Origin of the sequence: Pseudoalteromonas sp. 10-33 (genome assembly GCF_001469195.1) — a bacterium.
Classification (GTDB): Bacteria; Pseudomonadota; Gammaproteobacteria; order Enterobacterales; family Alteromonadaceae; genus Pseudoalteromonas.
This window is the reverse complement of the sequence record NZ_LOFI01000025.1, coordinates 1-57,671: the sequence shown is the minus strand read 5'-3', so window position 1 is coordinate 57,671 and position 57,671 is coordinate 1. Positions and strand designations below refer to the sequence as shown.

The 57,671-nt window shown below is 39.8% G+C and carries 58 protein-coding genes and 1 tRNA gene (1 of these 59 running past the window's edge); 23 read left to right on the top strand and 36 right to left on the bottom strand.

What is annotated here, in order from left to right; genetic code table 11:
• From ATS76_RS14240 to lipA, 12 genes are all read left to right on the top strand, one after another.
• Nucleotides 1-222, top strand: the 3' end of a protein-coding gene (locus ATS76_RS14240) for an LPS-assembly lipoprotein LptE (RefSeq protein WP_058403380.1). 270 nt of this gene lie to the left of the window's left edge; 222 of the gene's 492 nt are visible here — the last part of the coding sequence; its start codon lies beyond the left edge, outside the window; the stop codon is at nucleotides 220-222.
• Nucleotides 222-1,259 (top strand): DNA polymerase III subunit delta, encoded by a 1,038-nt coding sequence (gene holA / locus ATS76_RS14235; protein WP_058552637.1) that lies wholly within the window; start codon nucleotides 222-224, stop codon nucleotides 1,257-1,259. The genes ATS76_RS14240 and holA overlap by 1 nt, the downstream gene beginning before the upstream one ends.
• A gap of 24 nt (nucleotides 1,260-1,283) precedes the next feature.
• Nucleotides 1,284-1,919 carry a nicotinate-nucleotide adenylyltransferase gene (nadD, locus tag ATS76_RS14230; protein ID WP_058552636.1) on the top strand — a complete coding sequence of 212 codons (636 nt, stop codon included), beginning with the start codon at nucleotides 1,284-1,286 and terminating at the stop codon, nucleotides 1,917-1,919.
• 54 nt (nucleotides 1,920-1,973) lie between these two features.
• Nucleotides 1,974-2,291, top strand: a complete 318-nt coding sequence (gene rsfS / locus ATS76_RS14225) for a ribosome silencing factor (RefSeq protein WP_006793397.1) — start codon at nucleotides 1,974-1,976, stop codon at nucleotides 2,289-2,291.
• Nucleotides 2,292-2,328: 37 nt separating this feature from the next.
• A complete protein-coding gene (rlmH, locus tag ATS76_RS14220) occupies nucleotides 2,329-2,799 on the top strand; it encodes a 23S rRNA (pseudouridine(1915)-N(3))-methyltransferase RlmH (RefSeq protein ID WP_002958522.1) in 471 nt (156 codons plus the stop codon).
• 8 nt (nucleotides 2,800-2,807) lie between these two features.
• Entirely contained in the window at nucleotides 2,808-4,688 is a 1,881-nt protein-coding gene (mrdA, locus tag ATS76_RS14215; protein WP_058552635.1) for a penicillin-binding protein 2, read from the top strand.
• Nucleotides 4,685-5,791: a rod shape-determining protein RodA gene (gene rodA, locus ATS76_RS14210; RefSeq protein WP_058552634.1), complete on the top strand. Its 1,107-nt coding sequence runs from the start codon at nucleotides 4,685-4,687 to the stop codon at nucleotides 5,789-5,791. Before mrdA ends, rodA begins: the two co-directional genes overlap by 4 nt.
• On the top strand, nucleotides 5,791-6,555 hold the full coding sequence (locus ATS76_RS14205) for a septal ring lytic transglycosylase RlpA family protein (RefSeq protein WP_058552633.1): 765 nt from the start codon (nucleotides 5,791-5,793) through the stop codon (nucleotides 6,553-6,555). The genes rodA and ATS76_RS14205 overlap by 1 nt, the downstream gene beginning before the upstream one ends.
• A gap of 100 nt (nucleotides 6,556-6,655) precedes the next feature.
• On the top strand, nucleotides 6,656-7,816 hold the full coding sequence (locus ATS76_RS14200) for a serine hydrolase (RefSeq protein ID WP_058403557.1): 1,161 nt from the start codon (nucleotides 6,656-6,658) through the stop codon (nucleotides 7,814-7,816).
• Nucleotides 7,817-7,994: 178 nt separating this feature from the next.
• A complete protein-coding gene (gene ybeD, locus ATS76_RS14195) occupies nucleotides 7,995-8,273 on the top strand; it encodes a DUF493 family protein YbeD (protein ID WP_006793392.1) in 279 nt (92 codons plus the stop codon).
• 19 nt (nucleotides 8,274-8,292) lie between these two features.
• Nucleotides 8,293-8,946 (top strand): lipoyl(octanoyl) transferase LipB, encoded by a 654-nt coding sequence (gene lipB / locus ATS76_RS14190; RefSeq protein ID WP_058403387.1) that lies wholly within the window; start codon nucleotides 8,293-8,295, stop codon nucleotides 8,944-8,946.
• On the top strand, nucleotides 8,943-9,908 hold the full coding sequence (gene lipA / locus ATS76_RS14185; RefSeq protein WP_004585911.1) for a lipoyl synthase: 966 nt from the start codon (nucleotides 8,943-8,945) through the stop codon (nucleotides 9,906-9,908). Before lipB ends, lipA begins: the two co-directional genes overlap by 4 nt.
• 85 nt (nucleotides 9,909-9,993) lie before the next feature.
• Here lipA and ATS76_RS14180 read toward each other — a convergent pair whose 3' ends face one another.
• Nucleotides 9,994-11,271 (bottom strand): VCBS domain-containing protein, encoded by a 1,278-nt coding sequence (locus ATS76_RS14180; RefSeq protein ID WP_058552632.1) that lies wholly within the window; start codon nucleotides 11,269-11,271, stop codon nucleotides 9,994-9,996.
• 218 nt (nucleotides 11,272-11,489) lie between these two features.
• On the opposite strand from ATS76_RS14180, the gene ATS76_RS14175 reads away from it, so the two are divergent.
• Complete coding sequence (locus tag ATS76_RS14175; RefSeq protein WP_058552631.1) at nucleotides 11,490-11,732, top strand: RNA recognition motif domain-containing protein; 243 nt, start codon at nucleotides 11,490-11,492, stop codon at nucleotides 11,730-11,732.
• 162 nt (nucleotides 11,733-11,894) lie between these two features.
• On the opposite strand, the gene ATS76_RS14170 is transcribed toward ATS76_RS14175, so the two are convergent.
• From ATS76_RS14170 to ATS76_RS14090, 17 genes are all read right to left on the bottom strand, one after another.
• The gene (locus ATS76_RS14170; protein WP_058552630.1) at nucleotides 11,895-12,110 is read right to left on the bottom strand and encodes a TIGR02450 family Trp-rich protein; all 216 of its coding nucleotides are present in this window, start codon (nucleotides 12,108-12,110) and stop codon (nucleotides 11,895-11,897) included.
• Nucleotides 12,111-12,301: 191 nt separating this feature from the next.
• Complete coding sequence (locus ATS76_RS14165; protein ID WP_058403391.1) at nucleotides 12,302-12,634, bottom strand: Na+/H+ antiporter subunit G; 333 nt, start codon at nucleotides 12,632-12,634, stop codon at nucleotides 12,302-12,304.
• Between the two features lie 9 nt (nucleotides 12,635-12,643).
• Complete coding sequence (locus tag ATS76_RS14160; protein ID WP_006793386.1) at nucleotides 12,644-12,913, bottom strand: K+/H+ antiporter subunit F; 270 nt, start codon at nucleotides 12,911-12,913, stop codon at nucleotides 12,644-12,646.
• Nucleotides 12,907-13,443, bottom strand: coding sequence for a Na+/H+ antiporter subunit E (locus ATS76_RS14155; RefSeq protein WP_058403392.1), 537 nt, complete (start codon nucleotides 13,441-13,443; stop codon nucleotides 12,907-12,909). Before ATS76_RS14155 ends, ATS76_RS14160 begins: the two co-directional genes overlap by 7 nt.
• Nucleotides 13,443-14,960 (bottom strand): monovalent cation/H+ antiporter subunit D, encoded by a 1,518-nt coding sequence (locus tag ATS76_RS14150; RefSeq protein ID WP_058552629.1) that lies wholly within the window; start codon nucleotides 14,958-14,960, stop codon nucleotides 13,443-13,445. Before ATS76_RS14150 ends, ATS76_RS14155 begins: the two co-directional genes overlap by 1 nt.
• Nucleotides 14,957-15,310 carry a Na+/H+ antiporter subunit C gene (locus ATS76_RS14145; RefSeq protein ID WP_058403394.1) on the bottom strand — a complete coding sequence of 118 codons (354 nt, stop codon included), beginning with the start codon at nucleotides 15,308-15,310 and terminating at the stop codon, nucleotides 14,957-14,959. The genes ATS76_RS14150 and ATS76_RS14145 overlap by 4 nt, the downstream gene beginning before the upstream one ends.
• Nucleotides 15,310-18,102 (bottom strand): monovalent cation/H+ antiporter subunit A, encoded by a 2,793-nt coding sequence (locus tag ATS76_RS14140; RefSeq protein WP_058552628.1) that lies wholly within the window; start codon nucleotides 18,100-18,102, stop codon nucleotides 15,310-15,312. The genes ATS76_RS14145 and ATS76_RS14140 overlap by 1 nt, the downstream gene beginning before the upstream one ends.
• Before the next feature lie 200 nt (nucleotides 18,103-18,302).
• Entirely contained in the window at nucleotides 18,303-19,412 is a 1,110-nt protein-coding gene (locus ATS76_RS14135) for a hypothetical protein (RefSeq protein WP_058552627.1), read from the bottom strand.
• Nucleotide 19,413: 1 nt separating this feature from the next.
• Nucleotides 19,414-20,292: a lipoprotein NlpI gene (gene nlpI / locus ATS76_RS14130; RefSeq protein WP_058552626.1), complete on the bottom strand. Its 879-nt coding sequence runs from the start codon at nucleotides 20,290-20,292 to the stop codon at nucleotides 19,414-19,416.
• Between the two features lie 209 nt (nucleotides 20,293-20,501).
• Nucleotides 20,502-22,628, bottom strand: coding sequence for a polyribonucleotide nucleotidyltransferase (gene pnp, locus ATS76_RS14125; RefSeq protein WP_058552625.1), 2,127 nt, complete (start codon nucleotides 22,626-22,628; stop codon nucleotides 20,502-20,504).
• Nucleotides 22,629-23,143: 515 nt separating this feature from the next.
• On the bottom strand, nucleotides 23,144-23,413 hold the full coding sequence (gene rpsO / locus ATS76_RS14120) for a 30S ribosomal protein S15 (RefSeq protein WP_004585888.1): 270 nt from the start codon (nucleotides 23,411-23,413) through the stop codon (nucleotides 23,144-23,146).
• Between the two features lie 109 nt (nucleotides 23,414-23,522).
• Entirely contained in the window at nucleotides 23,523-24,467 is a 945-nt protein-coding gene (truB, locus tag ATS76_RS14115; RefSeq protein WP_058552624.1) for a tRNA pseudouridine(55) synthase TruB, read from the bottom strand.
• A 14-nt stretch (nucleotides 24,468-24,481) separates the two neighbouring features.
• Nucleotides 24,482-24,922, bottom strand: coding sequence for a 30S ribosome-binding factor RbfA (gene rbfA, locus ATS76_RS14110; RefSeq protein ID WP_058403399.1), 441 nt, complete (start codon nucleotides 24,920-24,922; stop codon nucleotides 24,482-24,484).
• A gap of 109 nt (nucleotides 24,923-25,031) precedes the next feature.
• Nucleotides 25,032-27,689, bottom strand: a complete 2,658-nt coding sequence (gene infB, locus ATS76_RS14105) for a translation initiation factor IF-2 (protein WP_058403400.1) — start codon at nucleotides 27,687-27,689, stop codon at nucleotides 25,032-25,034.
• A gap of 25 nt (nucleotides 27,690-27,714) precedes the next feature.
• Nucleotides 27,715-29,214 carry a transcription termination factor NusA gene (gene nusA, locus ATS76_RS14100; RefSeq protein WP_008128091.1) on the bottom strand — a complete coding sequence of 500 codons (1,500 nt, stop codon included), beginning with the start codon at nucleotides 29,212-29,214 and terminating at the stop codon, nucleotides 27,715-27,717.
• Between the two features lie 39 nt (nucleotides 29,215-29,253).
• The gene (gene rimP / locus ATS76_RS14095) at nucleotides 29,254-29,709 is read right to left on the bottom strand and encodes a ribosome maturation factor RimP (RefSeq protein ID WP_006793371.1); all 456 of its coding nucleotides are present in this window, start codon (nucleotides 29,707-29,709) and stop codon (nucleotides 29,254-29,256) included.
• 282 nt (nucleotides 29,710-29,991) lie between these two features.
• Nucleotides 29,992-30,068: transfer RNA gene (locus tag ATS76_RS14090), tRNA-Met, on the bottom strand.
• Nucleotides 30,069-30,570: 502 nt separating this feature from the next.
• Here ATS76_RS14090 and ATS76_RS14085 point away from each other — a divergent pair.
• The gene (locus ATS76_RS14085) at nucleotides 30,571-30,921 is read left to right on the top strand and encodes a globin (protein WP_235590938.1); all 351 of its coding nucleotides are present in this window, start codon (nucleotides 30,571-30,573) and stop codon (nucleotides 30,919-30,921) included.
• Between the two features lie 524 nt (nucleotides 30,922-31,445).
• On the top strand, nucleotides 31,446-33,002 hold the full coding sequence (locus tag ATS76_RS14080; protein ID WP_058552622.1) for a cryptochrome/photolyase family protein: 1,557 nt from the start codon (nucleotides 31,446-31,448) through the stop codon (nucleotides 33,000-33,002).
• A 78-nt stretch (nucleotides 33,003-33,080) separates the two neighbouring features.
• On the opposite strand, the gene ATS76_RS14075 is transcribed toward ATS76_RS14080, so the two are convergent.
• Both ATS76_RS14075 and ATS76_RS14070 read right to left on the bottom strand, forming a co-directional pair.
• Nucleotides 33,081-33,527, bottom strand: coding sequence for an Hsp20 family protein (locus ATS76_RS14075; protein ID WP_058552780.1), 447 nt, complete (start codon nucleotides 33,525-33,527; stop codon nucleotides 33,081-33,083).
• Between the two features lie 318 nt (nucleotides 33,528-33,845).
• Nucleotides 33,846-34,373, bottom strand: coding sequence for a redoxin domain-containing protein (locus ATS76_RS14070; RefSeq protein ID WP_058552621.1), 528 nt, complete (start codon nucleotides 34,371-34,373; stop codon nucleotides 33,846-33,848).
• Nucleotides 34,374-34,679: 306 nt separating this feature from the next.
• Between ATS76_RS14070 and ATS76_RS14065 the strand changes: the two genes are divergently transcribed.
• The 3 genes from ATS76_RS14065 to ATS76_RS14055 all read left to right on the top strand — a co-directional run bounded on the left by ATS76_RS14065 (nucleotide 34,680) and on the right by ATS76_RS14055 (nucleotide 37,527).
• On the top strand, nucleotides 34,680-35,174 hold the full coding sequence (locus ATS76_RS14065; RefSeq protein ID WP_058552620.1) for a TlpA family protein disulfide reductase: 495 nt from the start codon (nucleotides 34,680-34,682) through the stop codon (nucleotides 35,172-35,174).
• A 127-nt stretch (nucleotides 35,175-35,301) separates the two neighbouring features.
• Nucleotides 35,302-35,565: a GrxA family glutaredoxin gene (locus ATS76_RS14060; protein ID WP_058552619.1), complete on the top strand. Its 264-nt coding sequence runs from the start codon at nucleotides 35,302-35,304 to the stop codon at nucleotides 35,563-35,565.
• A 159-nt stretch (nucleotides 35,566-35,724) separates the two neighbouring features.
• A complete protein-coding gene (locus ATS76_RS14055) occupies nucleotides 35,725-37,527 on the top strand; it encodes a DEAD/DEAH box helicase (protein ID WP_058552618.1) in 1,803 nt (600 codons plus the stop codon).
• Nucleotides 37,528-37,892: 365 nt separating this feature from the next.
• On the opposite strand, the gene ATS76_RS19205 is transcribed toward ATS76_RS14055, so the two are convergent.
• The 9 genes from ATS76_RS19205 to prmB all read right to left on the bottom strand — a co-directional run bounded on the left by ATS76_RS19205 (nucleotide 37,893) and on the right by prmB (nucleotide 46,016).
• Complete coding sequence (locus tag ATS76_RS19205) at nucleotides 37,893-38,726, bottom strand: hypothetical protein (RefSeq protein ID WP_152995653.1); 834 nt, start codon at nucleotides 38,724-38,726, stop codon at nucleotides 37,893-37,895.
• Nucleotides 38,727-38,865: 139 nt separating this feature from the next.
• A complete protein-coding gene (locus ATS76_RS14045) occupies nucleotides 38,866-40,422 on the bottom strand; it encodes an AbgT family transporter (protein WP_058403407.1) in 1,557 nt (518 codons plus the stop codon).
• A 145-nt stretch (nucleotides 40,423-40,567) separates the two neighbouring features.
• Complete coding sequence (locus tag ATS76_RS14040; RefSeq protein ID WP_006793362.1) at nucleotides 40,568-40,843, bottom strand: YfcL family protein; 276 nt, start codon at nucleotides 40,841-40,843, stop codon at nucleotides 40,568-40,570.
• A complete protein-coding gene (locus ATS76_RS14035; RefSeq protein ID WP_058552617.1) occupies nucleotides 40,840-42,003 on the bottom strand; it encodes an ATP-NAD kinase family protein in 1,164 nt (387 codons plus the stop codon). The genes ATS76_RS14040 and ATS76_RS14035 overlap by 4 nt, the downstream gene beginning before the upstream one ends.
• Entirely contained in the window at nucleotides 41,993-42,547 is a 555-nt protein-coding gene (locus ATS76_RS14030; RefSeq protein ID WP_058403409.1) for an elongation factor P hydroxylase, read from the bottom strand. Before ATS76_RS14030 ends, ATS76_RS14035 begins: the two co-directional genes overlap by 11 nt.
• A 101-nt stretch (nucleotides 42,548-42,648) precedes the next feature.
• Nucleotides 42,649-43,302, bottom strand: coding sequence for a glutathione S-transferase family protein (locus ATS76_RS14025; RefSeq protein WP_058552616.1), 654 nt, complete (start codon nucleotides 43,300-43,302; stop codon nucleotides 42,649-42,651).
• A gap of 67 nt (nucleotides 43,303-43,369) precedes the next feature.
• Entirely contained in the window at nucleotides 43,370-43,762 is a 393-nt protein-coding gene (locus ATS76_RS14020; protein WP_058552615.1) for a DUF4112 domain-containing protein, read from the bottom strand.
• 119 nt (nucleotides 43,763-43,881) lie between these two features.
• Complete coding sequence (aroC, locus tag ATS76_RS14015; RefSeq protein ID WP_058403412.1) at nucleotides 43,882-44,979, bottom strand: chorismate synthase; 1,098 nt, start codon at nucleotides 44,977-44,979, stop codon at nucleotides 43,882-43,884.
• Nucleotides 44,980-45,080: 101 nt separating this feature from the next.
• A complete protein-coding gene (gene prmB / locus ATS76_RS14010) occupies nucleotides 45,081-46,016 on the bottom strand; it encodes a 50S ribosomal protein L3 N(5)-glutamine methyltransferase (RefSeq protein ID WP_058403413.1) in 936 nt (311 codons plus the stop codon).
• Nucleotides 46,017-46,168: 152 nt separating this feature from the next.
• On the opposite strand from prmB, the gene smrB reads away from it, so the two are divergent.
• On the top strand, nucleotides 46,169-46,726 hold the full coding sequence (gene smrB, locus ATS76_RS14005) for an endonuclease SmrB (protein WP_058403414.1): 558 nt from the start codon (nucleotides 46,169-46,171) through the stop codon (nucleotides 46,724-46,726).
• 27 nt (nucleotides 46,727-46,753) lie between these two features.
• Nucleotides 46,754-47,683, top strand: coding sequence for an AEC family transporter (locus ATS76_RS14000; RefSeq protein WP_058552614.1), 930 nt, complete (start codon nucleotides 46,754-46,756; stop codon nucleotides 47,681-47,683).
• A gap of 1 nt (nucleotide 47,684) precedes the next feature.
• Here the strand turns inward: ATS76_RS14000 and ATS76_RS13995 are convergent, their stop codons facing one another.
• The 3 genes from ATS76_RS13995 to sixA are packed head-to-tail and all read right to left on the bottom strand — an operon-like array spanning nucleotide 47,685 to nucleotide 49,267.
• Nucleotides 47,685-48,422 (bottom strand): SDR family oxidoreductase, encoded by a 738-nt coding sequence (locus tag ATS76_RS13995; RefSeq protein ID WP_058552613.1) that lies wholly within the window; start codon nucleotides 48,420-48,422, stop codon nucleotides 47,685-47,687.
• Between the two features lie 6 nt (nucleotides 48,423-48,428).
• Complete coding sequence (locus ATS76_RS13990; protein ID WP_058552612.1) at nucleotides 48,429-48,782, bottom strand: RidA family protein; 354 nt, start codon at nucleotides 48,780-48,782, stop codon at nucleotides 48,429-48,431.
• 14 nt (nucleotides 48,783-48,796) lie between these two features.
• The gene (sixA, locus tag ATS76_RS13985; RefSeq protein ID WP_058403418.1) at nucleotides 48,797-49,267 is read right to left on the bottom strand and encodes a phosphohistidine phosphatase SixA; all 471 of its coding nucleotides are present in this window, start codon (nucleotides 49,265-49,267) and stop codon (nucleotides 48,797-48,799) included.
• A 191-nt stretch (nucleotides 49,268-49,458) separates the two neighbouring features.
• On the opposite strand from sixA, the gene ATS76_RS13980 reads away from it, so the two are divergent.
• Together ATS76_RS13980 and ATS76_RS13975 are read left to right on the top strand one after the other, a co-directional pair.
• A complete protein-coding gene (locus ATS76_RS13980; protein WP_058552611.1) occupies nucleotides 49,459-52,182 on the top strand; it encodes an insulinase family protein in 2,724 nt (907 codons plus the stop codon).
• 53 nt (nucleotides 52,183-52,235) lie between these two features.
• On the top strand, nucleotides 52,236-54,494 hold the full coding sequence (locus ATS76_RS13975) for a putative bifunctional diguanylate cyclase/phosphodiesterase (RefSeq protein WP_058552610.1): 2,259 nt from the start codon (nucleotides 52,236-52,238) through the stop codon (nucleotides 54,492-54,494).
• On the opposite strand, the gene ATS76_RS19440 is transcribed toward ATS76_RS13975, so the two are convergent.
• Together ATS76_RS19440 and efpL are read right to left on the bottom strand one after the other, a co-directional pair.
• Entirely contained in the window at nucleotides 54,491-54,685 is a 195-nt protein-coding gene (locus ATS76_RS19440) for a hypothetical protein (RefSeq protein WP_152995652.1), read from the bottom strand. The genes ATS76_RS13975 and ATS76_RS19440 overlap by 4 nt on opposite strands.
• Before the next feature lie 363 nt (nucleotides 54,686-55,048).
• A complete protein-coding gene (gene efpL / locus ATS76_RS13965; RefSeq protein ID WP_058403422.1) occupies nucleotides 55,049-55,621 on the bottom strand; it encodes an elongation factor P-like protein EfpL in 573 nt (190 codons plus the stop codon).
• A 192-nt stretch (nucleotides 55,622-55,813) separates the two neighbouring features.
• Between efpL and ATS76_RS13960 the strand changes: the two genes are divergently transcribed.
• Nucleotides 55,814-56,209, top strand: coding sequence for an MmcQ/YjbR family DNA-binding protein (locus ATS76_RS13960; protein ID WP_058552608.1), 396 nt, complete (start codon nucleotides 55,814-55,816; stop codon nucleotides 56,207-56,209).
• Nucleotides 56,210-56,296: 87 nt separating this feature from the next.
• Here the strand turns inward: ATS76_RS13960 and ATS76_RS13955 are convergent, their stop codons facing one another.
• A complete protein-coding gene (locus tag ATS76_RS13955; protein ID WP_152995651.1) occupies nucleotides 56,297-57,223 on the bottom strand; it encodes an IS3 family transposase in 927 nt (308 codons plus the stop codon).
• The gene (locus tag ATS76_RS13950) at nucleotides 57,133-57,633 is read right to left on the bottom strand and encodes a transposase (protein WP_058552002.1); all 501 of its coding nucleotides are present in this window, start codon (nucleotides 57,631-57,633) and stop codon (nucleotides 57,133-57,135) included. The genes ATS76_RS13955 and ATS76_RS13950 overlap by 91 nt, the downstream gene beginning before the upstream one ends.
• Nucleotides 57,634-57,671 lie beyond the last annotated feature (38 nt).

The window sequence follows — 57,671 nt, the reverse complement described above, 5'->3', positions numbered from 1 at the left end:
TTTAAAAATGGTCAGGTTGCTGAATACGAACTTGCCTATGGCGTATCGTATGTTCTGAAACATCCCAATAAAGATGCAATAGAAAAGCGCTTTGAACTATACCGAAATTATCAAGACGACCCCGATAACGCCCTTGCAAAAGCAAAAGAGCTTGAGCTACTAATTAACGAAATTCGTAAGCAAGCAAGTCGCCGCATTGTTAGAGAGCTGTCGCAACTGTAATGCGCTGTTACGCTAATCAATTACCCAACGAATTAAAAAAAGGCTTAAAACCTTTTTACTTAGTGTTTGGCGAAGAACCTTTTCAAGAAGCGCAATGCGTACAACAAATACGCGATGCCGCCAAAGAACAAGGCTTTGATGAAGTTATTAAATTTACTTTAATGCAAGGGTTTGATTGGCAAGAAATAATCGCGCAATATCAAAGTATGTCCTTATTTAGCGCCCGCACTATTGTTGAGTTTGATCTAAACCAGCAAAAGCCCGGAGTCATTGGTAGTAATACCTTTAAGCGTGTAGTTGAGCTTGTTAACCCAGACACGATACTAATTATTAAAGGTGCTAAAGCCAGCCAAGAAGTACAACGTGGGGCATGGTTTAAAGCGCTCGACAAACAAGGGGTATTTGTACCTTGTTACCCTCTTACAGGCTCGCATGTGAAACGATGGCTTGATGAGCAATGCCAGCGCTTGGCTCTTAACATGCAAAACGATGCCAAATTAAGCCTTATCAATGCAACAGAAGGTAATTTATTAGCGTGTTTTCAGGAACTCGAAAAGCTTTCTTTACTCCACGGCAATGCACTTATTACCCAGCAATTGGTTATGCAAGGGCTATTAAATCAAGCCAAATTTGATATTTTTGATTTAAGCGATGCTTTATTAAATGGTCACGCTAAACAAGCGATTAAAGTGTTAAACAAATTAGCCCGTGATAACACCGAAGTAGTGAGTATATTGTGGGCAATTACAAAAGAACTCAACACCTTGATGAATGTGCAACTAGGATTGTTAAATGGTGAGCCAATCGCCAACTTATTTAAACAAAATGCCATTTGGAAAAATCAACAAGGGCCTGTACAAAGTGCTGTTAATCGCCTAAATATTGCAGTGCTTGAGCAAATAAACAGTGACATTGCTTTATTCGATGCAAGTTACAAGCAAGGCAATTTAATAGCTCCCTATCAAGCACTTGCACATATTTGTATTAAGTTTTGTCAACCGCTCGAAATTCCTATGCCGTGTCACAGCCTTAATTAGTTGCTTAACCTGTTGGACAATAAAATGATTGCTATTTTTGGTGGCACCTTCGACCCCGTTCATCTAGGCCATATTAATATGGCACAGCAATGTGTAAGCGCATTTAATTTAAGCACTTTGTATTTTATGCCTTGCGCGCTACCAGCTCATAAAGCGGCACCCGGTATAAGCACAGAGCATCGTGTTAATATGCTCAATGCAGCTATTAAATCGTTCCCTCATTTTGCTCTCGATTTAAGAGAGCTCAATCGTAAGGGGCCGTCGTATTCATTACTTAGCCTGCAAGAGCTTCGAAGTGAACACCCTAATGAGCCTATCTTATTTTTAATCGGTATGGATTCATTTAATACACTTGATAAATGGTTTGAATGGGAAGCAATTACTGAGCTTTGCCATATTGTGGTGTATCAACGACCATTACAACAGTGCCATGTTACCGGCAAACTCAAAGCATACATGCAACAGGCTCTAGTAGAAGACCCCGCTCTTCTTACAGAGCATTCTAGCGGCAAACTTTATTTTTTACCCGGTAAAATGCTTGATGCGGCCTCTAGCACTATTCGTGATGACCTTAAAAAAAGTAACAAAAAGAATGAACTATTGCCCGATGCAGTGAGTCATTACATACAAATGCATCAGCTTTATCAAATTGATGCTTAAAAATGCCTAGCGTGTTAAAATATGCGCCATTAAATTTTAAATTGAGACAAAACCTTGGATTCAAAACAACTACTCGCCTTTGCAATGGATAAAATTGACGATATGAAAGCGCGTGACATCGTTGACATAGACGTAACTGATAAATCAGACATTACCGATTACATGGTAATTTGTACTGGCACGTCTAAGCGCCACGTTCAATCAATCGCCGACCACTTAGCAAAAGAAGCACGTCATGCAGATTCAGAGCCGCTAGGCTATGAAGGCGAAAATGACGGCGAATGGGCACTGGTTGATTTAGGTGATGTGGTTGTACACGTGATGCAAACTGAAGCACGTAGCTATTACGATCTAGAAAAACTGTGGGGCTAACCACCCACTTGTTAAAAGCAACGCTTGGAAGTTATTCGTGAAAATACAAATGATTGCTGTTGGTACAAAAATGCCAGCGTGGGTAGAAACGGGATTTGCTGAATACCAGCGCCGTTTTCCCAAGGATATGGCTTTAGAGCTGATTGAAATACCCGCTGGTAAACGTGGCAAAAATGCCGATATAAAGCGTATTTTACATATTGAAGGCGAAAAAACATTAGCCGCTATTCCTAAAGGCAATCGTATTGTTACGCTAGAAGTCACTGGCAAAGCGCTAGATACTCACCAACTTGCTAAAAACATGGAAAAATGGCAACTCGATGGCCGCGATGTAAGTTTACTTATTGGCGGCCCTGAAGGACTTGCTCCAGAATGCATTGCTGCATCGGAGCAAAAGTGGTCGTTATCGAACCTAACACTACCACACCCTTTGGTGCGAATTATTGTTGCAGAAAGCCTATATAGGGGCTGGAGCTTAAATAACAATCATCCTTATCATCGCGAGTAACGCTTGCCATGTTAAAAAAAAGACCCACTATTCGTGACCACTCTGCTGAAGCTAATTTATTTGCGCGGAGAGCGTTTGTGGGTTTTGTTTTTGTACTGGGGCTAGTGGCTGTTTTAATTACTAACCTTTACAATATTCAAGTAAAAGACCACCAAGATTACCAAACCCGCTCTAACGACAACCGAATTAAAGTTATTCCTATTGCACCTAATCGCGGCTTAATTTACGACCGAAACGGTGTACTGCTTGCCGAAAATAAACCCGTTTACAATCTTGAGGTCATCCCCGAAGACGTTGATAACCTCGAAGAATCGCTTGAACAAGTAAGCCAACTAATCGCTATTACAGAGCAAGAAAAACAAGACTTTTTAAAAGATATAAAAAACACGCGCCGTTTTAAATCACAAGTACTTAAAGCGCGCCTTGATGAAGCCGACGTTGCTACATTTTCGGTAAACCAACATAAATTCCCCGGTTTTAGTATAGAGGCCCGTTTAGCCCGTTATTACCCTTACGGCGACACACTAACTCATGCACTAGGCTATGTGGCAAAGCTAAACCGAAAAGAGCTAAACAAACTCGAACAAGAACAGCAAGCCACTAACTATCGTGCAACCCACGATATTGGCAAACTTGGTATTGAAAAATACTACGAGCAACTCTTGCATGGCCAAGTTGGTTCGCAACGTGTAGAGGTAAATAACCGAGGTCGTGTTATTCGCACACTGAGCATGCTCCCCCCACAGCCAGGCAGTGATTTAGTGTTAACGCTCGATATTGGCCTTCAACAAATAGCCCAACATGCACTTAAAGATATGCGCGGTGCGGTTGTCGTAATGGACGCAAAAGATGGCGGCATACTTGCGCTATACTCAAACCCAAGCTACGACCCAAATTTGTTTGTACACGGTATTAGTAGTAAAAATTATAAAGCACTTCTTAACCCAGATCGCCCACTAATTAATAGAGCCACCCAAGGCCGATATGCTCCAGCGTCTACCATTAAACCACATATGGCTATTTTAGCACTTGAAGAAAACATGGTAACGGAAGGGACGACTATGTGGGACCCCGGTTTTTTCCAAATTCAAAACGTAGAGCATAAATGGCGTGACTGGAAGCGCTGGGGGCACGGCCATGTAGATGTATACAAAGCCATTGAAGAGTCATGCGATACATACTTTTACGATACTGCATACCGATTAGGCATTACAAAAATAAGTAATTTTATGGCGCGTTTTGGCTTTGGTGATCTATCGGGTATAGATATACACGAAGAAACCACCGCCATATTGCCTTCAAAAGAATGGAAAGAAAATAGATTTAAAGAGTCATGGTGGCGCGGTGACACAATTTCTGTAGGCATTGGCCAAGGTTATTGGACCGCAACACCCATTCAAATTGCTAACGCAACCAACATACTCGTTAACAAAGGGATTAATCACCCTCCCCACTTAGCGCAAGTGGCTAAAAAAGAGGACGATGTAACCCAAATAAATAATGAAGAAAAACCGCCCGTTGTGTTAAACAACCCAGACAATTGGCGTATAGCCATTGATGCTATGCATAATACCGTAACCAAGGTAACAGGCACCGCTCATAAAGCATTTAAAGGTGTAAATTACGATCCAGCAGGCAAAACTGGCACAGCACAAGTTGTGAGCATTGCACAGGGTGAAAAGTACGATGCAGAATCACTAAAAGAACGACAACGCGATAATGCCATTTATGTTGGGTTTGCCCCTTACAATAACCCTCAAATAGTTGTGTCTATTGTTGTTGAAAATAATGGTGGTGGCAGTACGGTTGGCGCTCCTATTGCCAGGCAGTTAATGGATTATTACTTTGCTGCTAACCCTGTTGAACTGGCAAGGAATAACACCCTATGACCGCCCTGCATGATAAGCGCTCTATTTGGATGCGCATGCATTTAGACTTGCCTTTACTTATTGCTATTTTACTCATGATGGCTGGAAGCATAACGGTTGTGTACAGCGCAAGCGGCCAAGAATCAGCCATGATGATAAGGCACATGACGCGGATGGGTGTGGCCATCATTGCCATGATAGTACTTGCACAAATCCCCCCTGCTACACTTAAAAGGCTCACTATACCTATGTACTGCGCTGGATTATTAATGCTGGTTGGTGTGTTGTTATTTGGTGTGAGTTCTAAAGGCGCGCAACGTTGGCTTGATTTAGGTATAACTCGTTTTCAACCCTCTGAATTAATGAAGCTAGCAGTACCGATGATGGTAGCATGGTATATTGGTCGCAAACATTTACCACCTCGACCACTACACTTAATTTTCGGCTTTGCGATAGTAATGCTGCCTACATTATTAATTAAAGAGCAACCAGACTTAGGTACATCAATACTAATTGCAAGCTCTGGCATATTTGTACTTTTTTTATCTGGGTTGAGCTGGCGACTAATTAGCTTTTTAAGCGCGGCGGTTGCCTTAGCAGCTTGGCCATTTTGGCAATACGGTATGCATGCTTATCAACGCCAACGCGTACTGACATTTTTAGATCCTGAGAGCGATCCACTTGGCTCGGGTTATCATATTATTCAGTCGAAAATAGCCATTGGTTCTGGTGGCGTTGAAGGTAAAGGCTGGTTGCAAGGTACACAGTCACAACTTGAGTTTTTACCAGAGCGGCATACCGATTTTATTTTTTCGGTATTGAGTGAGGAGTTTGGCTTATTTGGTGTTTGCATTTTACTTAGCTTGTACTTGTTTATTATTGGCCGCAGCTTGTATATTGCAGTAAATGCACAAGACGCGTTTGGAAAGCTGTTAGCAGGCGCACTAACCTTAACTTTTTTTGTTTATATATTTGTAAACATTGGCATGGTATCGGGGCTACTACCTGTTGTAGGCGTGCCATTGCCTCTGATAAGTTATGGTGGCACATCAATGATTACGCTAATGGCTGGCTTTGGTATTATTATGTCGATAGCAACAGATAAAAGGATGCTTTTAAAATAATGCAACGTTACGCTCAAACTCTCATAACCATCTTACTCGCTATTACTGTCAGTGCCTGTAGCAGTGGTTCGAGTGGGCGTTACCACATGCGTCATGATTCAGCCCCACTGCGTACGCCAACTGCGCTTGAAATGCAAGACGCCATAGTTACCGAGGTGCAAAAAAGTGCCAGTGCTTCTCGCCCCTACGAGGTACTCGGTAAACGTTACACCCCTATGCTTGACGAAACAGGTTATAAAGAAGAAGGCATTGCATCGTGGTATGGCCGAAAATTTCACGGCTACCACACTTCAAATGGTGAAATATACGATATGTTTGCCATGACCGCAGCGCATAAAACATTACCTTTGCCTAGTTTTGTTCGTGTTACAAACACGCAAAATGGTAAGTCAGTCATTGTACGCGTAAACGACCGTGGGCCTTTTCACGATGACAGAATTATTGACCTTTCCTATGCAGCCGCATACAAGCTTGGCTATTACAAACATGGTACAGCAAAGGTTAAGCTTGAAGCGATTACGCTTTCTAGCTCTGCAGCTAATAAAACGTATATTCAAGTGGCTGCTGGCAGCACATTGGCAAATATTGAAGCCCTTGCACAGCGTTTACGCCAACAATACAAATTACCGACAAATATTGTTAAAAAAGACACTATTTATAGACTGCATTTAGGGCCAATAAAAAACGCACAGCATGCAGAAAAAGTATTAAAAAAATTAAAACAAAATCAATTTCAAAACGCGTTCTTGCTTTACACTCAGTAAGACAAGTACCCAAACTAGCCCAACGACGCTCGCATCTCACGGGTGTTTGGGTATAGAATGGCATAACGCGAATTTTTAACTTTAACCATTAATGAGTATGATGAAATCAATTAAACATAAAATCCTCAAAGGTGTATGTGGCTTAGTTTGTTCAGCCGCCGTATTTTCAGCCAGCGCCCAAATCATTCCGGCACCACCTCAAGTTAATGCAAAGGGTTATTTTTTAGTCGACTTTACAACTGGTAAGGTTATTGCTGAGGGCGAAGCCGATACTAAACTCGCACCAGCAAGCTTAACTAAAATGATGACCAGTTATGTAATTGGTACAGAAATTAAAGTAGGTAACATAGCCCCTACCGACATGGTTACAATTAGCGAAAAAGCATGGGCAAAAAACTTCCCAGAATCTTCAAAAATGTTTATTGAAGTGGGTAAACAAATTAGTGTAGATGAGTTGAATCATGGCATTATCATTCAATCAGGGAACGACGCCTGTGTTGCTATGTCGGAGCACATAGCAGGCAGTGAAAGTGCTTTTGCCGACTTAATGAATGCACATGCCGCTAAATTAGGTATGAGTAATAGCCACTTTATTAACAGCCACGGGTTAGATACAGACGAGCACTACACAACACCTCGTGATATGGCCACATTAAGCGCAGCACTTATCAGAGATGTACCTGAAGAATATGCTATCTACAAAGAAAAGTCATACACCTACAACGGCATTAAACAATATAACCGTAACTCGTTATTATGGGATGAAAGCCTAGACGTTGATGGCATAAAAACAGGCCATACTTCTGAAGCTGGTTACAGCCTTGTTACCTCAGCCACTAAAAATGGTATGCGCTTAATTGCTGTTGTTATGGGTACATCAAGCGAGCGTGCACGAAAAGTAGAAAGTAAAAAGCTACTCAACTACGGCTTTCGCTTTTTTGAGACAATTACACCTTATAAAGCGGGCGACAGCTTTGCAGAACAACGCATTTGGATGGGTAACAAAGAAAATGTATCGTTAGGTATTTTAGAAGATACACCTATTACTATTCCACGCGGTCAGCATAAAAACCTAAAGGCTAACTTTGAATTAGACAATACACTTGAAGCCCCACTAGCCAAAGGCACTAAAGTAGGCACCTTGTTCTTGCAACTAGAGGGTGAAGACATTGCACAATACCCACTAGTAACACTTGAAGAAGTGGAAGAAGGCAGCTTCTTTAGCAAAATCTACGACTATTTACGCTTACAAATAATGTAAACGTAAATATAAACCCACAGTTGTTGGGTTGTTAAAAAAGCGCCTCTGTTATGAGGCGTTTTTTTTTGCTTGAAAAATGCTAGAATGCGCCCCATATATGCAACACTGCTAAACGCCTATCTGTATTAAGCTTCGAGCTTTACATAGAGTTCACACTTTTGTATGAGGAGTCACTATCGTGGTTCAACCAGTTAAAAATACTAAATTTGATGAGTACCTAGAGTACCCTTGCCCATTTACATTTAAAATTATGGGTTTAGCCAATGTTAATTTAACAGATCAAATATTAGCAAAATTACAACCTATTGCTCCGGGTGATTACGCACCAAAAGTCAAACCAAGCAGTAAAGGTAATTATGAGTCTGTAACGCTAGTAGCTACTGTTACAAGCGGTAAGCACATTGAAGAAATTTACAACGTGATCAGCAATATCGATGACGTACGTCACATGCTTTAAGCCATAATTGAGATTTGTTGTGAACGAAAACACCTTGATCGTACGCCAACTAGGTCGTCAGCGTTACATGCCAATTTGGCAAAAAATGCAAGACTTTACCGACACCCGAGATGACAGCACTCCAGATGAAATTTGGCTTGTAGAGCACGAAAGTGTATTTACTCAAGGCCAAGCAGGAAAAGACGAGCATTTACTCGCCCCAGGCGACATTGAAGTGATTAAAGTTGATCGCGGCGGCCAGGTAACTTATCACGGCCCTGGCCAACAAATGATGTATGTATTATTTAATTTGCGCCGCTTAAAAATTGGTGTGCGAGAGCTTGTAACCTGGCTCGAAGAGTGCATTATTGAGTCGCTTGCTGAATACGATATAAAAGCATACGCTAAAGCCGACGCACCGGGTGTTTACGTTAACGACAGCAAAATTGCATCATTAGGTTTAAGAGTTCGCCGCGGCTGCTCGTTTCATGGTTTAGCATTAAATGTTAACATGGATCTAAGCCCGTTTTTACGCATAAACCCGTGTGGTTATGCCGGCATGAATATGGTGCAAACGAAAGAATTGAATGGCCCTCAAAACCTACAAAGCGCAGGTGAAGGCCTAGTAAAACACATGATAAAAAAGCTTAATGCAGCACAGGTTAAGCATACTGAAGGGTTTGAAAACGAATGAATAAACCAGTCAAAATGGAACCAGGTGTAAAACTACGCGACGCAGAAAAAATGGCGTTGATCCCCGTTAAAGTTTTACCAACAGAAAAAACCGAAATGTTGCGCAAGCCAGAGTGGCTTAAAATTCGCTTACCTAAATCAACTGAGCGTATCGATGGTATTAAACAAGCAATGCGTAAGCATGGCTTACATTCAGTATGTGAAGAGGCCTCGTGCCCTAACCTATCTGAGTGTTTTAACCACGGTACAGCAACCTTTATGATTTTAGGTGCTATTTGTACGCGTCGTTGCCCATTTTGTGATGTTGCCCATGGTCGCCCATTAAAACCTGATGCAGCAGAGCCAGAAAAGCTTGCACTAACAATTAAAGACATGAAGCTAAGCTACGTCGTAATTACCTCGGTTGACCGTGATGATTTACGTGATGGCGGCGCACAGCACTTTGCCGATTGTATTCGCGAAATTCGTAAACACAATCCAACGATCACCATCGAGATTTTAGTACCCGATTTCCGTGGTCGTATGGACCGTGCGCTTGAAATTTTAATTGAAACGCCACCTGATGTGTTTAACCACAACTTAGAAACAGCGCCACGCCTATACAAACTTGCGCGCCCAGGTGCCGATTACAAATGGTCTTTAGAATTACTTCGTCGCTTTAAAGAAGCACACCCAGAAGTAAAAACTAAGTCAGGCTTAATGGTTGGTTTAGGTGAAGAGATTAGCGAAATAGAAGAAGTACTGCGTGACCTGCGTGCGCATAACGTAGATATGCTTACTGTTGGCCAATACTTACAGCCATCTAAGCATCACTTACCAGTTAAACGTTACGTGCCACCAGCAGAGTTTGACGCATTAAAAGAGTACGCTGATGAAATTGGCTTTACTCATGCAGCCTCTGGCCCGTTTGTGCGCTCAAGCTATCACGCTGACCAACAAGCCGCTGGTAAAGAAGTAAAATAATTACTTTTTATAACGCATTAAAAAAGCCCTTAACAAATTAATTGGTAAGGGCTTTTTTGTGAGTGTTCTAAATCCATTCATTCGGCTACTTTGTCAAAACGCCTTTTTTAATCACAAAATCAGCAAATCGTACCTGCTCTTCCTCGGCGCGAAGGCTGTCGGTCTCTACTATTGAGCGATAAATCCCCCATTTAGGGCGAGCAAAGTCATCACCGCTAAAACCACGCCACATATCTATGTTTTGCTCGCTTATATTAAATAGCTCTTCGTTGTCACTTAAGCGGGTGAGGGTCATTTCAAACTTACCTTCTTCGCTAAAGGTCGCTTGAACAAATACCGCTACCCATTCATCAGTAATAAGTGACCAATCGGTTTCTATGAGGTTTTTATCAAGCCCAGTGCTGTTACCATTTTCATCAAAGCCTGCGCTATAGCGCACCTGTAGTTGATTACCGGTACTGTTTTTTTGCGCCCCAGAGAGCGTAATAATAGGCTGGTCGTCGTTGCCATTGGTGTTGTCGTTACTCTCGTTCCGAGCTTTTATTTGAAAAAAATGACTAAATTTGCTCGTTAATTCAAGCTCACTACTTACTTTAAACTTCCAACTGTATTGTACTGTTTCATTTTCAAAAGCAAGGGTTGCCGCGGGTGACTTATCGTAAGCTTTTATTTCGTTGCGCTGCCTATCAGTCAACCCTTTATCTCTATCTTGGTCTTCATCGCGATGCGCTAAAAAAACAAAGTGATTACCAATTATTGAGTCAGTATCTTCAATTATATGGGTAATACCTTCATGGTTACCAGTGTACATATCTGGCGACTCTATAGCCCCTTCGCTAAAAACAGTTTCTATTAGTGCATATGCGCTCAGCCCTGAATTAACACCGTCAGCATTAAGTATTGTTTCATCGGTTACTAAAAAATCATCAGCCGAGGCAACACCTACGATAGTGACAGTTATAGTTGCTTCAGTCCCATCGGCTGAACTGACTGCTATTTCGTCAAGTAGGATTTCATTTTCATCTAAAGAATTAATATTTGCATGGTTTGTATTTAAGGTATAAAACCAACTACCGTCACTTGTAAGGCTAAATGTACCATAACTCGTTTGAGTATCACTTTGAGCATTAAATACAGCTTCACTGGCTTGAGCATCAGATATAGAAAGCTCGCCAGTTACCGTACTATCACGGTCACTGTTAATACTGACTGAAGTTTCACCGCCTATTACAGCCGGGGTTTGGGCTGTCAAGGCAATACTTACTGGTTCGCCTTGTGAGCCCGAACTACCACAAGCGGCCAATCCGCAACATAAAAAACATACAATAACTATTTTTAAAATACCTAAGCGATACATTGGCATAATACCCCACACACAAAACATTGGTCATCTATAAATTTAAAACATAACTTACCAATTTTAAATTTAAATAACCATTTATTTATTACCAATTAACGCTATTGTTCTTAATGTTAAATTAAGTAGCTTAAATTAAGGAGTGTATGGCTGAGTAAAAATATAATTAGGTTAAAGCCAAATTACTTGAGATAATCAAGCTGAACCCATTATTTAGGTTAAATATGAAATTATTAGTTCGTAATTTGTCTCGCACAACATCAGAGCAAGACCTTCGTACGTTGTTTACAGCTCACGGTAAAGTGACAACTTGTAACTTGGTACTTGATAAAGAAACTGGCCAATCTAAAGGATTTGCCTTTTTAGAAATGCCAAACGACATTGAAAGTAAAAGCGCGATTAAAGTACTTAATCAATCAACCGTTGATAAAAGTAAGATTCGCGTAAAATACGCAGATGAAAAATAGCCGCTTGCTATGCACTTTTAAAACCAGCTAAATGCTGGTTTTTTCAATTATTAGTATTGCTGTATTTTCAGCTCAAAATCGTACCTAAGTTTGCTACTTTTAGACTACAACAAGTGAACGTTTATACCCCAACCTACTATTTTATATTAGGTTTGTTAAAAGCTACTTCCAACCTTGACGCCATTTTTCAATGTTTTTAAGGTCTCGCCAGCTAATAGGATATTGATTTTTAGAAAACACCGACTCAGTAATACAGGCTATTACATTAGCATCTTCATCGTACTCTACTTCTACAATTACAAAATGCTTTTCTTTATTAATGGCAGGTGTTGCAGTCCATTTGCTATTAAGTAATTTTTTTGGATTGAGGTTATTCATAAAATTTAAAGCTTATTATTAATTTATAGAGCCTAATACGAACAAATATGCATCTAAGCTCAATTAAAAACTCCTCATAAAAGCGTTAACTGGTTTGCCATTGGCAAAAACCGAATAAATTTCTTTATTCGGTTTAATATCTATAACGCTTTGCTTCAACGTAAACTTAATAGTTTACTAATCAATAAAGCTTAATCATCCTCAATATTGTCCAGGCCTTTGGTGCCCTCTTTTGGTTTGAGTTTATGATGAATAGCCGACTTAATTAACATATAGCCACTAATTGGGGCCGTTATTAATAGAAATATAGTGATCAGTATTTCTTTAACACTTAAACCCGTTTTAGAGTTTGCAAAATACACCATAGCGGCAATTAACATACTTGCCATACCCAACGTTGTTGCTTTAGTTGGGCCATGTAAACGCATAAAAAAGTCTGGCAGTTTTAATAAGCCTAACGAACCAATTAAAATAAACGTGCCACCAAATAACAATAAAATTGATACAACCCATTCGCTAATCATTTTGCCACCTTATTCGATTATATCGCCACGTAGTAAATACTTACATACAGCTACTGTGCTTACAAAACCCAGCATAGCTATTAATAATGCGGCCTCAAAGTACAACCCTGTTCCCATGCTTATACTGTATAAAACAATGAGTGCAATAACATTTATGTACATAGTATCAAGCGCCAATACTCTATCGGGGATTGATGGGCCAATAATTAAACGCCATAAATTAAGCAGTAAAGAAAGTCCTATCATTGCGAAAACAATAAGTAATACAGTATCTAACATTGAAATATCTCCTTTAGTGGAGCTTCGTAGCGTTTTTTAATATGCTTGATAAGCTCAGCCTCGTCGTCAAGGTCAAGTACATGTATGAGCAAATAACGCTGCGTCATTTCCTCTCCCTCAGCTAACGACTCAGGAATAGGATACACCTCAGCACTTACAGTACCGGGAGTTAACGACACACTGCTTGCTAAAATTGTAATCGGCATATCGTGAGTTAAGTCTAATGGGACTTTAATAAATGCTGGGCGTAGCTTTTTGGAAGGCCCAACAATTAATAACGCAACCTGTAAGTTAGCAACAATAATATCGTAAAGTACAATTACAAATTGTTTTAGAGCTAGCCCTGGCTTTAAAATTAGCGGCTGAGGATCTCTAAATGAAAAGCTTAAAATAGGAATAAAAATAGCAAAAAATGTTGCCAGTACAATATGGCCAACCGACACACTATTGTTAAGCAACAACCATACTATAAACAAAAATAAACTACGAAATGGCGTTGGTAACCACCGAAAACGGGCTTGTAGTCTCATTACATGCCTCCTTTAAGTACAGCATTTATACCGCCGCTAATATCATGTAACTGCGTAGCAGCACCTACCATGTACTCGCTAATCGGCCCACCGAAAATAACTAACAGCGGCGAACAAGCAAGTAAACCTATTATTACTGTCACTTGTAATGGGTTTGCATCAGCGCAGTCTGCGCTTTCGCTGCGTTTATCCTTTCTTTCCCAAAACAAACTTGTACCCGCTCGAGAAAGTGCCACTAAAAGCGCAAAGCTTGTCACTAAATACACAGGCCAAAATACTAAGGCTTGCTCACTATTTAACGTCGATTTTAGTATCCATATTTTACCAACAAAGCCCGATAGTGGCGGCATACCTACCACTGTTAAGGCTGCTATAACAAAGCATGCCCCAAGTAAAAGCGGTTGTTTAACTGCGCGCCCACCAACAAGCCTATCAGCAACTTTACCGCGTTGCTTAGCAATTAAGTCAGCTAGTAAAAATAACGCAGCACTCACTAATGTTGAATGCACTAAGTAATACAACAATGCAGCCGTTGCATTTACATTTTGTAAAGCTACTAGCGCAACTAAAGTACCTACCGACACTAAGACTAAATTAGCGGTTAACTTACGCAAATCTTGCGCAGCGATAGCGCCCATGGCGCCAACCACAATCGTTGCAATCGCTAATCCCCAAAGCCAAGGTTGTACCATGTGCTCAAGTGCACCCGCCTGTTCACCAAATATAACGGTGTAAACACGCAGCATGGCATAAACACCCACCTTAGTCATAATAGCAAATAAGGCTGCAACAACAGGTTTTGCGCTAGCATACGTATTTGGAAGCCATAAATGTAGCGGCAACAATGCGCCTTTTAAAGCAAATACAATAAGTAGTAATAAACCGCCGGCTTTAGCAATAAATACATCATCGCCATTAAGTTGTGATACCTTTTGCGCCATATCAGCAATATTCAATGTACCTAATACGCCATATAAAATACCTAAACCGATTAAAAATACACTCGAGCCCACTAAGTTTAGAATTACATATTGTAGTGCTGCACGTGTGTTTTGTTTGTCGCCACCGTGCATAAGTAATGCATACGATGCAATCAGTAAAACTTCAAAAAACACAAACAGGTTAAATAAATCACCGGTTAAAAAAGCGCCATTAACACCCAGCACTAAAAAATGAACCAGTGGGTGATAAAAGCTCCCTTTTTCATCATCGCCTGCACTGCCAAATAAAATGGCTCCAAGTCCTAAAAACGAGGTTAGCGCTACTAGTAACGTTGATAAATTATCGGCCACAAGTACTATCCCGTAGGGGGCTGACCAATCACCGATGGCATAAACACTAATGCCTGTGTTGTAAATATGTATTAATAAAAACACACTAACAGCAAATGTAATAAGCGCCATGGTATTTGATGCGTATCGACGAATTTGTACACTTTTACCGCAAGGTGGGAGTAACAAAATGACAGCAGCAAGCATAGGCAGTAAAATAGGTAACGAAGCTAAATGTTGGATCATTTTTGCTCCTTACTTGCTGCAGCTGATTTAACGGGGCTTCCATCAACGTGGTCGCTTCCTAAATCAGCACGTCCACGAATAGCCAAAATAACCACAAATGCTGTCATTGCAAAACCAATTACAATTGCGGTTAAAACCAAGGCTTGAGGAAGTGGATCGGCGTAATCTGCACCGGTACCAAGCACAACGGCTTTGTTTATAGTTAAACGCCCTGATGAAAATAAAAATAAGTTTACTGCATATGAAATCATGGTAAGACCCAGTACAACAGGAAACGTACGTGCTCTTAACAGTAAAAATATACCGCAGCTAACTAATACACCAACGCACGATGCGTATAATAGCTCCATTAAATATTCACCTCTTTTTTAGGGGCATCGGAAGTCATATTACCCAAACTAGCTAAAATCATTAATGTTGCACCTACAACTGTGAGGTACACGCCAAGGTCAAACACAATTGCACTAGCAAGTTCTGTTTTACCTACAAATGGAATATCAAAGTAATCGAACCACGTGGTTAAAAATGGTCTACCAAAAAACCAACTACCCACACCGGTAAACATTGCTATACCTATACCCGAGGCGATAATTTTACGATAGTTGATATCAAAGCGCTCGGTGATCCAATTAGAGCCATGCGCCATGTACTGTAAAATAAAGGCTATTGACGTAACTAAACCAGCAATAAAGCCACCGCCGGGTAAGTTATGACCACGCAAGAATATATATGCTGATACTAACAATGCCAGCGGTAATAAACTTTGTGAAATACTTGCAAGTAAAATTGGGTATCGTTCACGCGCCCAAGGACGCCCTTCACTGTCGCTAGCCGGCATAAATAGCGGAATACGCGATAACACTTTAAATATACCTAGTGCAGCAATGCCCAGTACCGTTATTTCGCCTAGGGTGTCAAACCCTCTAAAGTCGACCAGTATAACGTTAACTACATTTGTGCCACCGCCACCCGTTTTAGCATTAGCGACAAAGTAATCAGAAATAGAATTTAATGGGCGCGTTAGTATTGCATAACAAATACTTGCAACTACGACACCAATAGTAGAAGCAATCCCTAAGTCGCGTAGCACTCGCAACGAGCTCGACTCTTTAGGCGTATGCTGCGGTAAAAAGAACAGCGCAAGCATTAGCAATATAATGGTGGCAACTTCAACTGTTAGCTGAGTTAACGCTAAATCTGGCGCAGAAAAACGAGTGAATAAGACCGACACCATTAAACCAACAATAGAAAGCATTAACAGTGCGACCATTCTTGATCTGTGCCAAATAACGGTGGCTATTGCCCCAATTATTAATAAACCAGCACCAATCGCATTATGTACATCAACAGGTGTGCGCGGCATACTGCCGGCTAATTGTTGCATTTCAAATAATGGCCAACCTGCACAAAGTAATACAACGCCCAGCATAATAACTAAGTAGCGCTGTAAAGAACCGTTTTCAGTACTGTTAATTTTACTTTGACACCATGCAACGACACTCAGCACGGCACGCTCAAAGGTTTTTTTAGCATTCAGTGTGGGTAATGACGCCTGAAATTGAAATAAATATTTGCGATTTACGTAAATGAACAAACCACCGGCAACAGCCATTGCACTCATCAGTAACGGCAAATTAAAACCATGCCAAATTGTTAATTTATACTCTGGCATCGCCTCCCCTAATACTGCTAATGAGGCTGCAGATAAAATACTATCAACAGTAAAGCTTGGGAAAATACCCACCAAAATACACAGTACAACCAGTATTTCTATTGGCACTCGCATATAGCGTGGAGGTTCATGCGGTGTTCGCGGTAAGTCTATTGGGTCACCGTTAAAAAATACATCGTGAATAAAGCGGGCTGAATAGGCAACTGCAAATGCACCAGCCACCGTCGCAAGCACCGGTATTAACCATGACATAGAGCCAAGTACTTGCTGATGGAGTGTTTCGGCAAAAAACATTTCTTTAGATAAGAAACCATTGAGCAGAGGCACGCCCGCCATAGCTGCAGCAGCAACCATAGCAAGGGTTGCAGTATAAGGCATAAACCGCCACATACCATTGAGTTTACGCATATCACGCGTACCAGTTTCATGGTCAATAATACCGGTTGCCATAAATAGCGAGGCTTTAAATGTCGCATGGTTAATTATATGAAATATGGCGGCCACCGTTGCAAGCTCGGTATCAAGGCCAAGTAATAGCGTGATCAAACCTAAGTGGCTAATTGTCGAATATGCAAGTAACCCCTTTAAATCGTGCTTAAATAACGCAATGTAAGCACCAAACAACAGTGTAGCTAAACCCGTTAAACCAACTAATAAAAACCACATCTCGGTCCCAGCTAAAGCTGGATAGAAACGCGCAAGTAAAAAGATTCCTGCTTTAACCATTGTTGCTGAGTGTAAATAAGCGCTAACAGGCGTAGGCGCAGCCATGGCATGGGGTAACCAAAAGTGAAACGGAAACTGAGCCGACTTAGTAAATGCACCCAGCAATACTAAAACAAGTGCTAATTCGTATAAATCATGGGATTGTATAATAGCTTTACTCGCTAAAATAACATCTAAGTCGTAACTGCCAACAATGTCCCCTAACAACATTAACCCGCCAAGTAGTGCTAAACCGCCTGCACCCGTTACAGCTAGGGCCATTCGCGCGCCCTTACGCGCTTCAGATTTATGCCACCAATAGCTTATCAATAAAAAAGAACTGATACTGGTCAATTCCCAAAATAACCATAGTTGTATAACGTTATTAGACATAACAATACCTAGCATTGCCGTCATAAATAACATTAAGTAGCTATAAAGCTTAGCCATTGAGTCATTAGCGCTGAGGTAATAACGTGTATATACAATAACAAGCAAACCAATGCCTAGTATCATAAACATAAACAAGAGGCTTAAACCGTCTATACGAAGCGATAAATCAAGCCCAATAGATGGGATCCACGCTAATGAATAGCGAATAGTTTCACCAGAGAGAACCGCAGGCGCGTGGTATAAAGTAATAGCCAAAGCGGTTAACGGTGCAAGCACAGTAATAAATGTACTTTGATTGCGAGAAAGTTTGCCTGTGAATGCAGAAATAACACTGCCAATCAAGGATAACAAGGGTATCCAGAGCAAAGTCATAATGTAGGGCCTTTTATAATCATAAGTTTATCAGGGCGCCACTTTTATACATTAAGTGATGCTTTTACTGCCTGTTTTTAAACGACATTAATGGTATTAGTTATACTCAATAACACATATTTTGTCTATAAAAAGCGAAGCATGTTGAGTTAATTTAAAGAAGGAAAATAGGGACTTAAAAACCTATGGTTATAAACATATTAACGCTTAATTTTATCTATATGTGCCAACCAAAGGGCCCTGTATTGATCAGAAAGCGTGATCTGCTGATATTCTAGAATTGACCAGTCTTTACTTGGTTTGTAGGCTACACCCCCAATCTGGCAGCTTTTACTTTTATGCCAACCATTTGGTGATTTTTCACCTTTTTGTGCAATATACAAGTTAGGAGCAACTAAACCTCTCCTTTTACACAACCAAGCTTGCTTAGACTTGGGTAAAATATATTCATCTTCAAAGCCATTAAAGTGCATTAGCTCGTGCAAAAAAATACCATAATTAGCGCCTGAATTTAATTGCATAACACCACGGCTAACATTAGCACTTCCATATCTGGACATCATCACAACAAAATCAAATTTTCTTAAAAGCTGTTGATTTATTAACGCTGATTGCCAATCACAATTAGCCGCTTTACTCATGCTATTGCTGCATTTTAAAGCACCTGCCACATATACTGGTTTACTAAAACAAAAAGCGCCCTGTCTTGGCTCAGGTTTTTTATTATAGGTTTTTATTAATGCCGACAACTTATAAAGTCCACTTCGATGATCGCTCATCGTTAAAACATTAAACTGGCATTTTTTATTTGCCAAAATATTAGAGTCTAACGATAAAAACTCCAATGAATGTAAAAATGGCTTAGGGATCTGTGTGTGAATAACACCATGGTGTAAATTAAAATGATTTAATACAAAACCAGGCTTAAGGTATCCTAACGCGTTTAATATATTAAGATCGCCCCATTGCTCAGTAGCGAGTAGTTGCTGCGATAAGTTAGCAATCTGAGCATTACTTATATTGGGTAAACTTGCCCGCCAAAATAATTTAGCAGCTTTGATCTGTTTTACCTTGAGCAGATGTAAAGAATACTCGTATTGCGCAGTAGGAATTTGATGCCTAGCAAGTAGGCCAAGGATGTTTTTAGGCAGCTTATTTATACGTGCTAAAAAGTAGTGTGGAAATTGCCAATATAATTGTAGCGGATTGGCCTTGGCATTTAATACCTGCCAAAAACCAATACCGCCATAACTGTTACTCGAGCCTGCTATTGATAAGCTAAAAAGTAACGCGATTGTTGCTCTTAACACACTAACTTGCGTCTGCTTCCATTAACAGCTCAAGTTCTAAACGTGCATATTTGTATTCTATGAACTCATGAACGTTGGTAGACAGTGCCAATCTAAAATAATCCGCAGCAACATAGGTATCACCTGCAGCTTGATGTAGCTTAGCTAAGTAAAAATAAGCTTCGCACAAACGTTGTGCATATTCTTGCTCTGACTTAACGCCATCGCTAACGCCAGATAAAAATGCATGCTCATTCATATCACCTGCAAAAAGTGAAATTAGCTGATAAGCCCATTGTGAGTCATCAAGCGCTTTAGAATTGGTTTTTAGTTCGGCGAGCGCTGAGTCTTTATCTAATTTAGCTTGTGCTAAATAAACCCACAACACGCGGTAAGGATCATTGGGAGAACGCGCTAAAAATTGGCTAAAATCGGTCTTTGCAATACTAGGCCTATCGCCATAGTACAATGCAATGCCCCGGTTTAAATAAGCATACTCATGTTCTTCATCCAGCTCTAAAGCAGAATCAAAAAGCTCATACGCTTTTTCGTATTGCTGCATTAATGTATGTTGAATACCTAAAAAATTATAAACTTCGGCTAAGTCTGGCTTAAGCTTTACAGCACGGTTGAAGTCAATACGCGACAATGTCGTCATACCTAAGCTGTCAAACAGTACTCCCCGATCATAATATAATTTAGCTTGTTGCTCGGGTGTTAAATCAGCTCTGTTGAGTAACTCAGAATAACGCGCTATGGCTATTTCACTGCGAAAGTCAGACGCTAATGGTGCTGTAAAAGGCACATTGACCACTGGTGTTGGTTCTGATTGAGTTGTTGTTTGGCAAGCGCTTAAAGACAAAATAGCAAAAGACGCCAAAGCAATGTGTTTGAATATCATTAAAATCCTTAATACCAAGGTTGGTAGCTCTAAGACTGACGACGACCAATTTGGTTCATAATCACATATACACTGTATATCATCGTAAGTAATCGAACCTCCTTGAATAATCTTTGTTTAAATTCAAGTTCCTCATTAAAGCATAAAAAAAGGGGCTAAACAGCCCCCTTTTATATTATCCAGTAAATATCTGGATTAAGCATTAGCAATTACGCGTCAGTTGGCGCATCAGCTGCTGGTGCAGCAGATTCCATTGCTTCTTTAATACTTAGACGTACACGGCCTTGGCGATCTACTTCTAGTACTTTGACTTTAACTTCTTGACCTTCGCTAAGGTGGTCAGCAACGTTATTAACGCGCTCAGTACTAATTTGAGAAATATGTACTAAACCATCTTTACCAGGAAGAATGTTTACGAACGCACCAAAATCTACGATTCGTACAACTTTACCTTCGTAAATAGTACCTACTTCAAGTTCAGCTGTTAGTTGCTCGATACGGCTGATTGCATTTGCAGCACTTTCACCGTCAGTAGCGGCAATTTTAATTGTACCGTCGTCACCAATCTCAATCGTTGTACCTGTTTCTTCAGTAAGTTGACGAATAGTAGCGCCACCTTTACCGATAACTTCAGCGATTTTCTTCTGTGGAATTTTCATTGTGTAAATGCGTGGAGCAAACATTGAAAGCTCTTCAGAAGGAGCAGAAATAGCTTCGTCCATAACTTCTAAGATGTGTAAACGTGCTGCTTTTGCTTGTTTAAGCGCAATTTGCATGATTTCTTGCGTGATACCTTCAATTTTAATATCCATTTGAAGTGCAGTAATACCTGCAGCAGTACCCGCTACTTTAAAGTCCATGTCACCTAAGTGATCTTCATCACCTAAGATGTCAGAAAGAACAACGAATTTCTCGTCTTCTTTTACTAGACCCATCGCAATACCTGCAACAGATGCTTTAATTGGCACACCTGCGTTCATAAGTGCCAGTGAAGTACCACATACAGACGCCATTGAAGATGAACCGTTTGATTCAGTGATTTCAGATACTACACGGATTGAGTAAGGGAAATCTGTTAGCGTAGGCATAACTGCTGCAATACCACGCTTAGCTAGGTTACCGTGGCCGATTTCACGACGCTTAGGAGAACCTACAAAACCTGTTTCACCTACACAGAATGGAGGGAAGTTATAGTTAAGCATAAAGTGGTTTTTGTGTGTGCCAGTTAAGTCATCGATTAACTGTGAATCACGCTCTGTACCAAGCGTAGCCGTAACTAATGCTTGAGTTTCACCACGTGTAAAGATAGCAGAACCGTGAGTACGCGGTAATACGCCAGTCATTACGTCTAGTGCGCGGATCATATCTGGTTCACGACCATCGATACGCTTTTCGCCTGCAGCGATACGGCCACGAACAATTTTCTTCTCAAGTGAACCGAATACCTTACCCACTTCTTGCTTATCAAGCGTTTCGCCTTCAGCAAGCTCGCTTGATAGTGCTTCGATAACTGCATCTTTAGCTACGCCAAGTGCTTCTTTACGCGCTACTTTATCAGTGATACGGTAAGCTTCGCCTACTTTATCAGCAGCAAGTTCAGCTACTTTCTCTTCAAGAGATACGTTTTTCTCAGGTGCAGTCCAATCCCAAGTAGGCTTGCCTGCTTCTGCTTTAAATTCGTTAATAGCGTTGATGATAGCTTGAGATTGCTCATGGCCATATACAACAGCGCCTAGCATTACGTCTTCTGCAAGAACGTCTGCTTCAGATTCAACCATAAGTACCGCGTTATCTGTACCCGCTACTACTAAATCTAGTTGGCTTTCTTCAAGTTCTTTTAACGTTGGGTTAAGAACATATTCGCCACCAATGTAACCAACACGCGCAGCACCAATTGGACCGCTGAACGGGATGCCAGAAATAGCAAGCGCCGCAGATGTACCAATCATTGCAACCATATCAGGTTGGATCTCAGGGTTAACAGACACAACAGTTGCAATAACTTGTACTTCGTTAACGAAACCATTTGGGAAAAGTGGACGAATTGGACGGTCAATAAGACGTGCTATTAGTGTTTCACCGTCGTTTGGACGACCTTCACGCTTAAGGAAACCACCTGGGATACGACCTGCAGCGTACATACGCTCTTGGTAGTTTACTGTTAGTGGGAAAAAGTCTTGGCCAGGTTGTGCTTCACGCTTACCAACAACAGTTACTAAAACTGACGTGTCGCCAATGCTTGCTAAAACTGCACCATCTGCTTGACGCGCAATTGCGCCTGTTTCTAGAGTTACAGTGTGTTGACCTAGTTGAAATTCTTTTATAATTGCTTGCACTTAAAATATCCTTTAAATCTAAATAAGTGTTCCATCAAAGTACCAATTACAGTACATAATTGTATTCAGTTGGAAATCAATTAAGTACTACAATTGGCAATGATGTTATTAACTGTAGATAAACCTTTTTATCTACGCGCATAGTATATACCAAAGCCACGTAAAAATGCGAGTCTAGCAAACAGTTTATAGTATGTATGTTTATCATCTAAATGGGTTGAATTAACGAGAAAAACTGCGCACAGCTTTATAGAAGACTTTTATACTAATCCGCTTAATAAAGTGATCTATTTTAAGAGTGGAAAAACGTGTAAATAACTAAGCAAAAAAATTGCTATTAAGTTGTTCTCAAAATAAATTTTTAACGCGAATAGTGACACGTTTAGCCCCGCAACATGGTTAAGTATTATTACGGATTGGTGTAAATATTATGGCCAGTTACTAGTCGATGTTATTTGCTAAATTTCAGGCACAAAAAAAGGAGCTATAAAGCTCCTTTTCTCGTAATCAAGTTCTTAGCGACGTAGGCCAAGCTCTTGGATTAACGCAGTATAACGCGAGATATCTTTACCTTTAAGGTAATCAAGCAATTTACGGCGAGTGCTTACTTTACGAAGCAGACCACGACGTGAGTGGAAGTCATGCTTGTGATCAGCAAAGTGACCTTGAAGCTTGTTGATATCAAAAGTAAGTAATGCTACTTGTACTTCAGGTGAACCAGTGTCGCCTTCAGCACGTGCGAATTTAGCAATGATATCGATTTTTTCTTGATTGCTTAGTGACATAATAACTCCAAAAATTAAATTTAAAAGGTGTCTTAGCCGATCACTAATTCAGCCAAAACGATTAAGCGGGCGTATTCTAACAAGTATAAGAATAACTACAAGTTAAACTTTACTCTGCCTGCTGATTAGATAGACCGCGCTTTGATTTTAAATGCCCGTCAGGATTTTTCTCACCAGTGCCTATAAACACGCCATCTGCCAAGACTTTTATTGCACCGTCTGGTAATTCTTTACCTAGCACCACAGCTTGACCATGGCTAAATGCAATGCCCTGCTCTTCACTTATCTCTACAACAGGTAAATCAACTAATGCTGTATCCATAGGTAGAAGCAGTTCATCAAGGTAGCTTGATGGCAAAATTTCTTCGTCTTTAGCTTTAGCTAATAACGACTCTAGTTGCTCGAGCGATACCATTTTATCTGCAGGATAATGCCCAACAGCTGAACGGTGAAGCATAATTACATGAGCACCACAGCCTAAATTTTCACCTAAGTCATCAACAATAGTACGAATGTAAGTCCCTTTAGATACATGGGCCGTCATTTGTACTTCATTATTTGCTTCATCAAACTCATCAAGCGTTAAACTAAACACATTTATTTTTCTGCACTTTCTTGGAACTTCAATACCTTCGCGGGCATATTTATACAAAGGTTTTCCTTCGTATTTAAGTGCAGAATACATTGATGGATACTGATCAGATTCACCTAAAAACGCTGCAATTTCTTTTTTCAGCTGTTCTATAGTTACATTTACATCTCGTGTCTGAACTATTTCACCATCAGAGTCTGATGTTGTTGTTCTTTCACCTAATTTAGCGCGCACAACATAAGTTTTGTCGGTATCAAGTAAAAACTGGGTAAACTTAGTTGCCTCACCAAAACAAATTGGCAGCATACCAGTCGCTAGCGGATCAAGCGCGCCTGTATGCCCCGCTTTTTGAGCAAAATATATACCTTTTGCCTGTTGTAATGCTTTATTTGACGAAATGCCTTGCGGTTTGTTTAACAACAAAATCCCATCTATTGCACGGCCTTTACTGCGTCTTGCCATCGCTACATGCCTTCTTAACTGTCTTTATCGCCTGCTTGCTCGATATTGTCATCGTTATTTTGCGCTTCATCAACGCTGTCTTCATTGACATGTTTTGCGTTATCTTCTCTGATGATTGTGTCCACTAAGTTAGAGATACGCATCCCTTCCATTAATGAATTATCAACCACAAACTTTAGCTCTGGCATAATACGAGCACGAATACGCTTACCTAGTAACGAGCGAATATAACCTGTTGCTTCGTTAAGAACTTTTGCGCTTTGCTTAGCTGCATCTTCATCTTTTGTATTGAACACCGTGATGAAAATTTTTGCATAAGATAAATCGCGCGATACTTCTACCGCAGACACTGTCACCATGCCTAAGCGCGGATCTTTAATTTCGCGTTGTAAAATCACAGCAATTTCCTTTTGGATTTGCTGGCCAACACGATCAGTGCGAGAAAACTCTCTCATGAAATTTGTCCTAAAAATGTAACTTATTGAAATTTAATAATAAGCTAATTAAGTTATAGATACACAAATGGGGGCTAAGCCCCCATTTATTAGTTTAGTGAGCTAACAATTATAAAGTACGTTGTACTTCAACTGTTTCAAATACTTCGATTTGGTCACCAACACGTACGTCATTGTAGTTCTTAACACCGATACCACATTCCATACCATTACGCACTTCTTGAACATCGTCTTTAAAGCGACGAAGTGATTCAAGTTCACCTTCGTATATAACCACGTTATCACGTAGTACACGAATAGGCGCGCTGCGCTTAATAATACCTTCCGTCACCATACAACCGGCAATAGCGCCAATTTTTGGTGATTTGAATACGTCACGAACCTGAGCAAGACCGATAATTTCTTGCTTAAATTCTGGTGCAAGCATACCTGACATCGCTTGCTTAACTTCTTCAATTAAGGCGTAAATAACGCTGTAGTAGCGTAAATCTAAGTTTTCAGAGTCAATCACTTTACGTGCAGATGCATCAGCACGTACGTTGAAACCTACAACAATTGCGTTAGAAGCTGCAGCAAGCGTTGCGTCTGTCTCTGTAATTCCACCAACGCCAGAACCCACTATCTTCACTTTTACTTCGTCAGTAGAAAGCTTAGTTAGTGAATCAGAAATTGCTTCGATAGAGCCTTGTACGTCCGCTTTAAGTACCACGTTAACTTCTGAAACGTCACCTTCTGCCATGTTAGTAAACATGTTTTCAAGTTTCGCTTTTTGCTGACGTGCTAGTTTAACATCACGGAACTTACCTTGACGATATAATGCAACTTCACGCGCTTTACGCTCATCTTTAACTACCGTTGCTTCATCACCCGCTGCCGGAATACCAGACAGACCTAAAATCTCTACTGGTATAGATGGACCTGCAGACTTGATGTCTTTACCGTTCTCATCGCGCATTGCACGAACACGGCCATACTCAAGACCACACAATACAATGTCACCTTGGTTTAGCGTACCTGACTGAACAAGAATAGACGCTACTGGACCACGGCCTTTATCAAGACGCGATTCAATTACAACACCTGCAGCCATACCTTGGCTTGGTGCAGTAAGTTCTAATAGCTCAGATTGCATAAGTACAGCTTCAAGTAGTTCATCAATACCTAAGCCAGTTTTAGCTGAGATATGAACGTACTGCGTGTCGCCGCCCCATTCTTCTGGGATAACGTCTAGCTGTGCTAACTCGTTTTTAACGCGATCTGGATCTGCGCCTTCTTTATCCATTTTGTTAACAGCAATGATTAAAGGAACACCCGCTGCACGAGCATGCTGTACCGCTTCTTTAGTTTGTGGCATTACACCATCATCAGCTGCAACAACTAAGATTACAATATCAGTCGCTTTAGCACCACGAGCACGCATTGATGTAAACGCGGCGTGACCCGGAGTATCTAAGAATGTGATCATGTTGCCGTTAGTTTCAACGTGGTATGCACCAATGTGCTGCGTAATACCACCGGCTTCGCCTGAAGCAACTTTAGCTGAACGAATGTAATCAAGCGTCGATGTTTTACCATGGTCAACGTGACCCATAACAGTAACTACTGGCGCACGCGGCTCAGACTTGCCATCTTCGTGGCGGTCATTTAGTACTGTTTGCTCTAATTCGTTTTCTTTAACAATGATAACTTTATGGCCCATTTCTTCTGCTACTAGTTGTGCAGTTTCTTGGTCAATAACTTGGTTAATCGTAACCATGTCACCCATTTTCATCATTGTTTTTACAACTTCAGCGCCTTTAACAGCCATGCGAGATGCAAGCTCAGCAACTGTAATTGTTTCGCTAATACGCACTTCATTTTTAACATCAGCCGTTGGTTTTTGGAAACCATGCTGTAATGAAGCAGGTGCTTTTAGCTTACCTTTTTTACCTTTAGACGCTGCAAACTTATCTTTTGCTGGCGCTTTTTTCTTTTTCTTCGCACGGCGTGAGCCTTGCTCTTCGCGAGCATCAGCTACATCTTCTGCTTCACGTGCGTAAGTTGAAGTCGTAAGGTGGTGATCTGCTGTTTCTTCACGCTTCTTACGCTCTTCTTCTTCTTTCTTCCAACGAGCTGAATTTTCTTCAGCTAGTTTTCTTGCTTCTTCTGCCTGACGTTTCGCTTCTTCTTCAGCTTTCTTCAATGCGGCCTCTTCTGCTTCTTTTTGCAGACGCTCAGCTTCGATGCGATCTTTCTCAGACTTAGCACTTTGCTCTGGGGTCATCTGCTTTTGTTTCGCTTTACGCTCAGCATCAGCTTTACGTTTAGCTTCTTCTTTGGCTTTACGATCAGCGTCTTCTTTCGCTTTACGTTCTGCCTCTTGTTTTGCCTTTAACTCAGCGGCTGCTTGTTCAGCTTTTTGCTGCTCTTCAAGACGCGCTTTTTCTTCAGCGGCTAAGCGTTGCTGCTCTTGCTCTTGTTCCATTGCGCTTTTCTTCACGTAGGTACGTGTTTTGCGAACTTCAACTTGAACCGCTTTCGCTTTACCTGTAGAGCCAGTCACATTTAGTGTGCTTTTGCTCTTACGTTGTAAAGTCATGCGTGCAGGGCCTTCAGAGCCCGTGCCACCATGTGACTTACTTAAATGATCAAGTAACGTTGCTTTTTCTGCTTCAGTTACATTATCAGTTGCCTGCTTAGTGATACCCGCTTGCGAAAATTGCTGTAGCAATTTATCAACAGTTGTACCTATATCGCCGGCTAGTTTTTCAACATTTACTTCTGCCATAGTGTGTAATACCTCCGTTAATAAATTACTCGTCTGCAAACCAACAAATGTTTCGTGCAGCCATTATAAGCTCACCTGCTTGTTCAGATGAAAGCTCTGTGATATCAACTAATTCGTCAATACCTTGCTCTGCCAAGTCTTCAAGTGTTACAACACCTTTGCTTGCCATTACAAATGCTAGGTGACGCTCTAACCCTTCAAGCGCAAGTAAGTCTTCAGCTGGCTCTGCGCCCTCTAAGCTTTCTTCTGTTTTAAGCGCTTTCGTTGTTAATGCATCTTTAGCACGTGAACGTAAAACGTCCACAGTCTCTTCGTCAAGACCGTCGATTTCTAAAAACTCAGAAGCTGGCACATAGGCAACTTCTTCAAGCGTTGAGAAACCTTCGTTGATAAGTAGTGTTGCAAACTCATCATCGATATCTAAATTTTCAGTGAATAAGTTAAGTAACTTATCTGATTCTGCTTCATTTTTAGTACGCATTTCGTCAACTGTCATTACGTTTAGTTCCCAACCAGTTAACTGGCTTGCTAAACGAACGTTTTGACCATTACGTCCAATGGCTTGTGCTAGGTTATCGGCTTCAACTGCGATATCCATTGAGTGAGTGTCTTCATCTACTACTATTGAAGCAACTTCAGCCGGCGACATTGCATTAATAACAAATTGAGCTGGGTTGTCATCGTAAAGTACAATATCAACACGCTCACCACCAAGCTCAGACGAAACAGCCTGAACACGGGCACCACGCATACCTACACATGCGCCAATTGGATCAATACGCTTGTCATTAGATTTAACCGCGATTTTAGCGCGTGAACCAGGATCACGCGCAGCAGCGCGAAGCTCGATCATTTCTTCGCCAATTTCTGGCACCTCAATGCGGAATAACTCCATCAGCATTTCAGGTTTAGAACGCGTTACAAATAATTGTGCGCCGCGAGCTTCTGGCTTAACTTCATATAAAAGACCACGAATACGGTCGCCTGGGCGGAAGTTTTCGCGTGGTAACATATCGTCACGGTAAATAACGGCTTCTGCGTTGTTGCCTAAGTCAAGTACGATTGAATCACGCGTTGCTTTTTTAACAACACCTGTTACTAACTCACCAACTTGGTCTTTATATGCGTCAACCACTAAAGCACGCTCAGCTTCACGTACTTTTTGTACGATTACTTGTTTAGCCATTTGTGTTGTGATGCGGTCAAATTTGATTGAATCAATTTGCTCTTCAACAAAATCACCAAGCTGTAAATCAGGCTCTTCAACCTGCGCAGCTTCCAAAGTTATTTCGCTGTACGGGTTTTCTAATGACCCATCTTCTAAAACTTCAGCAATCTGCCAGCGGCGGAACGTGTCGTAATCACCTGTTTTACGGTCAATTGATACACGTACTTCAATTTCACCATCGTGTTTTTTCTTTGTCGCCGTCGCTAGTGCGAACTCTAATGCTTCAAAAATCTTTTCTTTTGGAACCGCTTTCTCATTGGAAACGGCTTCAGCAACCAATAATATCTCTTTTGCCATGGGTAATGCCTCGCTTGCCCTATTCCTTCGCACTCGAATTTAAAACTTTGCGATTAAATTCGCACGTTCTATATTACTAAGCATGATCAAATGCTCTACACCATCACTTGATAGTGTGATCATATCGCTGCTAACTGCTATTAAGTCGCCTTTAAAATTTCGACGACCGTCTTGTGGAAGCTTAGTACGCACGCGTACTTCCTCTCCTTGCGCCTGCTCGTAGTGATCTTGTTTGAATAATGGACGATCAACACCAGGAGACGACACTTCCAAATCATATTCATTTGTAATTGGGTCTTCGACATCTAATATCGCACTAATTTGGCGACTAGCGTCCGCACAGTTATCAACTGAGATCCCATCCTCATGAGCAATATATACTCTTAAGGTAGAATGGCGACCCGCTTGTACAAATTCAAGACCATGTAACTCAAAGCCTAACATTTCTACCGCAGGCGTTAACATGGTTACTAAATCTTGCTCAAGTTTTGTCACGAAAATCCTCCATACAAACAAAAAAAGGGCTTATAGCCCTAAAATACTGAGTTTAAATTTTAATTTAATGACAACCGCCATAAATTAAGAAAGGTGCAGATACAACAACGCCCCGAACCAAGCGGGGCGTCACACCAATAAAGCATAAAACTGTGTGGCCTAGGGCCGAGCTTGGTTGCGAGTCAGTAAATGACCAAATTAAACTGCATTAGCTTAAACGCAAAACGCGCATTACGTAGAATGCGCGATATAAAATAATAAGTTTACACTTATTAGTAGAATTGGTTGCGGGAGCCGGATTTGAACCGACGACCTTCGGGTTATGAGCCCGACGAGCTACCAGGCTGCTCCATCCCGCGCCAATAGATATCAAACCTTGATTTAATATCGCTGTTAGTTGTTTTAAAACAGACTAAACAATGGCCGCTATTATAGGGATGTTGGGGATGATTAGCAACCATAATAACGAATAACTTTTTAAATATTGTGCCCAAAGACGCTAAACAAAATACTCATTATACCTATTAGAGGTATAGAGCTACTCTCGTTGATGTATGACTTACAGTTTAAACAGAGCAAATACAGTAAAAACGAATCGATAACGACTCTCATTTTTATTTTTAAATGTATAAAACTCAAAAAGTTATTACATAATTAATACTTTTTCATCAAAAAAACGTGTGATTTTTGTTACGCAACCTATAATAATAAAAAAGAATTATAAAAATAAGTTTTCCTTTCTGTGAGGCTATGATGAATTCACATAAATCCGTTTTGTTAAAAAGTCTTGGTATCATAAAACCAAACTTTCACGCATTTACTGCGCGATTCCACAAAAAGCTCGAGCAATCTAATGTATCAATGAAGATACCGAGCGCTGAGCAATTTAACGAAAAAAGTTACATTTTATATTGTACCTTAGAGCGCATAATCAAAAATATAGATAACCCATCATCTGTTGCGCCATTTTTGAGTCATCATTTACAGTATTTAAAAAAATTGAATATACAGCAAAATGATATAAAGCCCCTTACAGATATTTTTTATATAACTTTAGTAGAGCACTTGGGTCGACTATTTAATGAAGATACCCATTTAGCATGGCGTAATGTTCTTACCTATTTTGAACGCTTTACGAATGACACACTCTTTAATGTCTCTAATGTGGTTTGCTTAAACGAACTTATGCAACAAAAGCGAAGTAATAATTAAAGTAGTTTTAGGGTCTGTTAACCTTTTAAGGATAAATTTGCAGCAGTCTGTTTGGTATTCAGAAAAGGCAGAGCTTATGCAGTGCAGTTATTCTCCATAAATTGGCGATAACGAAGCATTAATGCTAAACAGGCGCTGCCCAAGGGGTTCTTCCTAAGGACTATTCACGCTTTGTTGCCTGCATGGACGCAAGTAGGGGCGTGAGCAGGACACGGAAGCTTTGATCGGCTTTGACTTATACTTACATGAATGAAGGCCAGTAGAATAATGCATGGGTAGTTATCGATCCCACTAGGTTACAAATATCGCGCCGCAATTAAACAGCCCCTAGTTTGAACAAATTTCAATCCGAAAAGATCAACCTTCCCTAATTAAACCCTCTAAAATTGATTTATATTATTAAATGAGTGCTTTGTGCACTCATTTAATAATATAAATAGAGCGTACATTGTAAATTAAGTTGTTAAAAAACAGCGATCGGTTAGGCAAATACCTACGTATTAATTTTCATTTTTGGCTTTATTATGTCGGCTTATAAAACGCTAAGACTCATTTTAGGCGACCAACTCAACCCTTCTCACTCTTGGTTTAAAAATAAAGACGATGACGTCGTTTACCTTATTGCAGAATTAAAACAAGAAACCGACTACGTTAAACACCACATACAAAAGCTGTGTGCTTTTTTTAATGCAATGGAAAACTTTGCAACTGCGTTGAAATCAGCAGGTTTTAATGTCTTACACTTAACACTTGACGACACACATCAGGATGAAAACCTACCCGCACTGCTGAATCGTATTGCAAAAGAATATGACTGCACTTCTATAGAATACTTATACCCGGACGAATTTAGGTTAAAAAAACAATTGGCTGATTTTGAAAAATCAAACGCAATAAATGTGTCAGCATATGACTCTGAACATTTTTTACTGCCTTTTGGCGATATTAAAGATCGATTCAAAAAAGATAAGCACGTTACTATGGAGCACTTTTACCGTGCAATGCGTAAGCAATATGATCTGTTGATGGAAGGCGATAAACCAGCTGGCGGTAAATGGAACTACGACAGCAATAATCGCAATAAATTTTCTAAACAAGACTTAAAATCTATTCCAGAGCCTAAATTATTTAAAAATGATGTAAGTCACATCATTACTCGTTTAAAAAAGCATGATGTAGCTCATTTCGGTGAAATAAATGCAGAGAAACTTGAGTGGTCAACTTCACGTAAGCAAGCCAAAGAATCTCTCGAATATTTTTGTAAGTATTTACTTGTTAATTTTGGTAAATTTCAGGATGCAATGACGGACCAAAGTGAAGACAATACCAGCCTTTACCATAGCAGGCTTTCTTTTGCGTTAAATACTAAACTTCTGCATCCTTTGTATGTTATCGAACGTGTAATAGCCGAATACAAAGAACGACCCGACGAAATATCTCTTTCACAAGTTGAAGGATTCACCAGGCAAATACTCGGTTGGCGAGAATATGTTCGTGCTGTTTATTGGGTTAATATGCCCGACTACGCGACTAAAAACCAACTAAAAGCCAGTAATAAGCTACCTAAATATTTTTGGGATGGTGATACAAAAATGAATTGCTTGAGCCACTCGTTAAAGCAGAGCTTAGATACTGCCTATGCTCATCATATTCAGCGCTTAATGATTATTGGTAACTTTTGTTTACTTAGCGGGATAAACCCTGATGATGTTGATAACTGGTACTTAGGTGTTTATATAGATGCCATTGAGTGGGTTGAAATGCCTAATACTCGTGGAATGAGCCAATTCGCAGACGATGGAATCATTGCTACAAAGCCATATGCTGCAAGTGGTAATTACGTCAATAAAATGAGTGACTACTGTAAAAACTGTCAGTACGACGTGAAACAAAAAGTGGGAAATAAAGCGTGTCCGCTTAACAGTCTATATTGGAATTTTATGCAAACACACCGCGAAAAGTTAGAGAAAAACCCGCGAATAGGTATGGTTTATAGAAATTGGGATAAGCAAGACGATGAACTACGCAAAGAGACGCTAAATCAGGCTAAACACTATATAAATAGTATTGAGTCTCTGTAATACAAAAAGCCGCCTCAAATGAGGCGGCAAAATAATCAGGGGAAATAATCAGGGGAAATAATGTTGTTAATAACGAGGTTAGCTGTCTTCTAGTAGTCGACCTTGGCCAATCTCAATTTTACGCGGCTTTAAAGCTTCTGGAATCTCGCGCTTTAGCTCTATTGTTAGCAAGCCGTTAGCTAGGTCTGCACCTAATACCTTTACATGATCTCCTAGCTGGAACTTTCGCTCGAAATTGCGTTCTGCAATTCCTTGATGAATGAACTTACGTTCTTTATTTTCATCTTTATTAGCTTTTATACCCGCTACTTTTAATGTGTTATTTTCTGACTCAATGCTTAGCTCGTTGTCGCTAAATCCGGCAACAGCCATTGTAATTTGGTATCTGTCTTTATCGAGTGCTTCAATGTTGTAGGGTGGAAAGCTTGGCTGTTTGTCTGTATTCGCCGCCGCATCCATTAAAGACGCTAAATGATCAAAGCCGATGAATGAACGATAAAGTGGTGATAAGTCTACTGTACGCATAATAATATCCTCATATTTAAGCGATATTTTGTTTGCACTTTTCATTTGAACAAGTGCTAACAAATATAAATTAATAATATAAATTTCAATTGTTTAAGTTTAAAATAGGACCCATCAGGCGTCCTACTAATCTATATATGGACGGTAAAAATCTTTTCAAGTAAATAAATTAAAATATTTCAAAAAAGAATCCTCACTTTACGAGTTAGCTTAAGCTAGTAGTCTATTTTGAAGCATCAAATCCATAAATATCATGAGTTTTATCCCTCCAAAATAATTACCCTACATTGATGATTAGCAATTAGTACACAGCTCGATTTAATGCGTTAACGTGCCACGAATTGGATAGTTATTTTCACGAATAAATTTAATGCCTGATAATAAATCATTTAAATCGGGACGTGAAAAAGGTGCATTCGATTTATCAACTATTTGAATTTGTTTTTGCTCGTTAATAACAAAAATTGCAGGTTCAGCAAATGGGTGGTCGGTTTCTTTATCACTGCGTGGTTCACTAATGTATAAACCTAAATCCGTCATTTGCGATAAGGATAAGCCACTATAAAGAGGAAAGTTAACCTGTAAATCATTCATATGCTCCGTTAATTGTGCATGGCTGTCGCCACTAACGGCTGCAATCTCTACCCCTGCATCTTCAAATTTATCTTTCATTTTAGCAAGTGCATTAAGTTGTTTAGTACAGAGTGGGCAGTGCTTTCCGCGATAAATTACTATCATTTTCCAGGGTAAATCTGTCTTTCTAGCCGATACGTCAGCATGGTTGTTTTCACTATCTTTAACGTTAAGTGAAGGCATTTTCATTGCTGGTTGTAAATAATCGCTCATGATCTAGGTCTCCTTTGCCAGTTAAAAAACATATTCTATATCTGCATCTCAAATATAGAACTTAGGGTTAAATTTATAAATTCAACTATTAAAATGTAACCAGAGAGTCGTTACCGTTTTCTTCTGAAGCTTTTTACTAGAAGCATATTTTGTGTATAAGAGTAAATTTAAAATAGGTGCTTTATTGGCGTGTGGGCGTGTTGGCGTGATAAGTAAGCAAAAGCTAACTTCCCTCCCAAATAACAGAGGTTGTTTCGCGTTTATGTTAGGGTTAGCTTTAAATTATAAATAGGTCAGACAGAATCAATGGCACTAGTACGAAGCACATTAATAAATTTAAGTTTGGCAATCCTTGTGTTTTACCTAGCAAGTGCCTACCAAACGCGTAATTTACTTAAAACAGAGCACACTCCTGCCCCTTACTTTAACTTGCCTGTTTTAAATGACAAAAAAGAGAGATTTAGCATTGCAGAGCTTAAGGGAAATACAACTATTGTGTATTTTTTTGCTCCTTGGTGCTCGGTATGTCGTTATAGCATGCCCAACTTACAAAGCACGTTAATAGACTCAGACATTAATGTAATTGGTATTGCCCTTGATTATAAAAATGAGCAGCAGGTTATTCAATTTATAGATGACCTAAACCTCAATATCCCAATACTTCTGGGTAATCAATACACCCAATCAAATTATAAAGTAAGCGCTTTTCCAACTTATTACGTAATAAATGCAAATTTACAGATAACGGCACACGCAATGGGCTACTCAACCCAATTAGGAATAGCAGCAAGAACGTGGTGAATTAAGCCGTTCATGACTCGCTCAGCTTAATGTCGATTGTAATAATAGAATGGCACAATCACTTTTTTGCGCTTTATTATATTTTTTAATCATTTAAACTTAAGTCAATCAAATAAAGGAGAGCACCATGCTTACAGTAATTTTTGGCCGTGAAGGCTGCCCATTTTGTGTTCGTGCCAAAGATGTTGCAGAGCAACTTACTAACGAGCGCGATGATTTTAAATATCGTTACATCGACATTATAAAAGAAGGTATAAGCAAAGCAGATTTAGAAAAGTCAGCCGGTAAACCTTGCCCTACTGTTCCACAAATTTTTGTTGATCAAAACCACATAGGTGGTTTTACCGAATTTGAAGCTTACGCAAAAGAAAATCTAGGCTTGTATAAGTAATCTTGTATCAAATTTGTTAACCAGTTTAATAATCCAATTATTCGACTGGTTAAATTTCAACCAACATCAAGCACATACAAATTAGTTTCAATTTATACAAGCATTTGCCTCGCTAATCCTATATAATGCGCGCCTCTTTAAATTCGTTGAGGCGTATTAATGTCAGAACCAGTCACGTTTGAATCTCTAAATCTTTCTCCTGCAATTTTGAAGGCAGTTGAAGAGTTGGGTTACAAGACACCATCTGAAATCCAAGCTCAATGTATACCGTTATTGCTAGAAAGAAAGGACGTACTGGGACTAGCACAAACGGGTACAGGTAAAACCGCAGCATTTGCACTGCCGTTACTAAACAATATTGACCCGTCTGTGAAACAGCCACAGATCCTTGTACTCACACCTACACGTGAGCTTGCGATCCAAGTTGCTGAGGCATTTGAACAATATGCAAAAGGTACTCGTGGTGTTGAAGTATTAGCACTATACGGTGGCCAAAGTTACAGCATTCAATTAAGCGCACTTCGTCGTGGCGCTCAAATCATTGTTGCTACACCGGGTCGACTAATCGATCACATAAACCGTGGCACTATCAAGTTTGACGCTCTTCAGGCACTTGTGCTTGATGAAGCCGATGAAATGTTACGTATGGGCTTTATCGATGATGTAGAAAGCATCATGGAAAAAACACCGCGCGAAAAGCAAACATGTCTTTTCTCTGCGACTATGCCTAAGCAAATTCAAAACATCAGCAGCAAGTATATGAATAACCCTGAACAGGTTCATATCTCTGCGCGTAACTCTACAGTATCATCTGTTGAGCAAGTGTTTTGGAATGCAAGCGTACATAAAAACAAAGCGATTGTTCGCTTTTTAGAAGCTGAACAATATGAAGGTGCTATTGTTTTCGTTCGTACACGTAACGACACAGTTCAACTTGCTGAGTTATTAGAGCGCGAAGGTTTCTCTGCTGCTCCACTTAACGGTGACATGAACCAGCAAGCACGTGAACGCACGGTTGATCGCTTAAAAAGTGGTATGCTAAATGTTGTTATTGCAACAGATGTAGCAGCACGTGGTCTTGATGTTGACCGTTTAAGCTTAGTTATCAACTACGATATTCCACAAGATTCTGAAGCCTACGTTCACCGTATTGGCCGTACAGGTCGTGCTGGTCGTACTGGTAAAGCAATTTTATTTGTTAAGCATAACGAACGTTACTTACTTAAAAATATCATTCGTCATACTAAGTCTGAAATTGCACAAGTTGAATTACCTACAGCTAAAATTGTTGAAGAAAAACGTATCGCTGCGTTACAAGCAAAATTAAGTATTGCGCTTGAAAACAAAGACATTACGTTCTTTAACGACGTTGCTACTAACATGGCTGAAAAACTTGACCTTCCTCTTGAAAGCTTAGCGGGTGCTTTACTGTGTTTAGCGCAGCAACAGTCGCCAATCAAAGTTGAAGAAGTTAAAATTCAACCACGTGAGCGTAACGAACGCAGCCCACGTAATGACCGTGGTGATCGCGGACGTCGTAACGAACGTGGTGGTGAACGCGCTGAGCGTAAACCTCGCGAGCGTAACAGCCGTGATGCAGGCCCTATGGATACTTACCGTATCGAAGTGGGGCGTGAGCATGGTGTTCAGGTTAAGAACATCGTTGGCGCAATCGCTAATGAAGCTGATATATCAAGCAAGTTTATTGGTGATATTCGTCTTCACGATCAGCATAGTACGGTTCAATTACCGCAAAACATGCCTAAAGATGTACTAGATCATTTCCAAAAAGTGTTTATTTGTAAACGTCCAATGGGCTTAACAATTACCACTGATCAAGGTCCATCTGAGCCACGTGGCGAACGCCCATCTGGTGATAGAAAACGTAACGATGGCCCACGCGGTGATAAGCGTAGCGGACCTCGTAAAGAACGTCGCCCAGTTAGCTTTACCGCTAAGTAAGCAACAGTTCTTTAGTAAAAAAACCTTGGTATGAAAGTGCCAAGGTTTTTTTGTGTCTGAAATTTGAAGATAATAGGTTCAAGGTGAAAGGTTTGAGCAGCTAGGCGTTAAATTTTTAACTACATATAAAACTTAAGGAATTAATTGTAAAATATAATTTAATCTTTATTAAGAATAACTCTTTAAAAAGAAATCAAATTTTATTTATTTGTAATTAGTTTCTATCTGGGCTGACTTCTCAATACTTCTGTTATAAAGCACTCATGTCGAAAGTCGTCAGCGGTATATTCCTCTGCCTTAACATTAGAAATTGAACTATATTTTATCCATAAATTTAAAATATCGACCAAGGCACTTTGTCTTTTTTAAGAGAAATAAAAGCTATTTTTAGACTTTCCATCGTCAAGAAAGCTAGTTTGTAATGCGTAAATATCTATAATTAATTTAATGATTAAAGTAATAGGCTCTTTTTGAATTGAAAAGTGGCGAATGCCTATAACGTGACAAACTTTTAAAAGAGTCGCGTCCATAATCCCTAAAAGATATACTATTTTTAAGGTATATATATTTATAGAATTCTCTTGTTCTATTTTTTGCTCTTCTGTAAAGTCTGGAAACAATAAGTTTATAAACTTCAGCTTATTTCTTTTAGTGTTTGCTACTTTCCCGAATTCAAATACTTTAGCCTCGAATAGTTTCATAAATTCGTATATATATTCTGTTTTCTCAATATCTATCTCGAAATATGGATCTTCTTTTTTTGTTGGTTTTGGATAAAAGCGTGTAAAAATTAATGTAGCATCTTCAGGTCGAATGCATTTAAAGTTACCGTTAAATATAACTGCAGAGAATTTTTCTTTAAATAGAGTTAACTCTTTATGATAAAGATCTATTTTATGCTCAAATTCTTGCCTTTTTATTGTTCTTTCCTGGTAATTCAAATTAGATTGAAACTGTAATGCACGAAAGTTAGCGGTTGCTAAAGTAGCAAGAGGTAATGCTGAACCTAAAATCCATAAGGGAACATTCATATACTCTAAGAAAACAGATAAGGTTTTCTTATTCGGCCATTCAACTGATAGACCATCGTTTATGAAAATAAAACTCATCAGTGAAGAAGATAAGCCAACCGGTATAATTATAGCTATCCAAAAATATGAATATGTAAATACACTACTAATCTGTTTCTTGTTATTCATTTACTTTAAGTCCCTCAATGCACACTCAAGCTAAAAGAGTTATTATCTAATCCGATTAGATAAATATGCTTAATTTAAAGTTCTAAAAAGCCCCACCGATGAATGGTGAGGCCTTTACTTTATTATAGTAATTGTTTTGTTACGGCGCTACAGCTGGATACACGTAACTTGCATCTAACCCTAGCGGAATACCCAATGCCCAATAACCGAGTAGAAACAAGCTCCAACCAATTAAAAATGCGACCGAATATGGCAGCATCATCGCTATTAGCGTACCAATGCCCGTACTTTTAACGTATTTTTGACAGTAAACTACAACCAGCGGAAAGTAAGGCATAAGTGGTGTAATAATATTAGAGCTAGAGTCACCAACACGATAAGCCGCTTGTGTTAAATCGGGGGAAATACCTAGTTGCATTAACATAGGCACAAACACCGGACCTAGTAAGGCCCACTTGGCCGAACTAGAGCCCACAAATAAATTTACAAATGCGGTTAAAAATATAATGCCTACCACCGTTACCGAACTTGGTAGTGCCATGGCTTTTAATAACTGCGCCCCTTCGATAGCAAGTAAAGCCCCTAAATTTGATTTACTAAATGCGGCAATAAATAATGCACAGAAAAAGGCCATTACAATATAATAAGCCATACCGCCCATCGCTTTGCTCATAGCATCAATCATGTCTTTAGAGCTTTTAAATGTGCCGACTGTGAAGCCATATACAGCGCCTGGGATCCAAAATAATAAAAAGATCAACGGCACAATAGATTGCATTAAAGGTGAACGGAAATTAGTTAAGGAGCCATCGCTACTGCGCATTGCAGAGTCAGCAGGAGCAGAGACATAAGCAAGTAAAGCAATACCTGCAATCATCACGCTGCTTGCTATAAAAAATGCACGTTTTTCATCGCTACGAGCATCTTCAAAAACAGGTAAATCTTCACTGTTTCCATCAAGCGGCGTATTTTGTAAACGAGGCTCAATAATTTTATCGGTAATATACCAACCAAGTAATACAATAAACATACTTGAAGCAGACGCAAACGCCCAGTTATTTAATGGGTTTATCGACATATCAGGGTTAATAATATGGGCTGCACTTTGCGTAAAGCTTTGTAGTAGTGGGTCTATTCCTGATGGAATAAAGTTGGCGCCAAAGCCACCACTTACACCTGCAAATGCCGCTGCAATACCCGCTAAAGGGTGCCTTCCTGCTGCATAAAAGATTACGCCAGCTAACGGTATCACTAAAACGTAACCTGCGTCAGTCGCTGTGTGGCTTACAATTGCAACTAAAATAATAGACGGTGTTAACAGTTTTTTAGGTGTTACTTTTAACATCAGCTTAAGACCAGTGTTAATAAAACCTGAGTGCTCTGCTACACCCACACCTAACATAGCTACAAGTACCACACCCAAAGGAGCAAAGCCTGTAAACGTTTTAACCATAGAAGATAAAAACGTGGCCAGTGAGTCACTTGCTAACATGTTGTTTATTATAATGGCTTCGCCAGTTCGCGGATCGATTGCATCAAAGCTTACGCCAGAGAACCACCACGACAAACCCCATATCAATAACATGGCAAATAAAAATATAATTGCTGGATCGGGTAATTTATTACCAACCCGCTCAACTACATTCAAGAAGCGCGCAACAACTCCTGAAGGTAAAGCATCTTGATTATTATTCATTGTATTTCGCTCATTAAAATTTATTTAAGTAACAATATCGCATTAATACGCAACAGTAAATTAACGTAAAAAGCTATTTTAGGAACGTTAAATAAAAAAAGCACGATTACCTATAATAATCGTGCTTTTTTTATTCATCTGGCTATTAAGCGAGCGCTTTCACTTCTTCCCATAAGCGAACAACTAAGGCTTTGTCTTCTTCGTTAAGTTCACCGTTACGGTAAGCTTTTACCAAACTTTGCTCTACTGTTTCGTTTAACTGCTCAATACTAATAGTAAGTTGCTCAACTTCGGCATAGCCTACAGCTAGATCAAAATGACCCCGTAAGTAGCCGCCTGCAAATAATTCGTCATCCGTTGCTTTGATCACTAAATCGTCATAATACTGTTGGGCCGCGTCAATATAGTTTACTAAGGTCACTTGCTTATCTCCTGATTTTGTATAGCACCCGTTTCATCTTGGTATTGGTGCCCTACTGCATACATAATATGGTCGTTAAATCCGGTGGTTACTTTCATGTAACCTGTTAATTCATCGTCTAATTCACTGTCGCCTGTGTCACAAATTAATGGGCGACCATTTAACGCTTGTAATTTAGTTTTTGTTGCAACAACAATAATATTTTCTTTGCCAATAGCACGGATCAGAGCCGGGCTTAATTGCTGATTCCCGCGACCAAAAATATGCCCTTGTCCACCGATTAAAGTGATCACAAGTTTTGTATTTTGCTCATGGGTAAGTTCTAGTAACTCAGCGGCTGTTAAATCTTGGGCTATAAGTGTTTGGTCTTTTATTAAATCAACACCTAGCAAAGTGTTCTCAAGGCCCATTTCTTCCATTATAGCTTCAACGGTTGAGCCACTACCCATAATGTAAAGTGTGTCTTCGTCCATTTCGCTCACTACGTGGGCCGCTATATCTGAAAGTACTAATTCGTCAGTTTCTTTACCGCCATTTTTAACGGCTTGCACATAACGTACTTCGCTCGGTATTTGCATCTCGCCAAAACGTTTTGCTTTTACCGTGCCTTGTCTAAAGGCATCTTCATCAATATCCATTACATCGGCATCAGCCAAAGTGACTAACTCGCCATTTACGAGCATTTCAACAACACGCCCGGCGGCTTTAGGCGTAATAGCATAGACGCCAGAATGGATTTTACAGCCTGCGGGAATTCCTAGTACTGGAGCGGTGTCTTCAATAGCATGACACACATTACGTGCGGTGCCATCGCCTCCTGCAAACAACAATAGGTCAACACCGGCATTTTTTAATAGCTTTGCAGCCTGCTCCGTGTCATCTGGTGTAGTTATCGTGTCGGTGTTGTAAACAATTTCTACGTTAAAGCCTAGAGCTTTTGCAGTGTGTTCGCCCATATCGCCATTTACAGTATAAATTGTAAGGCATTCTTTATACGGAGGTAGTACTTCGAGTGCGGCTTTAGTACGGCTATTTGCTTTAGGCTGTGCACCTAGCTCAATAGCTTTTGCAGCGGTTTGCGCTCCATCGCTTCCTTTAAGGGCAACGCTTCCGCCTAATCCTGCTACAGGGTTTATAATTAAACCTAATTTAAACTGCATCACAAAACTCCTGAGGATGTTGCCAATTAAACTGCTTTGCGGTCATTGGCCATGGTGTATTGTAAAAATTGGCAAGAGCAATTAATAGTGATTCTGTTCGTGGGTTAAATCCGTTTTCTATCAAGTTAATTACACGCTGGTGCACTCGCTGTTGAAAATCAAACCGGCATGTTTGCTCACCATTTAAATTATCAACCGATACATTAAAAGAAAAACCTGCAGCAGCGCTTAATAACCATTCTATGGCTTGCGGCTTAACTTCTACACTTTCAAATTCGGCCTGCTGGTGTTTATCACGGCCATCAGGGCAATACCAATATCCATAATCTTCTTGTTGTCGACGATCAATGCCCGCCACTAGCCAATGGGCTATTTCATGTAAGGCACTAGCATAAAAGCCATGCGCAAACACAATTTGGTGATAAGGGGTGTTGTGTGTTGCGGGAAGGTATACGGGCTCGCAATCACCTTTGATCAGCCGTGTATTGTGGCTTTGATAAAAAGTGCCTTCAAAAATAGAAATAAGATCAGCTATTTGATGCATAAAATATGGCTAAATTCGTCTCGGTTACAGCGCCCAGCGGCACATTAAAAACGAAACGAATTGTACGGGCTTTTACAGCTAAAGTAAAAGTCGCTTACTTGCTATATTTTTAAATCAACGCCGGCTTCATCAGCATCTACTATATCGGTTTCTTGTAGAGCTTGAGTTATCCAGCTCTGTAATACAGGGCATGCTAATACATGTTGGCAGTAACTATTGGCGGCTTTAGACAAGGTTATCTGATACGTTTTTAACCGTAGTACAATGGGTGCATACATAGCATCAACAATACTGAAATCACCAAACATCCACTGATTTGGGTAAATTACCTGTTGTTTACTAAAAATGTCGTCAATGCGAGCTATGTCTTTTATAGCATCATCAGAGAGTATGATTTTACGCTTTGCACGAATATTCATTGGCATTTCTCTTCTAAGCGCTATAAAGCCTGAGTGCATTTCAGCGCTTAAAGCACGCGCTGTTGCACGTTGCGTAACATATTTTGGCCATGCAGCTTGTGAAAGGTACGCATCATTAATGTATTCACTAATGGCAAGTGAATCCCAGACTTGTAAATCACCATCAATTAATGCTGGCACTTTTAGAACTGTAAAATGCTTTTTTAGCTCGCTGTAAAAGTGTGGGGTATCGAGTACAAGCTGGCTTTCATCAAACTCCAATTCAAATTTACTCATTAAATACCATGCGCGTAACGACCAGCTTGAGTAGTTTTTATTGCCAATAAATAGTTCCATGACCTATTCCTTGTTAAAACGGACTCCCTAACTGTACATTAATCAACCACGAAGTTAATACTAAAAATTACTCAATATTGTCTTTATTTAATTGCTTAGTAATATGCTTTTTTAAAATGTGTGTATTACGGGTATTCGCTTTAAAAAACGCATCAAATATATCGCCAAAAAGAGGAATTGATCCGACAAAAAAGTCTATCAGCATATTAATAATTATCCGTAATTTAATATGCCAGCTTATACCTAGCTTTTGAGCTTCAAATAATACGTAACTAGATAAAATAAGCCCTATCACATCCCCTACAACTGGCACAAAGCCAATAACTGCCTCAATGCCAAACCTAAAGTTTGTAAAAGGAAAACGAATACTACTGTCGGTTAGTTGACTAAACCTTTCTAAGCGTTTTAATGTTGCTTTTTGTTTAGCGTATTTACTGTGTGTTTGAATTGAATCTTGCATAATTTACCTCTATAGAAAATTATATAACGGTAAAGTTGAACTGCGCCTTAAACCACTTTAACTCTTTTACATAAACAAAAAGCGCGAAAAACGCGCTTTTATATGACTAACTTCAAACGTTAAACAGAGCCGTTAATTGGCCCGTGTTCGTGGTTCACATGCGGGTTTTGACCGCGTTGACGCAATAAATGATCCATTAGCGTAATGGCCATCATTGCCTCAGCAATGGGTATGGCACGAATGCCCACACACGGGTCGTGACGACCTTTGGTGATCATCTCTACCGGTTCGTTGCTAGTATTAATACTCTTACCTGGAATAGTAATGCTTGATGTAGGTTTAAGCGCAATAGAGGCAATAATATCTTGTCCTGTAGAAATGCCAGCTAAAACACCACCAGCATGGTTTGATGTAAAACCTTCAGGCGTTAGTTCATCACGATGCTCTGAACCTTTTTGCTCTACTACATCAAAGCCATCACCAATTTCAACGCCTTTAACGGCGTTGATGCTCATTAGTGAATGTGCAATTTCAGCATCTAATCGGTCGAACACAGGTTCGCCTAGCCCTACAGGTACGTTGCTCGCAACGACTTTCACTTTAGCGCCGACTGAGTCACCTTGTTTTTTAAGGTCTCGCATATATTCGTCAAGTGCTTCTAGCTTGCTAGCATCAGGGAAAAAGAACAAGTTGTTTTCAACTTCATCCCAATCGTAACTTTCGGCTTTTATTGGCCCTAACTGGCTCAAGCATGCTTTTACTTCAATACCATGAAATTGTTTTAAGTACTTTTTAGCAATGGCCCCTGCTGCAACGCGAATTGCTGTTTCGCGTGCTGAAGAGCGGCCTCCTCCGCGATAATCACGAAGACCATATTTGTGCCAGTAGCTGTAATCGCCATGACCTGGGCGAAACACGTCTTTGATTTTGCCGTAATCTTGTGAACGTTGGTCGGTATTTTCGATTAATAAACCAATACTTGTACCGGTTGTTTTACCTTCAAAAACGCCTGCTAATATTTTTATTTGATCGCTCTCACGGCGCTGCGTGGTATATCGGCTTTGGCCTGGTTTACGGCGATCTAAATCTATTTGTAAGTCGGCCTCTGTTAATTCAAGACCTGCTGGAGTGCCGTCAACAACGCCGCCTAAAGCAACGCCGTGGCTCTCTCCAAAGGTGGACACTTTAAATAACTGCCCAATGCTATTACCTGCCATTAACTTTCCTCATTCCTAATGACGACTAATAGCTGGGCTGACATGCCCAGCTATATATTTACACTCGTTTTAGTTAATACAAATCCAAAAACAAAAGAGTGCTATTTTGCAAAATACTCATCTAACTGCTTTTTGCTAATTACAAACACACCTAAGCCACCTTGCTCAAACTCAATCCACTCAAACGGTGCATTTGGATAAAGTGCATCCATATGTACCATAGAGTTCCCTACCTCTACAAATAACAAACCGTTATCAGTTAGATGATTACTGGCTTCACTTAAAATAGTACGCGTTACGTCAAGCCCGTCGTGACCTGATGCAAGGCCTAGCTCTGGCTCATGGTGAAATTCGCGCGGCAAGTCTGCCATGTCTTCAGCGTCAACATAAGGTGGATTGGCAACAATCAAGTCGTACTTTTGACCTTCTACACCACTAAATACATCTGACTGGATAGGTAGCACGCGATCACTTAACATATAGTCGTTAATGTTGATATCAGTCACTTCAAGCGCTTCATACGAAATATCAACAGCATCTACTTGCGCTTGTTCAAATGCTTGTGCAAGTGCAATGGCTATACAACCAGACCCTGTACATAAATCTAAAATGCGATTTACCGAGCTTGGCTCCAAAAGCCAAGGCGTAAAGCGATTGCTAATAAGCTCTGCAAATGGTGAGCGGGGAATTAGTACACGTTCATCTACGTAAAACGGCATGCCTGCAAACCATGCAATATTAGTTAAATAAGGTACTGGTGTGCAGTCGTTTATACGCTCTGCGATAAGACCCGCTAGACGGTTTTTTTCTGTACTTGTTAAACGTGCATGCATTAATTCTTTTGGTGCATCAACGGGTAAGCTAAGCGCTGGCAAAAGCAGGCTTACCGCCTCGTCCCATGCGTTATCAGTGCCGTGTCCAAAAAATATACTACTACTTGCAAATTGGCTTGTAGTCCAACGTAACCAGTCATGTAAAGTTGACAGTTCTGCAACAGCTTCTTCGAGTGTTGCTTCTTCTATTTGTAAATCGCTCATATATGTTTACCTGTATTAGCTTACTGACTGTTTTGAGTCTTTAAGACGATTGCATTGCCTATATGCGCTAGGCAAATTACAATTGCCCATCATTTAAGTATTGTACCGCCTTTTGCGCTGCGTTTTTACGTTTTTTTGTTTAGGTAATAGTTATGAAAAAAGACTCTCCATCACAATCGTCCCTAAGCAATGACGACATAGACTTATTTCGTCAAACGATCACAGGCGCTAAAGTATTTAAACAAGATACTCATCGTTTTGATACAAAGCCTAAGGTGTCACAAGCAAAGCAATTTGCCCAGCAAAAAAAGCAGGCTCAATCTGAATTTTATTTCTCAGATGAATATATTCCCGATATAGACACCCATGGCACTGTCAATTACGTAAAAGAAGGGCACGACACTTATTTACCCAAACAATTACGCCGAGGCGACTTTGCACCTGATTTAACACTTGATTTGCATGGCTTAAACAAAGAAATTGCTAAAGATGAATTAGCAGGGCTTATTCATGAATGTAAAAAGCAACATTATTACTGCGCATGCGTAGTGCACGGAATTGGTGGAGGGATACTTAAACATAAAATTCCTCAGTACCTAGTTCAGCATCCAGACGTTATTGCAATGCATCAGGCGCCACTTGAATACGGTGGTAAAGGCGCGGTACTTATTTTGATAAACTTACCACAAAGCGATGAATTTAGACGCTAACCCAACACATTACTAGGAAGTAATTACGTGCATATTGTTTCTATTATTTTTCCACTTATATTCATTGTCGCATTGGGTTATAGCTGTTGCCGACTCTCGTTTTTTGACAAACAGCACATTGCAGGCCTAAGTAAATTCACATTTTATATAAGTTTACCGGCTTTTTTGTTATTGAATATGTCGCAAATAGACTTAAAACAAAGCATTAGTCTTTCTGCGTTTTTAAGCTTTTATATTCCAGTGCTATGTGTTTTTGGGTTAGGTATTTTAGTTGATCGGTATTATTTAAATAAAAAACGTCCAAAAAACTACCAAAAGCATGGCGTATTTGGCCTTGCTGCTAGTTACTCCAATATGGTGTTGGTAGGCATCCCAATTATAATTGCGTCCTTAGGCAAAGAGATGATTGCAATTGCTTTTATGATCATCACGTTTCATAGTACTTTATTATTTGCACTGACCTATTTAATTGGGGCAAAAGGCAATAGCAGTTCGTTCTCGTGGCTACAATTTGGTAAAAGCATGGTGCTAAACCCTATTGTTTTGAGTATTGGTTGTGGCTTAATCATTAATATATCTGGGGTTGAACTATTTAAAAACTTAACGGATAGTTTGGCATTATTAGCGACCCCCGCCATTGCCTGTGCGCTATTTGTATTGGGTGCAAACTTAGCGTTTTATAAAATAGCAGCAAACTGGCAACCTGCCTTACTTGCATCTATTTTAAAAATTATAATACTCCCCGCAGGCGTATTAATAATTGGGTCGTATTTATTTAAGCTCGACCCTCAAATACTTACCGTACTTGTTTTATTAAGTGCCTCACCTGTTGGCGTGAATGCTTATTTAATAGCCAGCCAAATTAAACAGCATGAAGCAACGCTTGCTGGAGCTGTGGTGCTATCAACTATTTTAAGTGTAGTTAGTTTGTCGTTTTGGTTGGCGGTTTTACTTTAATTTATAAGCCACCAGCTACATCAATAAAAGCGCCAGTAGTAAATGAGGCAGAGTCTGAGGCTAAAAAATAGATTGCAGCAGCCACTTCTTCAGGTTGCCCACCCCTACGCAGAGGAAGATTACTTTTAAGCCGCTCTACTCGCCCCTCTTCTCCGCCATCTGTGTGCATATCAGTATAAATAAGGCCAGGCCTAACACAATTAACACGTATCCCTTTGCAACCAACCTCTTTAGCAAGACCCATAGTCAACGTATCAATCGCACCTTTTGTGGCTGCATAATCAATGTATTCATTTGGTGACCCAGTTTTAGCCGCTACCGATGACACATTAACAATACTACTGCCGGGTAACATTCGCTTAATAGCTTCTCGGCTGCATATAAATGCACTGGTAATATTTGTAGTGAGTAATTGGTTAATTCGCTCAGCGTCCATGTTTAGCAGCGGCATTTGCGGTTTAAGCACACCGGCATTATTTACAAGCACGTCGAGCCGGCCAAATACTCTATCTATACGTGAAAATAAATCGCTAACATCACTTTCTTGAGACACATCGGCTTTTACTAGTTCGGCCCTTACGCCAAAACGTCTTATTTTATCGGCAACCTGTTCTGCTTTAACTAAATCAGTCTTATAGTTAATACATACATCATATCCGTGGCGAGCAAAGTAAACGGCGGTAGCAGCACCAATCCCTCGGCTAGAGCCTGTTATAAGTACCACCCGCGCTATGCTCATACAAATTTAGTCCTTTAGCGCTGCCACTACCGAAATTTCGACCAATAGCGCATCGCGCGCCATTTTAGCTTGTACACATGCACGTGCTGGTGCGTGTCCTTGTGGAACCCACGCATCCCATACGGCATTCATTTGTGCAAAGTGTTGCATGCTTTTCAAATAAATTGTTGCGCTTAACATGTGCTGTTTTGAACTACCCGCTTCATCTAATAACGCTTCTACTTTATCAAGCATGGTTTGCGTTTGCTCTGTTATGTCTTTTTCAGCATCAGCACATACTTGCCCACACAAATAAACAGTGCCATTGTGTTTTACTATACGGCTCATTCGGGCACCGGTTTGAAGGCGTTCAATCGTCATATTATTCTCGTTATTTATAAATCAGCAGGGGCGTTTATACTTATATATTCGCTGCGGTGAGTATCATCATTGTAATGTATGACAGCCACAGCACCCGTGTTAAATATAGGCATGTTTCCAGGACAAAGCTGATCAACCAAATAACTCACTATTGGCATGTGAGCCACAACTAACCAGCAATTACACTCTGGGTGCATTTGTATTAATGTTTCAAGGTAATCGGCAGCAACATGGGGTTTGCCTTCTGGGATGACATCGTTACACGTTTCACTGTATTTAAACGTTATAGTTTCAGCCACTCCATTTGCAGTTTGCTGAGCGCGTGTGTAAGGGCTAACTAACAGCGCGTCTGGAGAAAAGTTTTTGGCAAGCCATAGCCCCATTTTTTTTGCTTCTAAATGACCCACTTGGGTTAAATTTCTTGCCGCATCGTCAGCCTGCATAGGGGCCGCTTCGCCGTGACGCATTATTAAGATTGTTTTCATAAAAAATCAACCGATTTAAGAATATAAACAGTAGCCAGTTTGCTCACTTGTCAGCTATATTAACAACATAAAGTTATTTTTTCTAAAAATAGTTCTTTCAAGACATTCAGGTAAATCTTTTAGCATATTCTCGCTACCCTGAAGTTATCCTCTATTGTTATCTAGTAAATATTTAGTTTCAGGAGCATCATTTGAATATCAGCCGCAATGATAATAGAGCATACCGCGCCCTTACACTGGACAATGGTCTAAAAGTGCTGATTGTGCAAGATAAAGATTCGACTAAAGCCGCGGCATCAATGGCTGTAAACGCGGGCCACTTTGACGATCCCTCTGACAGGCAAGGCCTTGCTCACTTTTTAGAACACATGCTTTTTTTAGGCACAGATCAATTTCCAGACTCAGGCAGTTTTAATAATTTTGTTTCTCAAGCTGGCGGTAATACCAATGCATGGACGGGTACAGAACATAGTTGCTATTTTTTTGATATAAACAATCAAGAATTTAAACATGCTTTATTACAATTTAGCCGTTTTTTTATTGCCCCCTTGTTAAGCGCCACAGAAACAGAAAAAGAACGCAATGCCATAGAAGCTGAATTTAAACTAAAAATTAAAGACGATGCACGCCGTATTTATCAGGCCCATAAAGAAACCGTTAACCCATCGCACCCTTTTGCTAAATTCTCTGTTGGTAACCTGCAAACATTAGCAGACAGAGAACGCTGTATTAGCGACGAACTTCGCGACTTTTTTAATGATCACTATCAAGCCCAGTGGATGACACTGGTTATATGTGCAAATGAAGAGTTAGACACACTTCAAACCTGGGCAAACAAATACTTTAACGACATTATTGGCAATAAAAAGGCTGTAAAACCCGAGATCAACGAACCCCTTTACAGAGAGCAAGACCTAGGGAAAATTTTACATATAGAGCCACATAAGCACATGCAAAAGCTGATAGTAAGTTTTGCCATGCCCAATATTGATGACTTTTACCGCCACAAAACAGTGAGTTTTATCGCGCATTTACTTGGCTATGAAGGACAAGGTTCACTGTACTCTATTTTAAAAGAACAAGGTTGGATAAACGCCCTTTCTGCGGGTGGTGGCATTAACGGCAGTAACTTTAAAGATTTTAATATAAGTATGGCTCTAACCGATGAGGGCATTGAATACTTTGAAGACATTATCGAAATGCTCTTTGAGTACATTTGCTTAATAAATAACAACACAGAAAAATTACCACGCCTGTACCAAGATAAAAAAAACCTATTACAAATAGCATTTGATAACCAAGAAAAATCACGCCTTATTGATTGGGTAAGTAGTTTAAGCATAAATATGCAGCATTACGACGAATGTAATTATGTGCAGGGTGACTACCTAATGGAAGGCTTTAAAAAGGCAACGCACGACATGGCGATGCAATGGTTAAAACCCAACAATATGCGCATTGTACTTATACATCCTGATGTAGAGCCTGAACATAAAACAGCGTGGTACAACACACCTTACAAAGTAGAAAAGGTATCGCCTAGCTGGCTTGACGCACTTAGCGACATTAACAAACCTCTTAAAAATATGCTGTTACCCACGGCTAATCCATATTTAACTAAAAATGTTGAGCTTTTTGATGTAGAAAAGCCTCAAAACCAACCTACTCTTTTAGTTAAAAAACCGGGTTTTGATTTTTGGTTTAAACAAGACAACACTTTTAGAGTAGCTAAAGGCCACTTTTATTTAGCCATGGACTCTCACTTTGCTGTAAAAGACGTAAAGCACATGGCCTTAACTCGCCTATTTAGCGATTTATTTATGGACAGTGTTGGCGAGCAGTTTTACCCTGCTGAGCTTGCAGGGCTTAGTTATCATTTAACATCCCATCAAGGCGGGCTAACACTTCACACCGCTGGATTATCGTCGAGCCAACTGGAGTTGGTAGATGAGCTACTCGACGCGTTATTTAATGTAGATATATGTGCCAGACGCTTTGCTGAATACAAAAAACAATTAGTAAGGCATTGGCGTAATAGCAATCAAAATAAGCCTGTTAGCGAATTATTTAGTATTTTAGGTGCTAAAATAATGCCTTGGAACCCTCAGCCTAACGAACTTGCCGCAGCTTTAAAAACAACCAGTTTTCAGCAGTTTAATGAATTTAGACAAGACTTTTTTAAAGCATTACATGTTGAGTCGTTCTTACACGGTAACTGGCAAGAAAACCACGCTATTGAATTTCAAAAAAAGGTGGCCGTTCACTTACGTCACACTGCAACAATTGACGATTTAAGGCGCCCTTTATTTGAAATTAAAAAAGCAACACGCTATGAAATTGAGTTACCGTGTAATGATCACGCTATGGTGGTGTATTACCAGGCTCAAACCGATGACGTAAACGAAAAAGTTAAAATGATGGCATTAAATCATTTGATGAACCAAGACTACTTTAACGAATTACGCACAACACAGCAGTTAGGCTATTTAGTTGGTGCGGGTTACGCACCTTTTAACACCCGAGCAGGAATTGCCTTTTATATACAGTCCCCTAAATTTGACGCAAAAACTTTATTGCATCGCCATACTCACTTTGTAAATCAATACTTGAGTAATATTGGTGGATTAGACGAGCAAAGCTGGCAGCAACAAAAGCATGGTTTAAAAACGCACATTGCAGAAAAAGATAAAAACTTACGTTTGCGTTCACAACGTTTGTGGCTTGCCATAGGTAATAGAGATCATAATTTTGATATGCAAAAACGATTACTTTCGGCATTAAATATGCTGACTTTACAAGAAATTAAAGATTATGCGCTGGTACTTTTTACTGAAGACAGACCAAGATATGAGCTATTAAGTAACGCTAAAGTTAATAAATCTCAAAAAACACCCGTTTACTCGCATTCTCTTTGACTCTGGGTTTAGCTTGTTTTAAATTATCATTTGTAAATTAGAAGTAATAAAAAATGATAATAAAAAAAATAAAACTAAGCTTGTCAGTTGTATTACTTGCTTACTCATTTGATCTTTTCGCCTTTGAGTCTTCATTTAAATACAATTCAGATACCATACTCTTTTTCTCAAGCGCTATTATAGCGCTCGTTCTTCCGTACCTGTTATTTGTGATATACAAACTGAGGCGTTCTCGCCGCCAGCTTCGTTTGTCTGAAAAGCGCTTAAAAAGTACTGTAGAAGGCAGTGGTGATACCCTGTGGGATTGGAACATAAAAACGGGTGAAGTTATTCGTATTAACGATAAATATATGATGAACTCCCCTACTATTATGGGTTTCCCACCAAATAAAGGCCTTATACACCCGCAAGATATTCCACATGTTGAGCACCTACTAAAAAAACATTTTGCCGAGCAAAGCGTGTTCTTTGAAGCAACATACAGAATTAAAGATACTTTTGGTAAATGGCATTGGGTACTGGACCGCGGCAAGGTTATCGAAAAAGATGCAAACCTAGCCCCACTAAGAATGACAGGAACAGTACGCGACATCTCACAGTTAAAATCAACCGAAGAGCGATTAAATTTGTTTGCAAAATGTGTTGAATCGTTTACAGATGCGCTAGCAATTTACGATAAGAACTTTAAATTAGTCGATATAAATCCCAGTTTTTTAACGTTATTTGGGGGTATGCGCGAACAATACCTAAATAAAGGTTTTAATTTGCCTGGATACGATACAAGTTACGTTGAAAACATTATCGATGTAGTGCGCCAAACTGAGCATATTCAACAAGAAATTAAACTGCGCAATAATGAGCGTGTATTGCTGCCAATAGAAATATCGATTGATGAAATTAAAAACGAGCAAAACCAAATTACTAACTACGTGGTTGTTTATTCCGACTTAACAGAACGTAAAAAAGCAGAATCGCAATTACACAATTTATCAAACCGCGACCGTACCACGAGCCTGCCTAACCGTAATTTATTTTTTACTAACTTACATAAACTAGTCAAACAAGACGCCCATCACGCATTACTGGTTTTTGATTTAGATAATTTTAAAAAAATAAATGACTCATTAGGCCATCAACTTGGTGATAGCTTATTAGCTAAACTCGCTATGCGATTAAATAAGCTCACCCGTGAAAACGATGTATTTTATCGTTTAGGAGGCGATGAATTTGCGCTTGTTATGTCAAATACAAACGACATTCATGTCATAACTCGCACTGCAAAACAGTTTTTAGCCGCTATTTCGACCCCATTTAAAATGGCAGGACATGAGCTGGCCATTACCTCAAGCGTTGGTATTGTGCTATTCCCTGAAGATGGAAACACCCCTGAGGTATTACTTAAAAATGCCGATACCGCTATGTACCACGCGAAAAAGAAAGGTAATAGCTACCTGTTTTTCAACGACACCATGAACCGCCAAGCTGTTAAACGTTTACAAATAGAAAACCTAATGCGTTTTGGTTTAAAAGAAGACCACTTTGAAGTTTATTATCAACCAAAAATGAATATACGAACCGGTAAACTAACCGGTATGGAAGCATTAGTACGCTTTATTACACCTAAAAAAGGCATTATAAGCCCAGGTGTTTTTATTCCTATTGCTGAAGAAACAGGTCAAATAATAGATATTGGTGAAGTTGTTTTAAACAAAGCCTGTCGAGATGTAAAAAAATGGCTGGACGATGGGCTGTTTAATGGGCGCGTTGCTGTTAACTTGTCTGCTAAACAATTTAGCCTCCCCGATTTAACGTCGCGTATAGATATTATTTTGCAAAAAAATGCATTGCCATCGTACTTTTTAGAGTTAGAAATTACCGAAGGCACAGTAATGGACGATCCAAATGAAGCCATTAACATTATGCGTTCACTAAGCGCAAGAGGTATACATTTAGCCATGGATGACTTTGGTACAGGGTACTCTTCTTTAGCTTATTTAAAGCAGTTTCCGCTTAATACACTTAAAGTAGATAAAGCGTTTATTGATGACATGAAAAATGAACGCGGGCGCAATATGGTCGATTCAATTGTAACAATAGCGCAAAACCTAGACTTGCATGTGGTTGCAGAAGGTGTTGAACAAGCATATCAAATAGATACTTTAAAAGCACTTAACTGCGAGACGGTGCAAGGCTATTACTACTCAAAACCGTTATCAAAAGACGAATTCACAGAGTTTTTAAAACAACAACAAAGTAAAGCAACACCAAGCTTAATAAGATCTAAAGCAAGCAATGTAACGTCTCTTAATTAAGGGCGCCATATGCACGCTTTAACACCCACGTTACGCAGCAAGGCTCGCCTGTAGTGCACGTTAAACAAACACCAAGCCAGTGGACCAAACAGCGCACTGAGTAAAAGCCAGCGCTTTACAGGCATGCCTTTTTTTATAGTGTTTAAGTACATGAGTGAAATAAACAAACTACTGAGTAAAACCAACCACAAAACCACATACCCTCGCCAATTAAATTAAGGCGCGCAGTTTAACGTTTCTTCGATTAAATTTAAAGCAATACGCCTTTAGCAAAAGAGCCGCGTTTTTAGGGTCTATTGACCTTTACGAATTGAAGTTTGTTGAAACTTGGAGGATTTAATCGCGACGCGAGGTGTGTAACCTAGTGGGCTACTGCGTTATTCTACTGGCTTACATCCATATAAGAATAAGTAAAAACTGAGTGAAGCTTTCGCATTCTGCTCGTGCCGCTTACCTACATCCATGTAGGCAACAAAGCGTAAATAGCCCCCTAAAAGATCAACAGACCCTATTGAGAGCGCAGCTTTTTAATTTAATTAATAACTTGATAAGCGCTACTTTTCAGCACGCCCCATAAACTTGTTTTCAACCGTATTGATACGAATGCGATCGCCCGTTGAAATATGCTCAGGAACAGATATATTCAGCCCTGTAGACATACGTGCTGGTTTTGAACGAGCACTGGCTGAAGCGCCCTTAATAGAAGGATCGGTTTCTTCAACAACAAGCTCAACGCTTGAAGGTAAATCGAGCCCTACTGGCGCTCCATCAATGACAATAACGTGCACACCCTGGGTTTCTTCATTAATGAACAAAATTTCTTCACTAATCGCGTCTTTGTTTAAGTTATACGGCGTGTAGTCTTCGCTATCCATAAATACGTATTCATCACCGTCTATGTACGACAGCATAGCTTCACGACGAATTAAATCAGCAAGCGTTAGCATATCGCTGTCTTTAAACGTTTCATCAACTTTACCGCCGGTTACTACATCGTATAAACGCATACGGTATAAGCTTCCACCAGCACGGCCTTGAGGAACAGAACGTACAATATCTTTTACTACTAATACACGACCATTAAATTCAATAGCTGTGCCTTTTTTAACATCACTCGCCTTTGGCATGTGTAAATCCTATTATTTTTTGATTGCCAGAAACATACCACGAACTCAACTTTGTTCAACAATAAAGTGAGCTAAATAGGCTTATACCTTGTATTGACTTGTAAAATCTCTATTTATACTAAAATACATATAATCAATTCATTAAAAAACTGCTATGGTGTATCTACCTAGTATGACTTCAAGGAATGGATCATGGATCAAATAAAAGTACATGAGTATTTAATCAAAAAGCCGCTTGTGTTGGTTACAAAGCCATTTGCTCAAGAGGTTGATGTTTACAAAGTGAATCATAAAATGTTCGCCACCCTTGCTGTTGGTAACGATGGTGAAACAAACGAAAACGGTGAAGTAATTTGGTGGCTAAATTTAAAGTGCGATCCTGATGAAGCACTTTCATTACGCGATATTTTCCCCGCGGTTATCCCTGGTTACCACATGAATAAACGTTTATGGAATACGGTTATTTTAGACGGGTCAATTCCCCAAGGTGAAATTGAACGCATGATTGATAACTCGTTTAATTTAGTTGTGGAAAACATGCCTGAAAAAGACCGTAACATGATAGAGCAACATTTAAGTGCGAATTAAGTTCGCTTATAAGTCTGTTATTTAGCCTATGTATGGCACAAAAAAACCGCATATAAATGAAGTGACCCCAATAAGTTGGACTCATTTCTAAGCGGCAACCAAGGCCTGATTTCGATATTGTATCGGACTCAGGCCTTTTAGCTTAATGCGTTCGTTGTTGTAATAATCGATGTATTCTTTGATGTTTTCAATGAGTTCATTTGCGTCCTTGAACGTCTCATTGTGATACATCTCAGTTTTTAATATGCCGAAGAAGTTTTCTGCAACGGCATTGTCTAAGCAGTTTCCTTTTCGAGACATACTTTGAATTAGCCCATGCTTTTTCAGGTGTTGTTGATATCGTTTATTTTGATATTGCCAACCTTGGTCTGAGTGGATGAGTGGTCTCTCATGCTTCAACAGCTTTGCTGTTGCGGCTTTAAGCATGTCAGTCACTAGTGGTAGCGTGACAGATGTCCTTACCTCATAGCTGACCACTTCTTGGTTAAATAGGTCTATTACCGGTGACAGGTATACCTTTTCTCCATTGACTTTAAATTCAGTGACATCGGTCACCCATTTTTGATTGGGCTTCTTTGCCGTAAATTCACGTTTGAGAACATTTTCAGCGATTCTACCGACTTCACCTTTGTAAGAGGTGTAGCGTTTAGGTCTGACTTTTGATTTCAAGCCAAGTTTGCCCATCAAGCGTTGCACGCGCTTATGATTAACCACCAAACCCATTGCTCTTAGCGTGCAAGTTACCCTACGGTAGCCGTATCGTCCTTTGTGCTTGTAATAGATATCACGTATTCTTTCGCATAAGTCAGTGTTGGAACAGGGCTGAACCAGTGTATTACGATGGTAATAATACACACTCTTGGGAAGCCCTGTGACCTTTAATAAGTGTTGTAAGCTGTATTTTGCCTTGAGCTCTTCGACAACTATCGTTTTGTCTTTGCTTTTTTCTTTCTGGCCTGAGCCAAGGCTTCTAACTTTTTTAAGACTGCGTTCTCTGCACGTAGATAATCCAATTCTTCCCTGAGCTCTTTTTCAGACATGTCTGCTGATGGTTTAGGAGTTGAAGAATGATTCGTCACGCGAGGCCTACCTTTTTTCTTTGGTTTTAGTCGGGTTATACCCCCGTGAGCATAAAGCTTTTGCCATTGAAATAAAATACCTGGGGATGATAAGTCGAAATAGGCGCTAGTATAACCCAAAGACCAATCATTAATTTCCATCGTCTCGAGCACATGAATTTTGAACCCGCCTGAATAAGGTAACTGTTTATGGATAAAACTCTTTGACCCATTAAGCAGGTAGACCTGAAACCAATAACGAATAAGCCGAGCGCTAATATTGTACTTTCTACTTAATGCTTCAGAGTTTTCCTGCTCAGCAAGTTGTGCGAGCTTTAACTTAAATATTCTTTTGTACTTGGACATAAAAAGACCCCCAGTAATTGGATTGTCCAACTATTGGG

What these genes read in the sequence shown, in the direction of transcription:
- ATS76_RS14035 (WP_058552617.1), bottom strand. Translation starts at nt 42,003, where the DNA reads ATGCAGTTTAAATTAGGTTTAATTATAAACCCTGTAGCAGGATTAGGC.
- ATS76_RS13975 (WP_058552610.1), top strand. Translation starts at nt 52,236, where the DNA reads ATGATAATAAAAAAAATAAAACTAAGCTTGTCAGTTGTATTACTTGCT.
- ATS76_RS14170 (WP_058552630.1), bottom strand. Translation starts at nt 12,110, where the DNA reads ATGAATAACCTCAATCCAAAAAAATTACTTAATAGCAAATGGACTGCA.
- ATS76_RS14165 (WP_058403391.1), bottom strand. Translation starts at nt 12,634, where the DNA reads ATGATTAGCGAATGGGTTGTATCAATTTTATTGTTATTTGGTGGCACG.
- truB (WP_058552624.1), bottom strand. Translation starts at nt 24,467, where the DNA reads ATGGCAAGACGCAGTAAAGGCCGTGCAATAGATGGGATTTTGTTGTTA.
- ATS76_RS14175 (WP_058552631.1), top strand. Translation starts at nt 11,490, where the DNA reads ATGAAATTATTAGTTCGTAATTTGTCTCGCACAACATCAGAGCAAGAC.
- prmB (WP_058403413.1), bottom strand. Translation starts at nt 46,016, where the DNA reads ATGAGCGATTTACAAATAGAAGAAGCAACACTCGAAGAAGCTGTTGCA.
- ATS76_RS14140 (WP_058552628.1), bottom strand. Translation starts at nt 18,102, where the DNA reads ATGACTTTGCTCTGGATACCCTTGTTATCCTTGATTGGCAGTGTTATT.
- rpsO (WP_004585888.1), bottom strand. Translation starts at nt 23,413, where the DNA reads ATGTCACTAAGCAATCAAGAAAAAATCGATATCATTGCTAAATTCGCA.
- ATS76_RS14045 (WP_058403407.1), bottom strand. Translation starts at nt 40,422, where the DNA reads ATGAATAATAATCAAGATGCTTTACCTTCAGGAGTTGTTGCGCGCTTC.
- ATS76_RS14025 (WP_058552616.1), bottom strand. Translation starts at nt 43,302, where the DNA reads ATGGAACTATTTATTGGCAATAAAAACTACTCAAGCTGGTCGTTACGC.
- ATS76_RS14065 (WP_058552620.1), top strand. Translation starts at nt 34,680, where the DNA reads ATGGCACTAGTACGAAGCACATTAATAAATTTAAGTTTGGCAATCCTT.
- ATS76_RS14085 (WP_235590938.1), top strand. Translation starts at nt 30,571, where the DNA reads ATGAAGATACCGAGCGCTGAGCAATTTAACGAAAAAAGTTACATTTTA.
- ATS76_RS19205 (WP_152995653.1), bottom strand. Translation starts at nt 38,726, where the DNA reads ATGAATAACAAGAAACAGATTAGTAGTGTATTTACATATTCATATTTT.
- ATS76_RS14060 (WP_058552619.1), top strand. Translation starts at nt 35,302, where the DNA reads ATGCTTACAGTAATTTTTGGCCGTGAAGGCTGCCCATTTTGTGTTCGT.
- ATS76_RS14055 (WP_058552618.1), top strand. Translation starts at nt 35,725, where the DNA reads ATGTCAGAACCAGTCACGTTTGAATCTCTAAATCTTTCTCCTGCAATT.
- lipA (WP_004585911.1), top strand. Translation starts at nt 8,943, where the DNA reads ATGAATAAACCAGTCAAAATGGAACCAGGTGTAAAACTACGCGACGCA.
- ATS76_RS14020 (WP_058552615.1), bottom strand. Translation starts at nt 43,762, where the DNA reads ATGCAAGATTCAATTCAAACACACAGTAAATACGCTAAACAAAAAGCA.
- ATS76_RS14070 (WP_058552621.1), bottom strand. Translation starts at nt 34,373, where the DNA reads ATGAGCGATTATTTACAACCAGCAATGAAAATGCCTTCACTTAACGTT.
- ATS76_RS13950 (WP_058552002.1), bottom strand. Translation starts at nt 57,633, where the DNA reads ATGTCCAAGTACAAAAGAATATTTAAGTTAAAGCTCGCACAACTTGCT.
- rbfA (WP_058403399.1), bottom strand. Translation starts at nt 24,922, where the DNA reads ATGAGAGAGTTTTCTCGCACTGATCGTGTTGGCCAGCAAATCCAAAAG.
- efpL (WP_058403422.1), bottom strand. Translation starts at nt 55,621, where the DNA reads ATGCCAAAGGCGAGTGATGTTAAAAAAGGCACAGCTATTGAATTTAAT.
- ATS76_RS14160 (WP_006793386.1), bottom strand. Translation starts at nt 12,913, where the DNA reads ATGTTAGATACTGTATTACTTATTGTTTTCGCAATGATAGGACTTTCT.
- infB (WP_058403400.1), bottom strand. Translation starts at nt 27,689, where the DNA reads ATGGCAGAAGTAAATGTTGAAAAACTAGCCGGCGATATAGGTACAACT.
- ATS76_RS14155 (WP_058403392.1), bottom strand. Translation starts at nt 13,443, where the DNA reads ATGAGACTACAAGCCCGTTTTCGGTGGTTACCAACGCCATTTCGTAGT.
- ATS76_RS14075 (WP_058552780.1), bottom strand. Translation starts at nt 33,527, where the DNA reads ATGCGTACAGTAGACTTATCACCACTTTATCGTTCATTCATCGGCTTT.
- ATS76_RS14080 (WP_058552622.1), top strand. Translation starts at nt 31,446, where the DNA reads ATGTCGGCTTATAAAACGCTAAGACTCATTTTAGGCGACCAACTCAAC.
- ATS76_RS14205 (WP_058552633.1), top strand. Translation starts at nt 5,791, where the DNA reads ATGCAACGTTACGCTCAAACTCTCATAACCATCTTACTCGCTATTACT.
- ATS76_RS13995 (WP_058552613.1), bottom strand. Translation starts at nt 48,422, where the DNA reads ATGAGCATAGCGCGGGTGGTACTTATAACAGGCTCTAGCCGAGGGATT.
- ATS76_RS14145 (WP_058403394.1), bottom strand. Translation starts at nt 15,310, where the DNA reads ATGGAGCTATTATACGCATCGTGCGTTGGTGTATTAGTTAGCTGCGGT.
- rodA (WP_058552634.1), top strand. Translation starts at nt 4,685, where the DNA reads ATGACCGCCCTGCATGATAAGCGCTCTATTTGGATGCGCATGCATTTA.
- ATS76_RS14180 (WP_058552632.1), bottom strand. Translation starts at nt 11,271, where the DNA reads ATGCCAATGTATCGCTTAGGTATTTTAAAAATAGTTATTGTATGTTTT.
- aroC (WP_058403412.1), bottom strand. Translation starts at nt 44,979, where the DNA reads ATGGCAGGTAATAGCATTGGGCAGTTATTTAAAGTGTCCACCTTTGGA.
- ATS76_RS14150 (WP_058552629.1), bottom strand. Translation starts at nt 14,960, where the DNA reads ATGATCCAACATTTAGCTTCGTTACCTATTTTACTGCCTATGCTTGCT.
- nusA (WP_008128091.1), bottom strand. Translation starts at nt 29,214, where the DNA reads ATGGCAAAAGAGATATTATTGGTTGCTGAAGCCGTTTCCAATGAGAAA.
- sixA (WP_058403418.1), bottom strand. Translation starts at nt 49,267, where the DNA reads ATGAAAACAATCTTAATAATGCGTCACGGCGAAGCGGCCCCTATGCAG.
- holA (WP_058552637.1), top strand. Translation starts at nt 222, where the DNA reads ATGCGCTGTTACGCTAATCAATTACCCAACGAATTAAAAAAAGGCTTA.
- ATS76_RS13990 (WP_058552612.1), bottom strand. Translation starts at nt 48,782, where the DNA reads ATGACGATTGAACGCCTTCAAACCGGTGCCCGAATGAGCCGTATAGTA.
- nlpI (WP_058552626.1), bottom strand. Translation starts at nt 20,292, where the DNA reads ATGATATTCAAACACATTGCTTTGGCGTCTTTTGCTATTTTGTCTTTA.
- ATS76_RS13960 (WP_058552608.1), top strand. Translation starts at nt 55,814, where the DNA reads ATGGATCAAATAAAAGTACATGAGTATTTAATCAAAAAGCCGCTTGTG.
- ATS76_RS14200 (WP_058403557.1), top strand. Translation starts at nt 6,656, where the DNA reads ATGAAATCAATTAAACATAAAATCCTCAAAGGTGTATGTGGCTTAGTT.
- nadD (WP_058552636.1), top strand. Translation starts at nt 1,284, where the DNA reads ATGATTGCTATTTTTGGTGGCACCTTCGACCCCGTTCATCTAGGCCAT.
- mrdA (WP_058552635.1), top strand. Translation starts at nt 2,808, where the DNA reads ATGTTAAAAAAAAGACCCACTATTCGTGACCACTCTGCTGAAGCTAAT.
- ATS76_RS14030 (WP_058403409.1), bottom strand. Translation starts at nt 42,547, where the DNA reads ATGCATCAAATAGCTGATCTTATTTCTATTTTTGAAGGCACTTTTTAT.
- smrB (WP_058403414.1), top strand. Translation starts at nt 46,169, where the DNA reads ATGAAAAAAGACTCTCCATCACAATCGTCCCTAAGCAATGACGACATA.